The 54630-nt window shown below is 66.8% G+C and carries 56 protein-coding genes and 3 tRNA genes (2 of these 59 cut by a window edge); 33 read left to right on the top strand and 26 right to left on the bottom strand.

Annotated features, from left to right (window positions below; genetic code table 11):
* Together P1K88_RS02350 and P1K88_RS02355 are read right to left on the bottom strand one after the other, a co-directional pair.
* Nucleotides 1-180, bottom strand: partial view of an ATP-dependent DNA helicase gene (locus P1K88_RS02350; RefSeq protein WP_276412240.1) — the start only. Its footprint begins 1998 nt before the window's first position; 180 of the gene's 2178 nt are visible here — the first part of the coding sequence; its start codon is at nt 178-180; the stop codon falls past the left edge of the window.
* A 59-nt stretch (nt 181-239) separates the two neighbouring features.
* On the bottom strand, nt 240-2171 hold the full coding sequence (locus P1K88_RS02355; RefSeq protein ID WP_276412242.1) for an acetate--CoA ligase: 1932 nt from the start codon (nt 2169-2171) through the stop codon (nt 240-242).
* Between the two features lie 95 nt (nt 2172-2266).
* On the opposite strand from P1K88_RS02355, the gene P1K88_RS02360 reads away from it, so the two are divergent.
* On the top strand, nt 2267-3004 hold the full coding sequence (locus tag P1K88_RS02360; RefSeq protein WP_276412244.1) for a hypothetical protein: 738 nt from the start codon (nt 2267-2269) through the stop codon (nt 3002-3004).
* Here P1K88_RS02360 and P1K88_RS02365 read toward each other — a convergent pair.
* The gene (locus tag P1K88_RS02365) at nt 2983-3948 is read right to left on the bottom strand and encodes a cation diffusion facilitator family transporter (RefSeq protein ID WP_276412245.1); all 966 of its coding nucleotides are present in this window, start codon (nt 3946-3948) and stop codon (nt 2983-2985) included. The genes P1K88_RS02360 and P1K88_RS02365 overlap by 22 nt on opposite strands.
* A gap of 66 nt (nt 3949-4014) precedes the next feature.
* Between P1K88_RS02365 and P1K88_RS02370 the strand changes: the two genes are divergently transcribed.
* Nucleotides 4015-4524: a metallophosphoesterase gene (locus P1K88_RS02370; RefSeq protein ID WP_276412247.1), complete on the top strand. Its 510-nt coding sequence runs from the start codon at nt 4015-4017 to the stop codon at nt 4522-4524.
* 10 nt (nt 4525-4534) lie between these two features.
* Here the strand turns inward: P1K88_RS02370 and P1K88_RS02375 are convergent, their stop codons facing one another.
* Nucleotides 4535-5203, bottom strand: coding sequence for an ArsR/SmtB family transcription factor (locus tag P1K88_RS02375; protein WP_276412248.1), 669 nt, complete (start codon nt 5201-5203; stop codon nt 4535-4537).
* Nucleotides 5204-5363: 160 nt separating this feature from the next.
* Here P1K88_RS02375 and P1K88_RS02380 point away from each other — a divergent pair, with 160 nt between their 5' ends.
* The 4 genes from P1K88_RS02380 (at nt 5364) to P1K88_RS02395 (ending at nt 7494) form a co-directional block, all read left to right on the top strand.
* Entirely contained in the window at nt 5364-5486 is a 123-nt protein-coding gene (locus tag P1K88_RS02380; protein WP_276275829.1) for a DUF7859 family protein, read from the top strand.
* 44 nt (nt 5487-5530) lie between these two features.
* On the top strand, nt 5531-6610 hold the full coding sequence (locus P1K88_RS02385; protein WP_276412249.1) for an aminopeptidase: 1080 nt from the start codon (nt 5531-5533) through the stop codon (nt 6608-6610).
* A 128-nt stretch (nt 6611-6738) separates the two neighbouring features.
* Nucleotides 6739-7113, top strand: a complete 375-nt coding sequence (locus P1K88_RS02390; RefSeq protein ID WP_276412251.1) for a YccF domain-containing protein — start codon at nt 6739-6741, stop codon at nt 7111-7113.
* Between the two features lie 60 nt (nt 7114-7173).
* The gene (locus P1K88_RS02395; RefSeq protein WP_276412253.1) at nt 7174-7494 is read left to right on the top strand and encodes a zinc ribbon domain-containing protein; all 321 of its coding nucleotides are present in this window, start codon (nt 7174-7176) and stop codon (nt 7492-7494) included.
* Between the two features lies 1 nt (nt 7495).
* On the opposite strand, the gene P1K88_RS02400 is transcribed toward P1K88_RS02395, so the two are convergent.
* From P1K88_RS02400 to P1K88_RS02410, 3 genes are all read right to left on the bottom strand, one after another.
* Nucleotides 7496-8332, bottom strand: coding sequence for a DUF1109 domain-containing protein (locus P1K88_RS02400; RefSeq protein WP_276412255.1), 837 nt, complete (start codon nt 8330-8332; stop codon nt 7496-7498).
* Nucleotides 8333-8437: 105 nt separating this feature from the next.
* Nucleotides 8438-8731: a DUF7967 family protein gene (locus P1K88_RS02405; RefSeq protein ID WP_276412256.1), complete on the bottom strand. Its 294-nt coding sequence runs from the start codon at nt 8729-8731 to the stop codon at nt 8438-8440.
* A 314-nt stretch (nt 8732-9045) separates the two neighbouring features.
* Nucleotides 9046-10074, bottom strand: coding sequence for a radical SAM protein (locus tag P1K88_RS02410; RefSeq protein WP_276412258.1), 1029 nt, complete (start codon nt 10072-10074; stop codon nt 9046-9048).
* Nucleotides 10075-10192: 118 nt separating this feature from the next.
* Here P1K88_RS02410 and P1K88_RS02415 point away from each other — a divergent pair, with 118 nt between their 5' ends.
* The 5 genes from P1K88_RS02415 (at nt 10193) to P1K88_RS02435 (ending at nt 13649) form a co-directional block, all read left to right on the top strand.
* Nucleotides 10193-11539 carry an MFS transporter gene (locus tag P1K88_RS02415; RefSeq protein ID WP_276412259.1) on the top strand — a complete coding sequence of 449 codons (1347 nt, stop codon included), beginning with the start codon at nt 10193-10195 and terminating at the stop codon, nt 11537-11539.
* A 37-nt stretch (nt 11540-11576) separates the two neighbouring features.
* Nucleotides 11577-12077, top strand: a complete 501-nt coding sequence (locus P1K88_RS02420) for a phosphate-starvation-inducible PsiE family protein (RefSeq protein WP_276412261.1) — start codon at nt 11577-11579, stop codon at nt 12075-12077.
* A 58-nt stretch (nt 12078-12135) separates the two neighbouring features.
* Entirely contained in the window at nt 12136-13236 is a 1101-nt protein-coding gene (locus tag P1K88_RS02425) for a DUF373 family protein (protein ID WP_276412262.1), read from the top strand.
* Nucleotides 13236-13532: a hypothetical protein gene (locus tag P1K88_RS02430; protein WP_276412264.1), complete on the top strand. Its 297-nt coding sequence runs from the start codon at nt 13236-13238 to the stop codon at nt 13530-13532. The genes P1K88_RS02425 and P1K88_RS02430 overlap by 1 nt, the downstream gene beginning before the upstream one ends.
* A 42-nt stretch (nt 13533-13574) precedes the next feature.
* Nucleotides 13575-13649: transfer RNA gene (locus P1K88_RS02435), tRNA-Arg, on the top strand.
* Nucleotides 13650-13717: 68 nt separating this feature from the next.
* Here the strand turns inward: P1K88_RS02435 and P1K88_RS02440 are convergent.
* The gene (locus P1K88_RS02440; protein WP_276412266.1) at nt 13718-15364 is read right to left on the bottom strand and encodes a M61 metallopeptidase family protein; all 1647 of its coding nucleotides are present in this window, start codon (nt 15362-15364) and stop codon (nt 13718-13720) included.
* 136 nt (nt 15365-15500) lie between these two features.
* Here P1K88_RS02440 and P1K88_RS02445 point away from each other — a divergent pair, with 136 nt between their 5' ends.
* Together P1K88_RS02445 and P1K88_RS02450 are read left to right on the top strand one after the other, a co-directional pair.
* The gene (locus P1K88_RS02445; RefSeq protein WP_276412268.1) at nt 15501-15953 is read left to right on the top strand and encodes a TRAM domain-containing protein; all 453 of its coding nucleotides are present in this window, start codon (nt 15501-15503) and stop codon (nt 15951-15953) included.
* A gap of 142 nt (nt 15954-16095) precedes the next feature.
* On the top strand, nt 16096-16878 hold the full coding sequence (locus P1K88_RS02450; protein WP_276412270.1) for an SDR family oxidoreductase: 783 nt from the start codon (nt 16096-16098) through the stop codon (nt 16876-16878).
* Here the strand turns inward: P1K88_RS02450 and P1K88_RS02455 are convergent.
* The 3 genes from P1K88_RS02455 to P1K88_RS02465 are packed head-to-tail and all read right to left on the bottom strand — an operon-like array spanning nt 16875 to nt 18468.
* On the bottom strand, nt 16875-17108 hold the full coding sequence (locus tag P1K88_RS02455; protein WP_276412272.1) for a hypothetical protein: 234 nt from the start codon (nt 17106-17108) through the stop codon (nt 16875-16877). The two genes, P1K88_RS02450 and P1K88_RS02455, sit on opposite strands and share 4 nt — an antisense overlap.
* Before the next feature lie 40 nt (nt 17109-17148).
* Complete coding sequence (locus P1K88_RS02460) at nt 17149-18141, bottom strand: mannose-1-phosphate guanylyltransferase (RefSeq protein ID WP_276412273.1); 993 nt, start codon at nt 18139-18141, stop codon at nt 17149-17151.
* A 42-nt stretch (nt 18142-18183) separates the two neighbouring features.
* A complete protein-coding gene (locus P1K88_RS02465; RefSeq protein ID WP_276412274.1) occupies nt 18184-18468 on the bottom strand; it encodes a DUF7091 family protein in 285 nt (94 codons plus the stop codon).
* Between the two features lie 188 nt (nt 18469-18656).
* Here P1K88_RS02465 and P1K88_RS02470 point away from each other — a divergent pair, with 188 nt between their 5' ends.
* The gene (locus P1K88_RS02470) at nt 18657-19595 is read left to right on the top strand and encodes a replication factor A (RefSeq protein ID WP_276412275.1); all 939 of its coding nucleotides are present in this window, start codon (nt 18657-18659) and stop codon (nt 19593-19595) included.
* Between the two features lies 1 nt (nt 19596).
* On the top strand, nt 19597-20202 hold the full coding sequence (locus P1K88_RS02475; RefSeq protein WP_276412276.1) for an RPA family protein: 606 nt from the start codon (nt 19597-19599) through the stop codon (nt 20200-20202).
* On the opposite strand, the gene P1K88_RS02480 is transcribed toward P1K88_RS02475, so the two are convergent.
* A complete protein-coding gene (locus P1K88_RS02480; RefSeq protein ID WP_276412277.1) occupies nt 20199-20615 on the bottom strand; it encodes a VOC family protein in 417 nt (138 codons plus the stop codon). The genes P1K88_RS02475 and P1K88_RS02480 overlap by 4 nt on opposite strands.
* A 125-nt stretch (nt 20616-20740) precedes the next feature.
* On the opposite strand from P1K88_RS02480, the gene P1K88_RS02485 reads away from it, so the two are divergent.
* Together P1K88_RS02485 and P1K88_RS02490 are read left to right on the top strand one after the other, a co-directional pair.
* On the top strand, nt 20741-21172 hold the full coding sequence (locus tag P1K88_RS02485; RefSeq protein ID WP_276412279.1) for a DUF8146 domain-containing protein: 432 nt from the start codon (nt 20741-20743) through the stop codon (nt 21170-21172).
* A 91-nt stretch (nt 21173-21263) separates the two neighbouring features.
* Nucleotides 21264-21440 (top strand): hypothetical protein, encoded by a 177-nt coding sequence (locus P1K88_RS02490; RefSeq protein WP_276412284.1) that lies wholly within the window; start codon nt 21264-21266, stop codon nt 21438-21440.
* A gap of 42 nt (nt 21441-21482) precedes the next feature.
* Here the strand turns inward: P1K88_RS02490 and P1K88_RS02495 are convergent, their stop codons facing one another.
* Nucleotides 21483-21935: a DUF5814 domain-containing protein gene (locus P1K88_RS02495; protein WP_276412286.1), complete on the bottom strand. Its 453-nt coding sequence runs from the start codon at nt 21933-21935 to the stop codon at nt 21483-21485.
* Between the two features lie 108 nt (nt 21936-22043).
* On the opposite strand from P1K88_RS02495, the gene P1K88_RS02500 reads away from it, so the two are divergent.
* Nucleotides 22044-22114, top strand: a tRNA-His gene (locus P1K88_RS02500).
* A 280-nt stretch (nt 22115-22394) separates the two neighbouring features.
* A complete protein-coding gene (locus P1K88_RS02505; RefSeq protein WP_336407591.1) occupies nt 22395-23063 on the top strand; it encodes an HNH endonuclease in 669 nt (222 codons plus the stop codon).
* A gap of 4 nt (nt 23064-23067) precedes the next feature.
* Here the strand turns inward: P1K88_RS02505 and P1K88_RS02510 are convergent, their stop codons facing one another.
* The 6 genes from P1K88_RS02510 to P1K88_RS02535 all read right to left on the bottom strand — a co-directional run bounded on the left by P1K88_RS02510 (nt 23068) and on the right by P1K88_RS02535 (nt 29221).
* Nucleotides 23068-23316 carry a CBS domain-containing protein gene (locus P1K88_RS02510; protein ID WP_379786656.1) on the bottom strand — a complete coding sequence of 83 codons (249 nt, stop codon included), beginning with the start codon at nt 23314-23316 and terminating at the stop codon, nt 23068-23070.
* A gap of 265 nt (nt 23317-23581) precedes the next feature.
* Nucleotides 23582-24331, bottom strand: a complete 750-nt coding sequence (locus P1K88_RS02515) for a glutamine amidotransferase (RefSeq protein WP_276412290.1) — start codon at nt 24329-24331, stop codon at nt 23582-23584.
* 101 nt (nt 24332-24432) lie between these two features.
* Nucleotides 24433-25698 carry an OFA family MFS transporter gene (locus tag P1K88_RS02520; protein WP_276412292.1) on the bottom strand — a complete coding sequence of 422 codons (1266 nt, stop codon included), beginning with the start codon at nt 25696-25698 and terminating at the stop codon, nt 24433-24435.
* A 256-nt stretch (nt 25699-25954) separates the two neighbouring features.
* Entirely contained in the window at nt 25955-27667 is a 1713-nt protein-coding gene (locus tag P1K88_RS02525; protein ID WP_276412295.1) for an ABC transporter ATP-binding protein, read from the bottom strand.
* A complete protein-coding gene (locus P1K88_RS02530) occupies nt 27658-28506 on the bottom strand; it encodes an energy-coupling factor transporter transmembrane component T family protein (RefSeq protein WP_276412296.1) in 849 nt (282 codons plus the stop codon). Before P1K88_RS02530 ends, P1K88_RS02525 begins: the two co-directional genes overlap by 10 nt.
* 88 nt (nt 28507-28594) lie before the next feature.
* Nucleotides 28595-29221: an ECF transporter S component gene (locus P1K88_RS02535; protein ID WP_276412298.1), complete on the bottom strand. Its 627-nt coding sequence runs from the start codon at nt 29219-29221 to the stop codon at nt 28595-28597.
* 273 nt (nt 29222-29494) lie between these two features.
* On the opposite strand from P1K88_RS02535, the gene P1K88_RS02540 reads away from it, so the two are divergent.
* A complete protein-coding gene (locus P1K88_RS02540) occupies nt 29495-31117 on the top strand; it encodes a gamma-glutamyltransferase family protein (RefSeq protein WP_276412300.1) in 1623 nt (540 codons plus the stop codon).
* Nucleotides 31118-31145: 28 nt separating this feature from the next.
* Here P1K88_RS02540 and P1K88_RS02545 read toward each other — a convergent pair whose 3' ends face one another.
* The 3 genes from P1K88_RS02545 to P1K88_RS02555 all read right to left on the bottom strand — a co-directional run bounded on the left by P1K88_RS02545 (nt 31146) and on the right by P1K88_RS02555 (nt 35382).
* Nucleotides 31146-31907, bottom strand: a complete 762-nt coding sequence (locus P1K88_RS02545; RefSeq protein ID WP_276412301.1) for an IclR family transcriptional regulator — start codon at nt 31905-31907, stop codon at nt 31146-31148.
* A 230-nt stretch (nt 31908-32137) separates the two neighbouring features.
* The gene (locus P1K88_RS02550; protein WP_276412302.1) at nt 32138-33034 is read right to left on the bottom strand and encodes an HpcH/HpaI aldolase/citrate lyase family protein; all 897 of its coding nucleotides are present in this window, start codon (nt 33032-33034) and stop codon (nt 32138-32140) included.
* Nucleotides 33035-34188: 1154 nt separating this feature from the next.
* Nucleotides 34189-35382: a CBS domain-containing protein gene (locus tag P1K88_RS02555; RefSeq protein WP_276412304.1), complete on the bottom strand. Its 1194-nt coding sequence runs from the start codon at nt 35380-35382 to the stop codon at nt 34189-34191.
* A gap of 88 nt (nt 35383-35470) precedes the next feature.
* On the opposite strand from P1K88_RS02555, the gene P1K88_RS02560 reads away from it, so the two are divergent.
* The 11 genes from P1K88_RS02560 (at nt 35471) to P1K88_RS02610 (ending at nt 49209) form a co-directional block, all read left to right on the top strand.
* Nucleotides 35471-37516 (top strand): DEAD/DEAH box helicase, encoded by a 2046-nt coding sequence (locus P1K88_RS02560; protein WP_276412305.1) that lies wholly within the window; start codon nt 35471-35473, stop codon nt 37514-37516.
* Nucleotides 37517-37578: 62 nt separating this feature from the next.
* Complete coding sequence (locus P1K88_RS02565; protein WP_276412307.1) at nt 37579-38928, top strand: hypothetical protein; 1350 nt, start codon at nt 37579-37581, stop codon at nt 38926-38928.
* 82 nt (nt 38929-39010) lie between these two features.
* A complete protein-coding gene (locus P1K88_RS02570; RefSeq protein WP_276414109.1) occupies nt 39011-40870 on the top strand; it encodes an SLC13 family permease in 1860 nt (619 codons plus the stop codon).
* Nucleotides 40871-40926: 56 nt separating this feature from the next.
* Nucleotides 40927-40997: transfer RNA gene (locus P1K88_RS02575), tRNA-Pro, on the top strand.
* Nucleotides 40998-41364: 367 nt separating this feature from the next.
* Nucleotides 41365-42366, top strand: coding sequence for a type IV pilin N-terminal domain-containing protein (locus tag P1K88_RS02580; protein ID WP_276412310.1), 1002 nt, complete (start codon nt 41365-41367; stop codon nt 42364-42366).
* 434 nt (nt 42367-42800) lie between these two features.
* A complete protein-coding gene (locus P1K88_RS02585; protein ID WP_276412312.1) occupies nt 42801-46328 on the top strand; it encodes an LAGLIDADG family homing endonuclease in 3528 nt (1175 codons plus the stop codon).
* Nucleotides 46328-46600 carry a DUF7854 family protein gene (locus P1K88_RS02590; protein ID WP_276412314.1) on the top strand — a complete coding sequence of 91 codons (273 nt, stop codon included), beginning with the start codon at nt 46328-46330 and terminating at the stop codon, nt 46598-46600. Before P1K88_RS02585 ends, P1K88_RS02590 begins: the two co-directional genes overlap by 1 nt.
* An 80-nt stretch (nt 46601-46680) precedes the next feature.
* Nucleotides 46681-47016: a DUF7855 family protein gene (locus P1K88_RS02595; protein ID WP_276412315.1), complete on the top strand. Its 336-nt coding sequence runs from the start codon at nt 46681-46683 to the stop codon at nt 47014-47016.
* Nucleotides 47013-47825, top strand: coding sequence for a DUF7856 family protein (locus P1K88_RS02600; protein WP_276412317.1), 813 nt, complete (start codon nt 47013-47015; stop codon nt 47823-47825). Before P1K88_RS02595 ends, P1K88_RS02600 begins: the two co-directional genes overlap by 4 nt.
* Before the next feature lie 32 nt (nt 47826-47857).
* On the top strand, nt 47858-48547 hold the full coding sequence (locus P1K88_RS02605; RefSeq protein ID WP_276412318.1) for a DUF7857 domain-containing protein: 690 nt from the start codon (nt 47858-47860) through the stop codon (nt 48545-48547).
* Nucleotides 48544-49209: a MinD/ParA family ATP-binding protein gene (locus P1K88_RS02610; protein ID WP_276412319.1), complete on the top strand. Its 666-nt coding sequence runs from the start codon at nt 48544-48546 to the stop codon at nt 49207-49209. The genes P1K88_RS02605 and P1K88_RS02610 overlap by 4 nt, the downstream gene beginning before the upstream one ends.
* Here P1K88_RS02610 and P1K88_RS02615 read toward each other — a convergent pair.
* Complete coding sequence (locus P1K88_RS02615; protein WP_276412320.1) at nt 49188-50048, bottom strand: transcription initiation factor IIB; 861 nt, start codon at nt 50046-50048, stop codon at nt 49188-49190. The genes P1K88_RS02610 and P1K88_RS02615 overlap by 22 nt on opposite strands.
* A gap of 173 nt (nt 50049-50221) precedes the next feature.
* Here P1K88_RS02615 and P1K88_RS02620 point away from each other — a divergent pair, with 173 nt between their 5' ends.
* Entirely contained in the window at nt 50222-50719 is a 498-nt protein-coding gene (locus P1K88_RS02620; protein WP_276412322.1) for a DUF7858 family protein, read from the top strand.
* Nucleotides 50720-50815: 96 nt separating this feature from the next.
* Nucleotides 50816-52336, top strand: a complete 1521-nt coding sequence (locus tag P1K88_RS02625; RefSeq protein ID WP_276412323.1) for a glutamate-cysteine ligase family protein — start codon at nt 50816-50818, stop codon at nt 52334-52336.
* Here P1K88_RS02625 and P1K88_RS02630 read toward each other — a convergent pair whose 3' ends face one another.
* The 3 genes in view from P1K88_RS02630 to P1K88_RS02640 are tightly spaced (at most 43 nt apart) and all read right to left on the bottom strand, a layout consistent with a single transcriptional unit that may run on beyond the window.
* On the bottom strand, nt 52337-52786 hold the full coding sequence (locus P1K88_RS02630; RefSeq protein WP_276412324.1) for a TIGR00725 family protein: 450 nt from the start codon (nt 52784-52786) through the stop codon (nt 52337-52339).
* Nucleotides 52787-52829: 43 nt separating this feature from the next.
* Nucleotides 52830-54230 carry a class III poly(R)-hydroxyalkanoic acid synthase subunit PhaC gene (gene phaC, locus P1K88_RS02635; RefSeq protein WP_276412325.1) on the bottom strand — a complete coding sequence of 467 codons (1401 nt, stop codon included), beginning with the start codon at nt 54228-54230 and terminating at the stop codon, nt 52830-52832.
* A gap of 3 nt (nt 54231-54233) precedes the next feature.
* Nucleotides 54234-54630 carry the 3' portion of a poly(R)-hydroxyalkanoic acid synthase subunit PhaE gene (locus tag P1K88_RS02640; protein ID WP_276412327.1) on the bottom strand. The gene runs 149 nt beyond the window's last position, so 397 of the gene's 546 nt are visible here — the last part of the coding sequence; the start codon falls outside the window, past its right edge; it ends in the stop codon at nt 54234-54236.

The raw sequence follows: 54630 nt of genomic DNA on the forward strand, positions 1-54630 counted from the left end.
GGCGTGTTCCAGCGCTGGAACCAGCGACGCCAGCGTCTTGCCGGTGCCACAGGCTCCCTCGAAGAGGACGTCCCGCCCGTCGCCCAGCGCCTCGTAGATGGTGCCCATCGCCTCGCGCTGGTGGTCGTAGGGCTCCTCGTACGGGAAAAACCGGAGGTAGCCGTCGTCCGTGGTCGCCACTGACTGCTAGTGGCTCCTCTCGAGATAAAAGGGTTCGCCGGGGAACGGAACTGGTCGCCCTACTCGTCGGGTGCCTCCACCTCGATGTCGTCGGTCGCTTCCTCGACGGTGTCGACGGCGTCGGGGTCCTCGATGGTCGAGAGGTCGCCCAGGTCCGCGTCGAGCATGATGTCCCGGATGGTCCGGCGCATGATCTTGCCCGAGCGGGTCTTCGGCAGCTGGTCGACGAACTTCAACTCGCCGACGACGGCGAACGCGCCGACCTGCTCGCGGACGTTCCCGACGAGTTCCTCGCGGAGGTCGTCGTCTGGCGCCACTGTCTCGCGGGTGACGACGAAGGCGGCCGCCACCTCGGTCTTCTCGGGGTCGGGCTTGCCGACGACGGCGGCCTCGACGACGGCGTCGTGGCTCACCAGGGCGTCCTCTAAGTCGGTCGGGCCGACGCGGTGGCCGGCGATGGTGATGACCTCGTCGGCCCGGCCGCTGAACCAGAAGTAGCCGTCCGCGTCCATCGAGACGGCGTCCCCGACCCAGTACTTCCCGTCGATGGCCCGCCAGTACTCCTTGAGGTAGCGGTCGTGCCCTTCCCAGAGCGTCGGCGTGAGCCCGGGGAACGGCTGTTCGACGACCAGCGCCCCCTCGGTACCGGGGTCGACCGGGTCGCCGTCGAAGTCCGTCACCGACACCTGGATGCCGGGGAGCGCGACCCCCGCAGCGCCGGGCCGGATTGGCACGAGGTCGATGCCGTAGGGGTTTCCGATGATCGGGCCCGCGGTCTCGGTCTGCCACATGTGGTCGATGACGGGCACCTCGTCGTCGAGGACCTCCTCCTGGAGCCACTCCCAGGCGGGCGGGTTGAGCGGTTCGCCCGCCGAGAAGACCGCCTCCAGCGAGGCGAGCTCGGCCCGCTCGTGGTACGCGTCGTCGAAGCCGGACAGCGCACGGATGGCGGTCGGCGCGGTGAAGATCTCGGTGACGCCGTGGCGTTCGACGACGTCCCACCAGACGCCGGCGTCGGGGTACGTCGGGACCCCCTCGTAGACGACGGTGGTACAGCCCACGAGCAGCGGCGCGTAGACGATGTAGGAGTGGCCGACGATCCAGCCGATGTCGGAGGTGGCGAACCACGTGTCCGGGGGATCGAGGTCGAACATCCACTGGGACATCGCGTAGACGTGGACCTGGTAGCCGCCGTGCTGGTGGACGGTCCCCTTGGGCTTGCCCGTCGTCCCCGAGGTCGGGAGGATGAAGGCGGGGTCGGTCGCCGCCGTCTCGACGTGGCTCGTGTCCTCGTCCTGTCCGCGCTCGACGGCCTCGCTCCAGGCAGTGTCGCGCTCGTGCAGCGCCGTGTCGTCGCCCCGCTGGAGGACCACCACGTCCTCGATGCGGTCGCCAGCGGCGTCGTACTCGTCGAGCGAGCGGTCGACGATGGCCTTCAGGTCGACCTCGTCGCCGTTCCGGTAGCCGACGTCCGCCGTCAGGAGCAGCGAGGCGTCGGCCAGTTCGATGCGGTCGGCCAGGGCCGCGGCCCCGAACCCGCCGAAGACCACCGAGTGGACGGCTCCGATGCGGGCACAGGCCAGCATGGCGAAGACGGCCTCCGGGCACATCGGCATGTAGACGGTCACGGTGTCGCCGTGCTCGACGCCGAACGAGCGCAACATGCCCGCCGTGCGCTCGACCTCGTGGAGCAGTTCGGTGTAGGTGTAGACCTCGTTGCCCTCGCGCTCGCCGGTCTCGAAGACCAGCGCCGCCCGGTTCCCGTCGCCGTTCTCGACGTGCCGGTCGACGGCGTTGTAACTCACGTTCGTCTTCCCGCCGGTGAACCACTCGAACTCACCGGGGCCGTCGGTCTCGAGGACGCTGTCCCACGGCTCGGACCAGTGGAGGTCCGACGCCACCTCGGCCCACAGGCCCGCCGGATCGTCCCGCCCTCGTCGCTGGAGGGCTCGCAGTTCTGGTGCGCGGATATCGTGGCTCTCCCCTGTCATGCACGGTGGTTCGACGTAATATCATAAATGATTGTGTGGGATACGTGGTACCACACCCCGTCAGGTACTTGCCCGTCCCGACCGTCTCCGGGCCCATGTGGCGGGCTCTCCCGGTCGTCGCGGCGGTGCTCCTCGCCGGCTGTTCCGGACTTGTCGTCGGGAGCGACGCCGCCACCGAGACGGTGACGCCGGCCCCGGCCCCGGGGGCCGACACGGAGGTCCCGGTCCCGGTGCAAAACGGGTCGGTCGACCTCGACCGACTGCTCGCACGGCACGACGCCGCGCTCTCGGAGCGGAGTTACCACCGGAGCGTCGTCCTCCAGGGGCCACAGAACACTCGGGACGTGTGGGTCGACCGAGATGGGGGCGTGATCCGGGTCCGCCAGACGTTCGGGCCGCTGGTCGACGACGCCGTCCTCGTCGGGAACAGGGAGTACACCAACGTCCGAGACGACCCGGAGACGGACTACGTGACCCGGCCCAGCGAGGGAAGTATTCCGTACGTCCGCACCCTCTCGGGCAGCGCCTTCCTCGGCCAGGTGCTGACCGGGGGAGAGTACCGACGCCTCGGCACGGTCCAGCGCGACGGGCGGACGCTCGCTGTCGTCGGGACCAACCGGTCGGCCGACGCGCTGTCGCCCTCGCGGAACGTGGTCCTCTCCTCGCGGATGTACGTCGACCGGGCCGGCGTCGTCCGCTACGTCGACCACCGGGCGCGCCGCCCCGACGGGAGTACTCTCACCGTCGAGATGACGGTCACGACCGGGCTCGACCGGGTCCCGGTCCCGTGGTGGCTCGACGACGCCGACCCCTACACCTCAGGTTCGATGTAGACTGTCCTGACGTCGCCGTTTCGCTCCTTCAACGCGGCTTCGATGGCCGTGATGTGGTCGTCCAGGTCCTCGGTATCGAGGTCCGGGTCGAAGGTGACGTCCGCCGAGACGACGACCCGGTTGGGGCCGAAGTACACCGTCCGGAAGTCGATTATCTCGACGACGCTCCCGTGGTCGAGGACGACCTCACGCAGGCGTCGCTCCTCGTCGGCCGGGAGACTCTCGCCCAGCAGGAGGCGCTTGTTCTCCCATGCCAGCGCGAGCGCAAAGCCCATCAGCAGGATCCCGATGAGCAGGGCCGAGAGGTTGTCGAAGAAGGCCATCCCGGTCTGTTGCTCGAGGAAGAGGCCGACGAGTGCGATGGTGATGCCGGCCAGCGCGACGGTGTCCTCGGTCAGTGCCGTCAGCGTCGTCACGTCGCTGGTCTTGCGGAAGGCCTCGCGGTAGCCGCTCCAGTCGTTGCGCTTCATCTGGCGTTGCATCTCGGCGCGGGCCTTCACCAGGGCGTAGGTCTCGAAGGCGAAGGCGGCGACGAGCACGGAGTAGTTGACCCACAGCGGGTCGAGCCACGCGGGGGGCTGGTAACTGATGAAGAGGAACTCGATGCTCCCGGAGTGACCGCCGCCGTGGCCAGCCGCTGTCAGCTGGGTCCAGCCGTGTTTCAGGCTCTCCCAGCCGGCGATGCCAAAGAGGAACACCGAGACCAGAAAGCTGTAGAAGAACTGTGCCTTCCCGTAGCCGAAGGGGTGTTGCCTGTCGCTCTCCCGGCCGCTGTACCGGATTCCGATGAGGAGGAACACCTGATTGCCGGTGTCGGAGATGCTGTGGTACGTCTCCGAGAGCATGGCGGCGCTCCCGGTCAGCAGGAACCCGGCGAACTTCAGGATCGCGATGGCCCCGTTGGCGAACAGCGCGGCGAGGACGACTGACTTACTGCCTGCCATTATCGTCGAGTCACGAGCAGGCCTGAAAGTGGTTCTGGATTTATATCTCCCGCCCGTAGCAGGGGTGTGCTCACCGTCGTCTCCGACACCCACGGCACCGACAGCCACCGACTCGACGGCCGGACGCTCGCGGCCGTCCGGGCAGCCGACCACGTCGTCCACGCGGGCGATTTCACGACCGAGACGGTCCTCGACGCCGTCGCGGCCGAAGCCGAGTCGCTGACCGCCGTCTACGGGAACAACGATGCGGCCGGGGTCCGCGCCCGCCTCGCCGACGTCGCGACGTTCGCGTGGAGCGACCGCACCGTCGTGGTCGTCCACGGCCACGAACACACCGAGACGGCCCTGGGCCTGCTCGCCCGACAGGAGGACGCCGACGTCGTCGTCGTGGGCCACTCACACCGGCCGACGCTCTCCGACCTGGACGGTCGTCTGCTGGTCAATCCCGGGTCCTACGCCGACCCACGGCGCTATCGCCCGGCCCACGCCGAACTCACCGTCGACGACGGACTACTCCGGGCGAAACTGCGTGGCCCCGACGGGACGACGCACTCGGAGGTCACGCGAACGGAGTGAAAAGCCGGCGTTACCGGACGTACCAGATGGCGACCAGCGCGACGAGGACGAACGCCCCGCCGGCGAAGAAGGCGAGCCCCGGTGAGAGCCCGCCCGCGACCGCCGTACTGCCCTGTGTGGCGGCGTCGACCGCCCCGAGTGCGGTCTCGGTCCCACCGTCGGCGACGGTGCCGTTCTCGAGGTAGAAGCTCGGGTCCCGGCTCGCCGTGTCCGCGCTCCCGCTGCGGACCGTCGGCCCGGCGAAGAGGCCGGCCCCGAACACCTGCTGGACGAGCAGGCTCGCCAGGCCGACGATGGCGAGGCCACCCAGGAAGTTCGCCAGCGCCGCTCGCAACCCGGAGGTCTCTTGCTCGTCGCCGGCACAGATGACCAGGGGCTGGTTCGCCGGGGCGTAGACGTCCATCTCCCTGCCCTTCTCGGAGTAGGCCGTGTCGACGATCTCGACGGCGCCGGCCTTCTTGAGTTTCTTCAGGTGGTACTGGGCGTTCTGCAACGAGGTGTCGACGCGGTCGGCCAGCTCGCCCGGCGGTGAGGGTTCGCGGTTGAGTTCCGACAGCAGCTTCCGCGCAGTCTCTGCCGAGAGGGCCGACAACACGTCGTCAGCGTCTTCGCTGTCGACCCCGATGACCCGGGGTTCGGCGTCCGGTATCGCCGGATCCCGAGAGGGCAGTAACGACATGATTCTTCATATGTTCTATGCCCATATGAGTGTTATCCAAACTACGACGACTCTTACACATATCGCTCAAAGGTCGATTTTACCTTTCGATTCCGGGCGCTTCAGCCCGCCTCTCGGGAACTGCCGAAACCCCTTTGCCCCGCCGTCGGTAATTGGGCGTATGGCCGAACTGATAACCTACGCCATCCTCGCCGCCGTCCTGGGGTTCTTCTTCTTCATGTACCTGATGCTCCGGCGCACGGTCACCGGGTTCAAAGAGGGTCTGGACGGCAGTAGAAAGTAGCCGCGGACGAAAGGTGTTTGGGGCCGTCGGCGGTGTATCTCCGTATGGACCCGCGCATCCGTGAACACGCAGAAGTCGTCGTCGACCATTCGCTGGATCTGAGCGAGGGCGACGACCTGGTCATCGATGCCCACCCCGTCTCGGAGGACCTGGTCGTCGCACTGCACGAGCTCGCCGCCGACCGCGGCGTGAACCCCTTGGTCGTCCAGGATCGCCTTGGCGAACGCTACACTCGCGCGTACCTGCGCAACCGCGACGAGTTCGAGACGCCCGACCACGTGATGGCGCTCTACGAGGAGATGGACGCCTACATCGCCATCCGCGGGAGCGCCAACGTCACCGAGACCAGCGACGTCGACCCCGAGACCAACGCCGCCTACCAGCAGGCCCAGCGCCCCCTGCTGGACGAACGGCTCTCGAAGCCCTGGTGTCTCACCCAGTACCCCGCGGCGGCCAACGCCCAGCTGGCCCAGATGTCCACCGAGGGTTACGAGAACTTCGTCTGGGACGCCGTCAACAAGGACTGGGACGCCGTCAGGGAACACCAGTCCCAGATGGTCGACATCCTCGACCCGGCCGACGAGGTCCACATCGTCTCCGGCGAGACCACCGATATCCGGATGTCCGTCGCCGGCAACCCCACCCTGAACGACTACGGCGAGCGTAACCTCCCCGGCGGCGAGGTCTTTACTGCCCCCGTCACCGAGAGCGTCGAGGGCGAGGTCCTGTTCGACAAGCCGCTGTACCACCAGGGTCGCGAGATAACCGGGGTCTCGCTCCGGTTCGAGAACGGCGAAGTCGTCGCCCACAGCGCCGAGAAGAACGAGGACCTCCTGACAGAGGTGCTGAACACCGACGAGGGCGCCCGTTACCTGGGCGAGCTCGGCATCGGGATGAACCGCAACATCGACCGGTTCACCTACAACATGCTGTTCGACGAGAAGATGGGCGACACCGTCCACATGGCGGTCGGCCGGGCCTACGAAGACACCGTCGGCGAGGAGAACGAACAGAACGAGTCGGCCGTCCACGTCGACATGATCGTCGACATGAGCGAGGATTCCTACATCGAGGTCGACGACGAACGCGTCCAGGAGGACGGGACGTTCGTGTTCGAGGAGTAGCGAGGCTTCTCACTCCGTTCGAAGCCTCGTACGGAGCGGGGAGCGGTAGCGACCCGCGGAGGAGAGCGAAATTCTGACCTCATCCCACGGACAGAAGGCTCATGATGACCGACGGAATAGTCCTCGACATGAGCGATCAACCCTCCCTCCTCGTCCGCGCGGTGTGGTTCGTCTTCGTCGGCTGGTGGGCGACCGGCCTCTGGCTGTCGGTCGCGTGGCTGTTGAACGTCACCATCGTCGGCATCCCGCTCGGTATCAAGATGATAAACCGGGTCCCGTTCGTGTTGACCCTGAAGCGTCGTGACCCGCTCGTCGTCAAGAGCGGCCGCGGAGCACAGCACTCACTCCCGGTCCGTGCGGTGTGGTTCCTGCTGGTTGGCTGGTGGGCCAGCGGCGTCTGGCTGGGCGTCGCGTACGGTCTCTCGCTGACCGTCGTGGGCCTCCCGCTGGCCATCTGGATGTACAACAAGCTGCCGTACATCGTTTCGCTCTACGCGTACTGACCGACAGGTGACGGGTGTACCGAGCGAAGGATACTCACGACTGGACCACCTTGGTACGGTATGGCACTCGGGCAGGTGGAACTGGCACTCCGGGTCGCGGCCGGCGTCTTCGTCATCGTCACGCCGACGTTACTGTTTCTCGGCCTGTGGAACTGGCTCGAGTCGATTCGGGACGACGAACTCATCCAGCGGGCCCACAGACGGACGAAACACAGAGAGCAGACCGAGTCGGGGTCCTGGCGGCTCGACGCCGCGGCGATGACGGCCGCGGCTACGGGCGACCGGATTCCCGACGGGATGACCTCGTGTGCGAGCTGTGGGGCGCACAACCGCACGGACATGACCTACTGTCAGGAGTGTCTGGGCAAGCTCTCGAGGTGAGTCAGTCCCGACCGTCCTCGACCCAGACCAGGAGCGTCGGCGACGTTCGCTCGCTCTCGCAGTCCTCGCCCCGTTCGACCGCGTAGCCCAGCGGCTCGGTCCGGTTGACGTCGACCAGCACGTCCGCCCGGACGTCGAACGTGAGCGTCGTCTGTCCGCGGATAGTGTTGCCCTGTTCGAAGGCGGTCGATTCGTAGCCGACCCAGAGCTCCCGGGTGGGCGGGTCGGGGACCCCGAGGAGACAGCCACGCAGGTCCGGACGGTCGAGGGCTCGCGTGAAGACGAACTCGTTGCTGGCGGTGACCGTCCCGATAGTGACCTCCACCGGCACGTACCCCCGGTCCGGGCTACGCGGCGGCGGGTCGACGGTGACCGACGACTCCGTCTCGAGGTCATAGGTCACCCCGCCGCCGACGGCGTCGACGCCGATCAGGACCGTACTCAGGACCACGAGGGCGGCGACGACGGCGGTTGCAGTCCGGCGCGACACCGTCAGCTCGCGCACCCGGAGGCCGTACCCGAGCCCCAGGAAGACGGCTGCGGAGGCGGCGAGCAGGAGGAAGGTTCCGGTCTCGCCGGGGTCGTACCGGACGACGACGTAGCCGACGAAGACGACGTAGGCGATGCCCGACAGGGCGAACGCGACCACGTCCAGGACGTCGCGCTGGACCGCCACGCCGGTGACGAAGAAGACGACGAACGCGAGCAACAGCAGGGCGGCCTTCACCGTAATCGAGAGACCGAACACCACGTCGCGGACGAAGTACAGCAGCGCCGCGGCCGCAAAGAGCACGCCCAGCGCGTAGAGGAGTTTGCCGCTGTCGATGTCGAAGTTCATGGGGACCAGCTGGACAGACTCCACACTGTACTATCAAATTGTCGACCAAACCGACTGGCTCCGGCTGTGACTGGCCCATCGACGTCCCAGTGCGCGGTCGCTCGATCACACGGCGTCGTCAGGGTCGTGGCGGGTCCGCATCCGCTCGGCCTCCGTCGCGTAGCGCTCCTGGCGGGCGGCCGTCTCGACCGGTCGCAGTTCCTCGGGTGACGCCTCGATCGCGGCGGTGACCTCGGGCGCGTTGCCGCCAAAGCGGTTGAACGCGCGCTCTTTCTGGAGGTAGCGAGTCCCGTCGCGTGTCGCGTACACGATGACGAGGATGTGCGGGGAGTCCGCAGAGAAGGTCCGCTCGACCATCCATACCTGCTCGGTTTCGGCGGTCGTGTCTGCCTGGCGCATACGGACAGCTACGACGACGGCCGCGTTCAACAGCCGTGACTGTTCTCGCCCTGTGAGAACCGTGGCTCGGCCCCCTTTGTCCCCATCAACTCCGTCGTCGCCGGTCGCCGTCCCCTCAGTCGTCGGCCGTCGCGCGCGACCCGGCGCCTGGCCCGGACAGCGGCGTCCGCTCGACGACGGTCCGCATCCCACCTTTTTCTGCCTCGGGTGTGCTCACTCCGTTCGCACACCACTCGTCGAAAAATCTGGACCAAAAAGCCGACCGCTCGTTGCACTCGCGGTCGGTGAAACGGCTCCCTGCGGTCGCCGTACGCTCAGTCGTCCGCCGTCGCTCGCGACCCAGCGCCTGGCCCGGACAGCGGCGTCCGCTCGACGACGGTCCCGTCGTAGGTCGGGTACTGCTCGACGATCTCCCCTTTCGGCACGTCGCCCTCCTCGACCATCTCCTCTAAGAGCCACCAGGCCAGTTCGACGTGGTCGGACTTGACGGCGTAGAACTCCTCGGGGACGCCGAGTTCTTCGAGTCGGGCCTCGCCAATCCAGGCTTTTCCGTAGACGAGCGTGCCGTCCTCGGTCACGTCGTCGAACTCCCGGCGGATGTTGCGGGCCATCCGCTTGAGCCGCGAGCGGTGCTGGGCGGCGTCCTTGAAGACGCTCGTACAGAAGTAGACCTTCTCGTGGTCGCCCATCGTCTCTAAGATGTCGTGGCTCCCCTCGACGGCGCTCATGTGGTCCTCCTTGAGTTCGAAGCCCGCCTCCTGCATCCGGCGGTAGTTCCCGTCGGACATCTCGAACTCGTTGATGTTACAGAAGTCCGCCGCGCCCTCGTCTAGGAACTCCAGGAACTCCGCCTCGGCGCGGATGCCGGGGATCTCGAAGGCCGGGGTCAGGCCCTCCTCGCGAGCGATGTAGAGGATGTCTTCCCACTCGGTGCCGTGGAGGTCGCCCCACAACTCGAGTGGTGGGTGGAAGCGAATCTCGTCGAGGCCCGCCTCCGAGAGGCGGCGCATGTTCTCCCGGCCGCCGGTGATGCCCGTATAGAGGTGCGTGTGGTGGTCCTCGCCGAATTCGTCTTTCAGGAGTTCCAGGTAGCGACAGGTCCGGTCGAGGGCCTCCTGCGGTTCGCCACCCGTGATCGAGGTGCCCAGCGCGCTCATGCGCTTGGCCTCCTCGATGACGTCCGAATCGGCCTCGACGGGCCGCTCGTTGGCGTACACCTGGGTGACGTTCTTGCGGTTCTCCCCGAGGGGACAGTAGAAGCAGTCCCGCTGGTCACAGTAGCCGTAGACGAACAGCACCATCTTGCCGCCCTTGGCGCACTGTTCGCAGCCCTCGGAGATCATCGTGTACACCGTACCAGTTCCCCGAGTGGCAAAAAGCGTGCGCATCACGCTCGGTGTGGTGTGGGTCGACGTGGGTCGGTCCGCGGGCCTTATCCCGCGTCCGGCCGGACCTCGGGTAATGGCCGATGCCGCGAGGACGCTCCCCGACGCCGCCCGCCGTCGTGGCCTCGCTATCGTGCTGGCCGTCGTCTTCCTCGATCTGCTCGGGTTCGGTATCATCATCCCGATCCTTCCCTTCTACACCCGGTCGTTTCCGGGCGGCACCGAGTTCGTCATCGGCCTGCTCGCGGCGTCGTACTCGGCGATGCAGTTCGCGTTCGCTCCCCTGCTGGGCTCGCTCTCCGACCGGGTCGGCCGTCGCCCAATCCTCGTCCTCTCGCTCGTCGGGTCGGTGCTGGCCTGGACCATCTTCGGCCTGGCCGACGCCCTGTGGTTGCTCTTTGCCTCGCGGATGCTCGCCGGCGCGATGGGCGGGAACCTCTCGACGGCCCAGGCGTACGTCGCCGACGTGACGCCGCCCGAACGCCGCGCGGCCGCCTTGGGCTACATCGGCGCGGCCTTCGGCGTGGGCTTCATCTTCGGGCCGGGTATCGGCGCGGTCCTCTCCTTCGACGCCACCGTCGCGACCGTCGACGCGGCGCTCCCCGCCGTCGTCCCCATCACGAAGTTCTCCCTGCCGAGTTTCGCCGCGGCGTTCGCGAGTCTCTGTGGCGTGGTCGTCGCCCTGCTCTTTCTCCCGGAGTCACGGACGCCCGCGGCAGCGGACGACGAGCGGGCCGCCCGGCCCTCGGCCGTCGCGCAACTCCGGGCCGCCGTCGCCGCGCCGGGCCTGCGCGAGTTGCTCGTCGCCTTCTTCCTCGTCTCCTTTGCCTTCTCGGGCGTCCAGGTCATGTTCATCCCCTACGTCGCCGACGTCTACGGCTACACTGCGGCACAGAGTGCCCTCCTGTTGACCTACATCGGTTTGCTTGCGGTCCTCACGCAGGGCATTCTCATCGGCCGACTGACCGCCCGCTACGGTCCGGTCCCCCTCTCGCTGGCCGGCACGGCGATACTGGTCGGCAGCGTCGGCTCCCTCCCGTTCTCGAAGGGGCTCGGGCGCGTCCTCCCGGACCTCACCGGCCTGTTGCCGTTCCTCGGCGCCGACCTGCTCGGCCTGCTGGTGATCCTGACGTTCCTCCCGGTCGGCAACGGCATCCTGTCGGTGACGCTGACGGCGCTGGTCTCCCAGCGCGCCGGCGCGGACGTCCAGGGCAGCGCCTTCGGCATCACGCAGGGTGCCGGCAGCCTCGCGCGGACCGTCGGCCCGCCGGTGATGGGGGGCCTGTACTTCGCCATCGGCTTCTGGTCGCCGTTCGTCGTCGGCAGTCTCCTGTTGCTCCCCGTCGGCGTTCTCGTGCTCCGCATCGGTCGGACGGACGACCCCCCCGACCACCGAGCGGCGGATCCTGGCCACATCAGGTAGGTACTGCCTTGATGTGTGCTGAGAGATACGATACGGTATGGCAGACGACGAGTCGGAACCGGTCGGCGGCTCGATCTCGTCCGGCGAGCGCCTCGACGAACGGATCCTCGCCCGGAGCGAGGACTTCATGCGCTACGTCGAAGTCGTCGCCGCGGTGGTGCTGGTCATCCTCTTTGCGATCGGCGTCTTCGACCTGGGGCTCCAGATCTTCCGGACCGCGCTCGGCGGGAGCATCACCGACCCGCTGGTCGTCGTCGGGTTCATCGACACCGCTCTGCTCCTCTTTATCATCGTCGAGGTGTACCAGACCGTGGTCGCCTACACGCAGGAGAGCCAGACCAGACGCATCGTCCGACTGGTCATCTACACCGGCGTCATCGCCATGGTCCGGAAGGCCATCATCTTCCGGACCGGCGAGTACGCGAACGAAGAAGCCGCCCTGCTCGCGGCCGCGTCGTACACGCTCATCATCATCGGGCTGGCGGCCCTGCTCGTCGTCGAACGCCAGACCCGCGAGACGTCCGGTACGTCGATCTGAGCGCTAGGCGACCCCACCGCCCGAAGACAGTTAAACGCGCGTGGCCTACTCGGCGACAATGCTGCTGGTGCTGTGTGTCGACCTCGACGACGACCTCGGCCGGAAGACCGGCATCGACACGCCGGTCATCGGGCGCGACGCTGTAGAGGACGCCGCCGTCGCCCTCGCCGAGGCCGACCCCGAGGACTCGGACGTCAACGTCCTCTTTGCGGGTATCCACATCTACGACGACGTCGAGGAGGAGGAAGTCGAGGTTGCCGCAGTCACCGGCGTCGACGGGAGCGACGTGGCGGCCAACCGCGCCGTCGGCGAGGAGGTCGATACGGTGCTGGCGTCCCTGGTCACCAGCGAGGACGTCAGGGTGCTGGTCGTCACCGACGGCGCGCAGGACGAATCGGTGGTGCCGGTCATCCGCTCGCGGGTCCCCATCGACGGGGTCCGCCGGGTCGTCGTCCGCCAGGCCCAGAACCTGGAGTCGATGTACTACACCATCAAGCAGGTCCTCGACGACCCGGAGACCCGCGGGACCATCCTGGTGCCGCTGGGCATCCTCCTGCTCATCTACCCGCTGACCATCGCCGTCGAGTCGCTGGGCCTGCCGGGGTCGGCGCTCGGTATCATCTCCGGCCTGCTCGGCCTGTACGTCCTGGCCCGTGGGCTGGGCGCGGAGGAGCTGGTCGACCGGACCGCAGAGCGCATCACCTCCGGGGTCTACGCCGGGCGCATCACCATCATCACCTACGTCGTCGCCGCGGCGCTTTTGATCATCGGCGGGGTCAGCGGCGTCCAGACGCTCGAATCCCAGCCCGAACCCCGATCGGCCGTCGAGGTGGTCGCCGCGCTCGTCTTCGGGTCGATCCAGTGGTTCGCCGCCGCCGGCGTCACCTCCAGCCTGGGCCGGGTCACCGACGAGTACCTCCACGACACGTTCCGGTTCCGGTACCTCAACGCGCCCTTCTACGTGCTCGCCATCGCCGCCGTCCTCCACGGGGTCAGCGGCTTCTTCCTCGGCCTGCAGGACCTCCAGTACCTCGCCGTCGTCCTCACCGGCGGGACGCTGCTGGGCCTGGCGAGCACCCTCGCCTTCGCCGTCGCCGAGACGCGATTCGAGGCGCCCGACCAGCGCAATCAAGGGCCCGGCGGCCACTCCTCGGAGTGATGTACGTCTCCCGCGCCGTCGAGAGCATCCGTGCCGATCCGATTCCGGGCGAGTCCGTCGCGCTGGCGCTGACGACCGCCGACGACGCCGACCCCGAGACCGTCGCCCGGGCAGTCAGGGCCTGTGACGCCACCGTCGACCGCCACCTCCAGTTCGACGACCTGGCGGTGTCGGTCCCCCACGAGCGCGTCGACGACGTCTGTGCCCTCGACGGACTGAGCGCCGTCGAGACGACCGACGCCATCGCCATCACCACCGCCGAGGCCACCGACGAGGACGTCGAGTTCGAGGGCTGATTTCGCACCCCTTTTGTCACAGCCCTCGTTACGAACTGGTGAGGGCACGTAGCTCAGTCCGGATAGAGCGTCGGACTTCTAATCCGACGGTCGTGGGTTCGAATCCCATCGTGCCCGTCTAACTTTCACTTCGTCGGGGTCGCGTCCCTCCGCACCCGTCCGCGGTTCAGTCGCGGAGCGTGCACTCACCGTCCGTCCCGCCGTCGCCACCAAAGCGCGACCGTCAGCGCGACCACGCTCGCGGTCATCCAGAGCACCGCTGGCGGCGCCTGGTCGCCGGGCCGGCCGTCCGCGTCGATGTCTGTCACGGCCACAGGCCTGTTCACGGCGAAGTCACGCGACTGTTCGGTGTCGGCGGCGACCCCGCGTCGAACAGTGTCAGCCTCGTACCGTGCTGGCGTCCGGCGCGGGCCCAACAGGGTCGTACTCGGTTCGCGCGCCTCGGGCCACGGTTCGTCGACCAGCGGGTCGGAGCCGGCCTTCACCTCGACGCCGTCGTCCAGGCCGTCTCCGTCGGAGTCGGCCCGGAACGGGTGACTCCCGTAGCGCCACTCGGCGGCGTTGTCGAGGCCGTCGCGGTCCGGGTCGTTGCGCCCCTCACGGGTGACGGCGTGGGGTTCGTCGGGCACCAGCGGTGCGGGGCCGGTGACGGCCTGGCGGGCGAAGGCGGCCGTCTCTCTGTCGGCGACCGTCGCGACGGCGTCGACGAACGATTCGAGTGTGACCGGGTCCTCCTGGACGGTAAGCAGTGCGAGCACGTCTTCGAACGAGTGCTCCCATCCGGTCCGGCGCTGGATGCGGACGTCGAGGGCGGCGACGACCCGGCCGCCCTTGTGGTACGGGGCGGTCCGTGCGTCCCACGTCTCGGGGCGCGAGAGGTCGGCCCGTTCCGAGCGCTCGGTCGTGATTCGCGTCCGGAACCGGTCGTAGCCGACGTGGCCCTGCCGTAGCGTGATGGTCGCGGCGTAGTAGTCGGCGCTCCCCTCGGCGAGCCAGCGCATCTCCTCGGTCGTCCGGTAGTGCTGGCGGGTGTGGCGGTACTCGTGGACCCAGACGTTCGCCGGGACGCTGACCGGTTCCCGGGCGTTGACGATGGCCGCCGGTTCGCCGTTGGCGGGCGTGTAGCCGCCGGGGCCGAGCCAGTCCGGGGCGGCGACGACGGTCACCACGCCCTGGGTCGGGCCGATGCGGGTCTCGCGCTGTGCACCCGCGATGGACCCGAGGATGGTCGCCGGCGGCGCCCGCAGTTCCGTCGTCTCGGGGACGACGAGCCGTATCGTCCCGTCGGCCGTCTCCCGGGTCACCATCTCGTAGGCGCCGAGGTAGGCGACGGAGGGGCTCCCCACGCCGGGGCCGTCGACGGTCAGGCGCTCGTCCCACTCGGGTTCGCGCTCGCCTCGCCACTGCCAGCGCGCGCTCAGGGTGACCTCCGTTCGACTGACGAGCGTCCACTCCCGCGTGTCGGCCGTCCGCTGTCCGAACGGGGTCGAGAGGCCGACTGGGACCGTATACGAGAGCCTGGGCCGTTCGGCGTCGCCGTCCCACTGCAGGCCCCTGTCCGTTCGCTCGAACCCATCTCGGGATACTTGCGTCGCGTTCGCGGGCGGTCGGACAGAGAGACTGGCGACGGGGTCGGGGACGGTGACGACGGCCGTCACGCGGACGAGGCCAGGCCGCGCGGGCAGACGCTGGATCTCGTAGCGGACGTCGATAGACGGGGCCGACGCGGCCGGTTCCGACGCGACGGTGGCGGCGACGGCCGGACCGGTCGCGCCGCTACAGAGGGTGAGTGCGAGCCCCAGTGCCACGATAGTCGAACGTATCGTCGTCATCACCCGACTCCGGTACGCAGGGGTTGTGGCCCACCCGGCAAAAGCGTTCGTCGGCCCGGCAGTCGTGCGATACTGGCACCGGCCCGGGGCCCGACAGGTCGCAAGCGTTTTGCCGTCCGCCAATCTACGCTGGGCTATGCCCGACTGTCCGCTCGCAGACGAATGCCCCAGCTTCACCGAACGAATCGAGGGGATGGGCTGTACGCACTACGGCGACCGGGGTGGTGCGGAGTGGTGTAACCACTACAGCCAGCCCATCTCGGAACTCAAGAGTCAACCGGTGAAAATCGGCGAGGAGGTCGTCGTGACCGTCGAGGACATCCACGAGAGCGGTGCCGGCGTCGGCCGCACGGACGACGGGTTCATCATCATGGTCGACGGCGTCCTGCCGCCGGCCAAATCGAAGGTGAAGGTGACGAAGGTGCGGTCGAACCACGCGCGAGCGGACGAGATCGAGCGGCTCGAACTCGACGAGGAGGACGTGGACGACGACGACGCCGACCGGACGGCGGCCGACGAGGACGGTGCGGACGGCGAGGACGACGACCGCCGACGGCTCGGCAGCCGGGACAACTTCTGGGGCAGCTAGGCCGGGCAGTGTTTCGCCGAGCGCCGACAGCCTCAAACAGCCAGCCGGGGCTTTCCGGCTCTGGGAAGCAAGCACTGTAACGTAAATACGACCGCTAGACCGGCACCGGAACTTTTTGACCCCGAGTGCCGTGGCGACTGGTATGGACCTCGAACTCGAGGGGAACGTAGCACTGTGTACCGCCGCGACGAGTGGCCTCGGCCTCGCGAGCGCCGAATCCTTCGCCCGCGAGGGCGCACACGTCGCCGTCTGTGGGACCACGCCCGAGCACGTCGAGGCGGCGCGCGAGCGACTCGCGGAGACGGGCACCGGCGACGTCCTGGCCGTCGAGGCCGACATCACCGACCGCGACGAAGTCGAGGCGTTCGTCGAGGAGACCGTCGAGACGCTGGGCGGTCTCGACCACGTCGTCACGAGCGCCGGGGGCCCCGGCCCCGGCCCCTTCCTCGAGACGACAGAACGCGAGTGGTACACGGCCTTCGACCTGCTGGTGATGAGCGTCGTCTGGACCACCCGCTTTGCCTACCCGTACCTCCGGGACTCCGAGGCGGGGACCGTCGTCAACATCACCTCCCGGTCGGTCGCGGAGGTCATCGACGACCTGGTCCTCTCGAACGCGGTGCGTCGGGCGGTCATCGGCCTGATGAAGACCCAGTCCCGCGAGTGGGGGCCGGCGGTCCGTGTCAACGCCGTCCTCCCGGGGTCTCACGAGACGCCACGCATCGAGGAACTCGTCGAGGCGGCCGTCGAGCGCGGCGAGTACGACTCCTACGAGGCGGGCATCGCCGCGTGGTCCGACGCACCGCTGGGGCGGGTCGGCCAGCCCGAAGAACTCGGCGACGTCGTCGCCTTCCTCTCGTCGGCCCGCGCGTCCTACGTCACCGGTACCGCCCTCCCCGTCGACGGCGGCTCGATGCGAAGCTAACGGCCCGGGCGGTCCAGCGACTGGCCGGCGTTCCCGCTGGAGGTCGCCAGTTGCCAGACGAGTACCCCGAGCGAGACCAGCGCGACAGCCGCCGTCGCGACGTAGGCCTCGCTCTCGACCGGGAACAGCTGGTCCGGAAAGAGGGCCGCGACCACGAGCAGTCCGCCTGCGGAGAACCCGACGAGCAGCGGGACGACGGTCAGCCAGAACCGGCGAGCAGCCCCTTCCATACCCGTGCCACTCGCTCTGGCCTACTGTGTGTTTCGCTAGCTAGAACTTTCCACTCGCTCGCAGCTCGGCGACGACTTCGCGGACGCGCTGGGCCTGGGCCTTCGGGACGACGAGCGTCCGGTCGTCGAACGACGCCACGACGAGGTCCGAGACGCCGACGACGCTCACGTGGCCGTCCGAGGCCAGCACGTTCCCCTCGCTGTCGATGCTCACGTGGTCGCCGAGGACGGCGTTCCCGTCCACGTCGTCGAGGACGCGCTCCAGCGCGTCCCACGACCCCAGGTCGTCCCACTCGACGTCGGCGGGGACGATGTAGACGTTCTCGGCCCGTTCGAGGACGGCGTAGTCGACGCTGACCGGGTCGGCCGCGTCGAACGCGTCGGCGGGACGCGCCTCGAAGCGCTCGACCAGTGGCTCGAGGGGGGTCCCCTCGGTGGCCGAGAGGAAGGCCGTCGGCGTCCACGCGAACATCCCGGCGTTCCAGTAGAAGCCCGCATCGACATACTCGGCCGCCGTCTCGCGGTCGGGTTTCTCGTGGAACGCGTCGACGTGCTGGTAGCCGTCTGCGGCCCGCCCGGGCTTGATGTAGCCGTAGCCGGTCGCCGGTCTGTCCGGTTCGATGCCGAGTGTCACGAGCCCCCCCGTTTCCAGTGCAACGCCGGTTGCCCGCCGGGCGATGGTCTCGAAGTCGCCCTCGATTCGGTGGTCGCTGGGCAAGACGAGCAACACGCACTCGCCGAGCTGTTCGCGGATCGTGTGTGCGGCGTAGGCCAGCGCCGGGCCGGTGTCTTTCGGTTCGGGTTCGGTCAGCACCGCAGCGCCGGGGGCGCGGTCGCGCACGCCGTCGACGTAGTCCTCGCGGGTGAGCACGTACGTCTCGTCGGCGAACCCGGCACGGTCGACCGTCTCGGCCAGCAGCGACCGCTCGCGGCCGAACGACTGGAACTGCTTGGGGCGGTCCGACCGGCTCGCGGGGTAGAGTCGCGTCCCCGTGCCGCCGGCCAGAATCAGCGCGACGAGTGGGCTGTCCATGGCCACCTCTTGCCCGCCGGACGGTTCAAAGGTATGGGTCGGTCAGAAGGTCTCGACACTGCCGGCCCGGATGTCCTCCAGGCAGCCCTGACAGTCGGGGTGGTCGGCGTCATAACAGACCGGGCGCAGCTGCTCGTCGAGCGCCGCGGCGCGCCGTTCGGCGTAGCGCCGGCAGACGATGCGCGCTCGCCCCTCGTCGTCGGAGGGCAACCCCGCCAGTGCCGCCCGCTTGCCGTTGCTGTAGGCGCGTTTGGCGTCGGAGAGCTGCCGGCCGGCGGACCGGAGCCCGTCCCGGATGAACCGCCCGAGCCGGTCGTCGTCGCCCATGCCACGACGTAGCGGGCGACGGCAAATCAATCTTCTCGCGCGGCTGGGTCGCCATGGGGCCCGAATCCTCACGGCAGTCCGCGGTCCGGGTACTTCACTTTCGCCGTGCTAAACGAGCGTTTATGGGGGAAGCCGACCAACGGGCTAGTGTCTCCCGACGAAAACCAAGGTGGAGACAGTGAACGCCAATGACAGAGTCAGATTTACGTACCAACGCAGTAGAGATACACGAGCAGTTTTCCGACCAGCTGGACATCGAGGTGGAGGACGTCGTTTCGCGCCTCGAGACGCTGGTCGACGACTACCAGGTCCCGCTGACTGAGGCCCGCCGGAGCGTCGTCAACACGTACTTAGACGAGGCCGGCATGGACCGCGAGCAGCTGGGCGGTGGCGGCGGCAACGACCAGGTCACGGTTTCGGACGTCGACGCCCCCGAGGAGTGGGTCGACATGCGCGTCACTGTCGTCGAGCTGTGGGAACCGCGCGCCGACGCCGTCGCCCAGGTCGGCCTGCTCGGCGACGAGACGGGCACCATCAAGTTCACCAAGTGGTCCAAATCCGACCTCCCGGAACTCGAGGAGGGCACGTCCTACGCCCTGCGCAACGTCGTCACCGACGAGTACCAGGGCCAGTTCTCGGTGAAGCTCAACCGGACGACGGTCATCGAGGAGCTCGACGAGGAGATCGAGGTCGGCGACGACAGCGTCGAGGTCGAGGGCGCGCTGGTGGACATCCAGTCGGGTTCGGGCCTCATCAAGCGCTGTCCCGAGGACGACTGTACGCGCGTCCTCCAGAACGGGCGCTGTAGCGAACACGGTGAGGTCGAAGGCGAGTTCGACCTCCGCATCAAGGGCGTCTTGGACGACGGCGAGGAGGTCACCGAGGTCATCTTCGACGAGGACGCCACGATGGAGCTCACCGGCATCACCCTCGCGGAGGCAAAGGAGATGGCGATGGACGCGCTCGACACCACCGTCGTCGCCGACGAGATGCGCGAGAAGATTCTGGGGCGCTACTACAGGGTTACCGGCCCCACCTTCCGCCGCTACGTGCTGGCGGACGAACAGGAGCGGCTGACCGGGCCAGTGGACGCCGAGCGAGCGCTCATCGAAGCGAGGTCGATCTAAGATGTCGAGTACCCCCACCCGCGAAGTCGCCCGCCGCGTCTTCGCACGCGAGTTCAACGACGCGAGTTACACGTTCAAGGAATCCGAGGACGACCGGGCGCCAGTGTACGTCCTGCTCCCGACCGGGCAGCGGGCCAACCGCGTGTTCGTCGTCGGCACGCTCACCGAGACCGAGGACGTCGGCGAGGACAGCGAGTACTGGCAGGGCCGCGTGGTCGACCCCAACGGCGACACGTTCTTCATGTACGCCGGGCAGTACCAGCCAGACGCCGCGTCGATGCTGCGGGACCTCGAACCGCCCGCGTACGTCGCGGTCGTCGGAAAACCCCGGACCTACGAGACCGACGAGGGCGAGGTGAACGTCTCCATCCGGCCCGAGTCCATCTCGCAGGTCGACGAGGCGACCCGCGACCGCTGGGTCGTCGAGACGGCCGAACGGACCCTCGAGCGCGTCCAGCGGTTCACCGAGGCCGACGAGACCACGGCCGACGAGTACGTCTCGATGGCCAGAGAGCAGTACGGCGACGACGTCGATGCGTACCGGCGCGCCGCGATCGGCGCCTTAGAGAGCCTGCAGGACGAGCAGGCCGAGGCCAGCGCGGACTAGGTCTCGAGGAGTTCGACGAGGTTCCCCTCGGGGTCGCGGACGAACACGATCGTCGTCCCGCTCTCGGTGGTCTGGGGCTCGCTGACCGTCTCGACGTCGTCGGGGAGTGCCTCGAAGACGGCGTCGAGGTCATCGACCGACAGCCCCGGGTGCGTCGCCCCGGGCCGGTTGAGTTCGGGCCGCTCGTGGGCGTCGCCCTCGGGTTCGTACTCGACGAGTTCGAGTCGCGCACCGCCGGCGTCGAGATGCGCGAAGTCGGCGCTCGCGCCGTCGATACCCACGCCGGTGGCGAAGGCCTCGCCGCCGACGGTAAAGCGCGTCAGTACCTCGAGGCCCAGCACGTCGCGGTAGAACTCGACGGCGCGGTCGAGGTCCGAGACGGTCAGGCCGAAGTGGTGTGCGGTCGCGTCCATACCCGGTCGACGGGCCCCGCCGGGTTAAACGACTTCGCTCCCGTCTGGTTTCTTTCACCGCCGCGATGTACGTGTCATCGTCTGACAAACGATTAAATACGAAGAGCGACGAATGGGAGCTATCCATGGGCAACAAAAACAAGACGATCTCCTTTCGCGTCAGCGAGGACAAGTTCGAGACGCTCCGCGAGATCGCCGAGGAGCGCGACATCTCGCTGTCGGCGGTGTTTCGCGACTACGTCGACACGCTCGTGGCCCACGACGGCCAGGTGAAAGTCGCCCCGGAACACGAACTCGAGGACGCCGCTCAGGAGTCCGGCACGGAGAGCTTCCCGCCGAAAGTCGAGGTCCCGAAGAGCTTCATCCGGGAACACGAGCGCCTCGAACTCGAGGCCGAACACCTCCGGGAACAGCTCGAAGAGCACAAGCGCTACGTGACGAAACTCCGCCAGCAGCTCGACGAGATGGACCAGGACGAGGTCATCCACCTCGAGGACCTAGACGAGAGCGAGGAGGAGGACGCCTCCTACCGCATCGGCAGTTTCGACGACCTCTGAGCACGCTCGCACTGCTCCGGGACCGCTCACGCCCGGTTCTCTCTCCCGTCGGCTCGAAGGCTTATCCCGCTCCGTGAAGTAGTCTCTGGCCATGAGTCTGTTCAACCGGCTCGGCAAGAAGGTCGAGGAGTTCAAACAGGAGGCCGAGTCCGCCTCGCGTGAGGAAGCGACACACCGGTGTCCGGCCTGTGAGTCGCGCTTCTACACCGCCCACGACGAGTGTCCCGAGTGTGGCCACGAGACCGTCGAGCGACTCGACGAGGAGTGAGTCGATTCGGGCCGCTCGACGCGACGGTGGCTGTCGCCCCCGTCACACCAGCCGGTTTCGCCGTTCCTGGACGGTCTCTGCGACCTCGTGGCGCCCGTCGACGTCCGCCAGCGTCTCGATCGCCTCGAGCGTCCGGACCGAGTCGTCCAGGAAAGAGAGGACGTCGCCCGGATACGCGTACACCATGTAGTCGTCGCTCATCACGTCGACGATGGCGTCCGGCCCCAGTCCCTGCTCGCGCAGCTCCAGCAGGTAGGTGACGAACTTCCGCTCGGGACAGCCACAGTGGGGACTGGCCGCACAGTCACAGTCTAAGAAGTCCTCGGCGAAGTCCAGCACCCGCTCGCGGGAGGCTTCGTCGAGCTTCGCCAGACCCTCGCCCTGGAAGAGGACGTCCAGCGTCGCCCCCTTGAACGCTCCCTTCGGGAAGTTCGTCTCCAGCTGCGAGCGGAGCTGCTGGTGGTTCTTGACGTATATCTTGTCCGTGATGGCCACGCGTGACAGGTCGTAGTCCCCGACCGTGTAAAAGCGTCTCGAAGCCACCCCGGAGTCGTAACGTATTTCTGTGGCAGCGAGGTATCTAAGACTGCCTCAGCAGGCGTGTCCGGGTTGGGGTAGTGGTATCCTTCAGCCTTGTGGTGGCTGAGACGTGGGTTCAATTCCCGCACCCGGACTATATAAATTTTCTAACAATTCTTGGCCCGCTTCAGGCTTCGATTTCAGTTCCACTTTCACTCCGGATGGAACGGATTTAATTTCCTCCTGGAATGATTTGATTGTATGTCGGACCACGAATGTCCGACCTGCGGGGCAACGTTCGATTCCCGGCGAGGGCTCGGAGTCCACCACAGCAAAGCGCACGGCGAGCGCCTTCCGAACCGAACGTGCGACGAATGTGGTACGGCCTTCTATTGTGAGTATTCAAAGCGCTACTGTTCGGATGACTGCCGTGAGGTGGGCGTCTCTCAGACTGGTTCGGACAACCCGAACTTCCGTGGCGGAAAGCAAGAGACCGACTGCGACATCTGTGGCGCGTCGTTCGACTACTACCCCTCGGAGAAGGAGGGACTGTACTGTCCGGAGTGCGTCGAGACCGCGGCATGGCGTGACCAACCCGAACAGTCGGGGTCGGACCATCACTCGTGGCAGGGCGGCACGCTGACACTCTCGTGTGATGTCTGTGACGCTCGAGTCGAGCGATATCCGAGTCAGGTGACGGGCGAAGTCACCCTCTGTAGCCGCGAGTGCCACGCCGAGTGGCTCTCGGACGCGTTCACGGGCGACGGCCATCCCAACTGGCGCGGCGGGGACGTCGGCGACTACGGGCCGGGTTGGCGCGAGGTCAGAGCGCGTGCGCTCGAACGGGACGACCACGCGTGTGTCCTCTGTGGGGCCGACGCCGACGACCTGGGCCGGAACCCCGACGTCCACCACGTCGTCCCCGTCAGACTCTTCGCCGAACTGCCGGTCCTTATGGTCCGGGACGCACACGCGCTCGAGAACGTCGTCACGCTGTGTCCGGGCTGTCACCGCCGGGCGGAGTTCGGCCACGTCTCGCGGGCCGAGCTGTGCTGGCGGGCTGGCATCGACGGCGGTCCGGCCGCCCGGGCCCGTGTTGGCTAGACGGTCAGGGTTCGGGGCGCATCGTCTGTGACTCGGACCCGCTCAGCGCGCCGTACTCGTTGCTGGATTTGATGATCGAGAGCGCGGTCATGATGTCCGAGCGGGTCAGCAGGCCCAGGAACTCGCCGTCCTCGTCGGTGACCAGCAGGCGGCCAACAGTGAGGATCTCGGTGGTCATGACGTCGCTGACGGTGTGAACGTCCCGCTCGACCCTCCGGACGGCGCGGACGTCCTGGAGCGCGACCTGGGCCACGATGTCGATGCCTCGTTCGACGGGATGGTCGGTGTTACACTCTTGTCGCTTCTATAGTGCTATTCGATAGTGTATAACGAATATACGACGTTCAAAATCTAAAAACAATTCTATATATCCGAAAAGTTTGCCTACATCTTATTATATGAGTGTGAAAACGAACTATTGCCCTCCTTTTCGAATATTTCGGACCCGTATCTGCTATCTTGACACTCGATACTGCCGGTTTATCGACTTTCAGCGGAGGGCGTCTGGACCAGCCGGGTTACGCGCCACCGACCCACTCGACCAGTCTCGTCCAGAACGGTTGGTAGTGGTCCCACTCGAGGAACGCGGGCGACCCCCAGTGGGGCGCGCAGTCGGTGGTGAACGCCGCAGAGCGCCCGTCGCCGTGCTCGCCGACGACCAGCAGCGGGTCGTCCTCGAAGGAGACGATCTCCGTCGCGTCGTCGTCTGCCGTGACCCGGTTGTACCCGAGCATAGCCGGCCACTCCTCGGGCGTTCCATCGACAATGGGGTGGTCCTCGGTGCGAGTCGGCACGGCCCCGTCCGACCGCTCGACGCGGTCGTCGCACGGTTCCAGCGACACCGGGAGCGCCCGTTCGACCGGTGAACCGCGGTATCCGGCCTTGCCGTTGAACCCCTGAAACGAGAGGTACCCCCCGATCATCAGGAGGCCACCGCCGGCCGTCACGTAGTCGTCTAACAGCTGCAGACGGTTCGGTTGCTGTTCGTACTCCGTGAAAGTCGACGGCGGTATCGCGAGCGTGTTGTAGCCGATGTCGCTCAGCACGACGACGTCGTACTCGGTCATCTCCGCGGCGGTGGACGGGAACTCCGTCGCCGCGACGTGACATGGCTGATAGGTCGTGTCGACGCCGCCGTCTTCGAGTGCCTCCTCCAGTGGGTCGACGGCCTCGTGATACGACGACCGGGAGTAGAAATCGAACCCTTTCATATCGAAGCTAATCGACTGCCAGGACTCTCCGACCAGTAGTGCGCTAGTCTGACTCACGGTACTACCTCCATCACGTACCAGTATTATACTTTCGGCGGTTCAGCGACGTCCGCGTGGCCCGGTTCGCGTCGCCCCGAGGGCGACCGGGGGTCGGCGAACTAGTTCGTCTCGGCTTCGTCGGCCAGTGACGGAGGACGGAGCACCAGTGACCCCAGCCCGCCACCGATGGCGAGGAGGCCGCCGACGGCGAACGCGAACTGCCAGCCCGTCACGGAGACGAGCCAGCCGACGGCCGCACCGCCGAACAGTCCGCCCCACACCTTCCCCGAGTAGACGAGCGCGTAGTTGCCCGACGAGTGGACCTCGCCGTAGTAATCGCCCACCAGACTCGGAAAAAGCGTGTACTGCGGGCTCCAGAAGAACGTTGCTACCACGACGGCCGCGACGAACCCGACACCGTTGCCGGTCCGGGCGAACCAGACGACGGCGAGCAGTCCGAGTCCACAGCACAGGAACGAGGCAAACATCGCACGCTCGCGATGCACCCGATCGGAGAGGTCGCCGAGCGTGAGCCGTCCAACGCCGCCGGCGAGGGGCAGCAGTGTCGCCGACAGCGTCGCCGTCGTCGCTGGCAGGTCGAGCGACTCGGCGAAGGCGATGACCTGTGCCGTCAACATCAGCCCCGCGCCGCTGACTGCCACGAAGATGACGTACATGAGCCAGAACTGCCAGGTCCTGACCATCGCGCGCCAGTCGACTCCACCGCTCACGCTCCGGGACGTCCCGCCGTCCGTCTGCATCCCGTCGCCGGAGTCTGACGCGGACATCGACGGATCCCGCAGGACGAACGCGGCGACGAGGATGACGACGCCGATGAGAACGCCCATGTTCCGGAGTGTCGATGGAACCGCCGTCAGGGACGCGTTCGCTCTGACGTACGGGACGAACATGACGCTCCCGCCGGCGAAGGCCATCGTGCCTGCGCCGGTCGTCAGTCCCCGCCTGTCCGGGAACCACTTGACTGCGGTGTTGACCGCGACCGTGTAGACGATACCGACGCCGATCGCGCCGGTGAAGTAGAGGACGTAGACGTGCCACGCGGCGCTGGCATACGAGAGACCGACGTACGACCCGCCGGCCAGGACCGCCGCTATCGCTGTCAGTCCACGGGGCCCGTGTCTGTCGCGCCACAGGCCCACCGGGAACTGGGTCCCCGCCTGCCCGAGCACGAACAGGGAGAAGGCGAGCCCCAGCGCCTGCTCCCGGACGCCGATATGTGCAGCGAGTGGGCCCTGTAGCGACGACCAGACGTACTGGTACGGACTGACGACGGCCATCGTGAGGACGGCGGCGACGAGGAGCCACCAGCGGGAGAAGGTCAGCTGCTCCCTCAGTTGCTGGACGCTCTCGCGTTGCTCTCCCATGGTCAGTCGTCGCCCCTCTCGTGAACGCTGCCGGTCCCTGCGGCACCGGGAGGCCGCCGGTGGGGCCTCGGTCCCAGGCGATGCCGTCTCACCCTCCCACCACGACGGGGACAGCGGGGCGACGTGTCGAATGGCGCGGGCCGCTTCCGGTTCGTCGTCTGTCGCGTCCCGTCGGTTCGAGGGCGGTCGCCTGTCGGGGCCAGCGGGCTGTCAGTCTGTCCGGTCGGTTCCTGTGAGGCGTTGGCAGTGTCGTTCATCACTTGACGTACTCGAACAGTTCGTCCACGGTGAGCACTGTCTCGGAGAGGCCGAGCTCCGACGCCAGGCGCGTGACGAAGGGTACTTTCACGTCTGTCCGTGCGAGCTGTTCCTCCTGACCGAAGACCGTTCGGACCGGCCCATCGAGCAGCAGGTCTCCCTGATTCAGGGCGAGAATCCGGTCGCCGTGGTCCCGGGCGAACTCGACGTCGTGGGTGATGACGACGACGAGCTTCCCCTCGTCGACCAGCATCTCGACCACGTCTCCGAGGAGGTCGATGCCGAGCACGTCCTGACTCCCGGTCGGTTCGTCGAGGGCGACGATTGGCGTGTCCATCGCGAGGACGGACGCGACGGCGATGTGCTTGCGCCGTGCGAGCCCGACGTCGTAGGGGTTCTTCTTCCGGATGTCGGTCAGGTCCATCTTCTGGATCGCGTCGTCGACCAGTTCGTCGATCCGGTCGCTGTCGTAGCCGAGGTTCTTCGGCCCGTATCTGACCTCCGCCTCGATGGAGTTGTGAAACAGCTGGTTGTTCGGGTTCTGGAAGGCGAGGGCCACCTCGCCGGCGAGTTCAGAGATGTTGTGGTCGGCAGTGTCCAACCCGTTGACCGTCGTCTTCCCCTCGCTCGGTTCGAGGAGCCCGTTGAGATGCTTCAGGAACGTCGACTTCCCGGCGCCGTTCTGCCCGATGACGCAGACACACCCCGCGTCGAGGTCCAGGTCTATGCCACGAAGCGCGTGCACCTCCTCGTCGTAGTAGAAGTGCACGTCGTCGAACTGGATTCCTGCAGACCCCATATCGACGCTCGTCCCGGCGCCATCGGATTGCAGGTCGGGCGCCAGAGGCGGCTGTCCGTCGTCGATGTGGGGCGACAGCTCGGCGACGACTTCTTCGAGCGTCAGGGGCAGCGGCTCGTCGTTCGGAACCTTCCCGAGTTCCCGGAGTCGTTCCCCGATAACCGCGGTCGCCGGCACCTCGAATCCCCACTCGCTCTCGGCGTTCCGGAACACGGTGCGTGGCTCGTCGTTCTCGGCGATCTGTCCCTCCTCGACCACGAGGAGGCGGTCGAGGTGGGGCGCGAGGTGTGCCAGGTCGTGGCTGATCGTGACGACTGTGTACCCCTCTGCAGCGAGGTCCGCGATCACCTGCATCACCTCTTCGGTCCCGTGGGGGTCGAGCTGGGATGTCGGTTCGTCAAGCACCAGCACGTCCGGTTCCATGGCGAGCATCGACGCGAGCGCGAGGCGCTGTGACTGCCCTCCGGACAGCTGCTGGGGGTTCCGGTCGTAGAGATGGGAGATTCCAGTGAGCTCGAGTTTCTCCTTCGAGATTTCGATGAGCTCCTCCCGGGGAACGCCCATGTTCTCCAGTCCGAACGCGACCTCTTCGAAGACGGTCGTGCTCGCACCGGTAAGCTGGTCGAACGGGTTCTCGAACAGGAGCCCGACGGTGTCGGACATGTCCGCGATACTGGTCTCGGTCACGTCCTGGTCACCGACGACGGCGCTCCCCTCCAGCGTCCCCTCGAAGTAGTTCGGGATGTAGCTGGCCAACAGGCGACCCAGTGTCGACTTGCCGGCGTCACTCGGCCCGGTGACGCCGACGAACGCTCCTTCCTCGATGGACAGCGAGACGCCGTCCAGCGCGAACTCGTCGTCCGGCTGCACACGGTAGTTGAACCGGACGTCGGAGAGTTCGATCAGAGCCATTGGACCACCCACCAGCCGACGGCAGCGACGACGGCGCCGCCACCGAGCCACCGGAGTACTCTGTCGACGGGCCTGTCGGGCACCTCGAAGAGATACGTTCGCGCGTTCGTCCGGGTGAACCCGCGTGAGTCGAGCGCGAGCGAACGCGTCTCGGTCGTTATCAGCATCCCGATGAGCAGCGGCGTCAGCAGATCGACGAACGCCCGGATACGTCGTCTGAAGCTGCCTTTCACGTTCAGTCCCCGCGCTTGCTGGGCGTCGATGATGTCGTACGCCTGCTCTCGCATGTCCGGGATGAACTGCAGGGCGGCCATGAACACGTAGGCGAGCTTGGGCGACAGTCCCTTCTGGATCATCGCAATCGCGAGTTTCTTCGGGTGGGTCGTCATCACGGTGGCCAGCACACAGACCATCAGTACCAACAGGGGCGTAAGGATGGTGAGCGCGAACCTGATCCCCTCTTCCCAGACGATTATGGTCTCGACGACGGGGAGGTTCTCGAACACCCACAACCGGGTCTCGTTGGCCGGATTGAACAGTCCGTGGAAGAACAGCAGCGAGAACGCGAGCGGTAGCGCGAGTCCACCGAGGATGCGCGCGACTCGACCGAAGATTCCGGCGAGGACCGTCGCCACGATGGCGCCGACGAAGAATATCGACGGCACTCTGAACGAGGGCGCGAGCAGGGCGACCGTCACCATGCTGGCCGTTACTACTAGTTTCGTCACCGGATTCATACGGTGCAGGAAGCTGTTTCCCGGCTGGAAGTCGAAGAGCCCGCTGGTTCCAGGGGTCGCGTCCGCGAGGGCGTCGATGTCCATTTCAACGTCTGAAGTCATTCTCTCTTGTTCTCAATAAGCGCCGATGGGACGGCAGATAATGATTGTTGGGGGAAGTGACAGCCGGTTGTCTAACCCGACTTCGTGACTACTCGTTCAGCACTTGTTGCCCGAAAGACGGGAGGTAGCGTTCGGGGATCTGCCGCGCGACCCCGTACGCCACGCCCAGACTGATCAACTTGTCCGTGATGTCGATGGTGAACTGGGTTGCGAACACCGCTTCGACGATGCTCGACCCGGTGGCCATCAGCGCCCCGACGGCGGCGTCTTGCCCGGCACCACTGAACCCACCGAGGACGATGACCTGGATCGGCGTCGCGGTCAGCGTGGACACGATAGCGAGGATCACGCCCGCCAGGAACAGGCGCGCGTAGTCTCTCGTGTCAGAGACGTCCATGAACCAGCCACTCGTCGCCATCCATCCAGCGACCAGTGCGATTGCTATCTGGACGACCGCGAAGAACGCCGTGCTCGGCGACGTCGTGACACCCAGTATGAGGTTCGTCGAAGCGCCGGCGACGACCGCCACCCACGGCCCGGCGATGATCGCCAGGAGGATCGTCCCGATGACGTCGAGGAACAGCGGGAGACGCAGTACGCGGGTGAACGTCCCACCGATGACGTTGAGCCCGATCGCGACCGGAATCAGCACGAACGCCCGGGTCGAGAAGTCGAGCGCGACGCCGCGCCAGAACGAGACACCGGTCTCTGCCATTATTCGTCTCCTCCTGTTCGGACTGAACTGTTCGCCTGCTGCTCTCTTTGTGCTAGACTGTCGTGTGTCATCTTACCACAAACGTGGCCACAGAGACAACTATATTAAATCTGTCGGAAGAATACTCATTTAACCATCATTTCTCCCGGTGAATTATACCCTTCTTGTCGTGAGTCCCCGGGGAATCAGTCGACGTCTTCCGGAGTGTTCGACGGTAGCCCCGTCGTCCGGTGCCGATAGACTAAAGACGGTGCTGTGAGACGTCCACGACGAATGACTGGGACAGGAGATATCGACATCTACGGCTCGCGCCGCTCGACGGTGTACGCACGCGAGGGAGTCGTCGCGACGAGCCAACCGCTCGCTGCGGAGGCGGGCGTGCAGGCACTCCGCGACGGGGGCAACGCCTTCGACGCCGCCGTCACCACCGCGGCGGTGTTGAACGTCGTCGAACCCTTCAGCACGGGCATCGGCGGTGATGTGTTCGCGCTCTACCGGACCGCCGACGACGAGGTCGGGGCGCTCCGGGCCATCGGCGGGGGTCCAACAGACGCCTCCCTCGACGCGCTCCGCGAGGCCGTCGAGGCCGACGACACGGAAGGTACACCGGAACTACCGGAGCGCGGACCCCTCACTGTCACGCCGCCGGGCGCGGCGCGTGGCTGGGAGCGGACTGTCGAAGACCTGGGGGTGCGGAGTTTCGCAACCGCGCTCGAACCAGCCATCCGATACGCCCGAGAGGGGTTCCCAGTCACGGAGGTCATCGCGAACCAGTGGGCCGACTGGAGTGATGCGCTCCGGAACGACCACGCGACGGAGACGTTCCTGCCGGGCGGCGAGGCCCCCGACCCCGGCGATGTGGTCCGGTTCCCGGCACTGGCCGACACGTTCGAACAGGTCGTGGACGGCGGTGCAGACGCCCTCTACGAGGGCCCCATCGGCGAGCGAATCGTCGAGACAGTCCGCTCCCGCGGCGGGTTCCTCTCGACCGACGACCTCGCGGCCGTCGAGGCCGAGTACGTCGACCCAGTTTCGACGACGTACGGGGACGCCGAGGTATACGAGCTTCCGGCACCGAACCAGGGCCCAATCGCTCTGGAGGCGCTGAACGTCGCGAACGAGGTCGATGCGGGGTCCTTCCCGGACGGGTCCGTCGAGGGCACGCACCGCTACGTCGAGGCGTTCAAGCGCGCGTTCCACGACGGCCATCAGTACGTCACGGACCCGCGTTACGAGTCGCTCCCACCGCTGACCCAGAGAGAGTGGGCGGCCGAACGCGCCGCGACTATCACGGACGTGGCGTCGGACGACGTGTCCCCGCGAGTGCCCGGTAACGACCGCGCCGAGGACGCCGACACGGTCTTGCTCACCGTCGCCGACGACGAGGGCAACGTCGTCTCGTTCATCAACTCTATCTTCACCGCCTTCGGCAGCGGCCTCGCCGCGGCGGGGACGGGCGTCGTCCTGCAGAGCAGGGGGGCGTCGTTCTCTCTCGACCCGGACCATCCCAACCAGTTCGAACCGGGGAAACTGCCGTTCCACACGCTCGTCCCGGCCGTGGCAAAGTTCGGCCCCGACGACTGGGCCGCCTTCGGTGTCATGGGTGGTTACATGCAGCCACAGGGCCATCTGCAGGTGCTCGCAGCGCTCCTCGACCACGACGCGTCGTTACAGGATGCGCTCGACCGCCCGCGGTGGCGGTATCGGTCTGACGGCCGCCTCGCTGTCGAGGCCCGCCTCGACGACCGCCTGACGACCAAACTCGCTCGCCGGGGCCACGAACTCGCTGTCGAACCGCCGGACGAGTTCGGCGGCGGCCAGATCGTTCGCAATCACAACGGCGTGCTCTCCGGCGCGACGGACCCCCGGAAAGACGGTACCGTCGCCGGATTCTGACCGGGACGACGGCCAGTCGACTCCTGTGTCAGCCGACCCACGTGTGCTTCTCTGTCGTGAACGACCGCTCCCCGGTCCACCCGGAGTCGAACCGGCTCTCGATCCGATTGCGGAGTGACACCACTCCCTCCGCGACCCGCTGTTTCCGTTCTGCTTCCCGGTCGTCCGGGAGCAACACGCCGACGCTCCCGTAACACACGCCGTCCTCGGTGACGATCGGGACGGCCACACTCTCGGTGAGGTTCTCTCCAGCGAGCGGTCCGACGGTGTACCCGTCTGCGTCGAGATCCGTCTTGATCTGGTCGACGTCGTACGTGCTCGGTTCACCGTCCTCGTCTCGCTCCGCGCCATCTACGGCGTGAATTACGAGACCGACGAGCGAATCGTAGAACGGGAGGCTACTCCCTACCTCCACCGCAACCTGTTCCGGAACGCGATGGGCCTCTACGATCGTACAGCTTCTGTTCGCCTGCTCGAAGAGTGCGATGCCGACGTCCAGATGTCCCGCGAACTCTCTGCAGACCTCGGTTGCATACCGGTAGAGCGGCGAGTTCGAACGCGCCTCGAACCCGACGTCCAACAGTTTCGGGCTGAGCTGGTATCGACCGTCGATCTTTCGGACGTATCCCTCCTCTCGGAGGGTACTCAGATGGTTGTGGACGATGCCTTTGCTCATCTCCAGTTCGGACGCGAGTTCGGAAACCCCGGCCTGTCCCACGCCGCTCAGGTGTTCTACTAACGCAAACGTTCGGGCGCTCGTTTCCACCCGGCGATTCGCTTCGTAGTCCATACCGCCACATCACTATCCGCAGGTATAAATACTGGCCGTCGACTCGACCGAAAGCGTTCTACAGAATAGAACTTCGACCCGTGTCCGAACTCACAGCGACCGAGTCACTCGGATTTTGGCGATTTTTTATTATTGTTGATGATTGAAAAAACTGGAACTCTCTACGCAAGGTGTGTGAAGTTGTGACAAGGGCCGGACGTTTGCAAGAATAGAACGACGACCGTCCTCCCTCAGATGAGGCCGGCTTCCTCGGATTTCGCGAGAATCTGTTTAGCGATGTGGTACATCTCGCGGTCGATGACGTTCCCGTCGATCGCAGCGAGCGTGTTCGACCCCGTCTGTTCGTATTCCCGGACGATTCGCTGTGCGCGCCGGGCCTTCTCGACGTCCGGCGTGAACACGTCGTTTGCCGTCTCGACCTGTTCGGGATTGATGACGACTTTGCCGTCGTACCCGAGCGCGCACTCGAACTGACACGTCTGAGAGAACTCCTCTGTGCTGTCCGGGTCCGTGTACGGCCCACCGATGGCAATCAGTCCCGCACTCGCGGCGGCGTGTGAAATCTTCGACAGCGGGTAGTGCCAATAGTGGCCCGGATAGTTCTTCGATCCGTGTGTCGCGCCGATCGAAGCCGAGTAGTCCGCCGGGCCGAATACGAGTGCAGTGAGACGGTCGCTCGCGTGGGCGATGTCCGTCACGGCGTTCATCCCGTCTGCCGTCTCGATCTGTGCGTTGAGCCCTATCGACCCGATGTCGAGACCCGCCTTGGTCTCGACGCTCGTCAGGAGCGTCTCGACCGTCTGCACGTCGGCGACGGTTCGGACTTTCGGAACGACGAGCGTGTCGATTTTCTCCCCGACGGCGGTCACGACGTCGATGACGTCGTCGTACCACCACCGTGTGTCTGTCCCGTTGATTCTGTAACTGAGGACCAGGTCCTCCCAGTCCCGTTCTTGAACGGTCTTGATGAGTTCCCCACGGGCCGGTTCTTTCTCTCCGGGGGCGAGCGAATCTTCGAGATCGAGCACGATCTCGTCGGTATCGCTGCTCATCGCCTCGACGACGAGCTGTCGTTCGTTCCCGGGAATCCCCAGCTGTGAACGGCGCAGCGTCGTGTTAGTTAACATAGTCCAACAACACCTGCGGGTCGTATAAATATGGCGGCAAACGCCTCCGACCGGGGAACGTCTCGATGGGTAGACAGGTTCCGGCAGGCACGCGACTGTTCGAACGCGGCTGACCCGACGAGTCGCCCCGTAGACCGCCGTGTTTCACCATCCCTGGACGCGAGGAATAGACCATCCCGCGACGGACGACTCGCCGGCCGCGTGGATCCTCGTACCGACGGACGGCCGACGCTGTCCCAGCAGGACCGGCGGACTGGTACAGGGAGCGCCCCGGTGTAACGAATGTACGCACGTTATGGGATGGTTCTGATACCGGGAGCGGCATCTCCGGTACACTGCCGTGAGTCTCGCTGTCGTGTTCTCTGCGTCGTGTGGAGCGACACCGGTCTTGGGCCGCTCAGATTCCATCGGTGATATTCCTCATCCGACAGACAATTCGATAGGAGCTATCTGCGAGTTAATCCACCGGATGGATACCGAAAATCGAATTCTGATTTTCAATATCTTCAAAAAGGCTCGAAATTCTCCTCTCTCATCTATAAAAATCATGGATTAACTATACCTTGCAATATTTAGATTTCGAAACAGACTTACCATATCTGTATGGGTGAAATACCTTCGAATATGGTGGCGAACACCACACGCTTCCCCGACCGCCGGTCGATCCTCACTGCCGACCCGACCTCTCGTCTCCCACTCTGAGGGGGGCCGTGTCTGCTTCGAACGACGTACCAGCCCGGTTTTCCCGCCCTTCCGGGTCCCCAGTTTGGCGGCCGGTTCGGTCCGGTGTTTCGACGAGCGCGGTGTCGTCCGCGCTACCCGCCTGGACCACGGCGACGACCATCCTGTCCGTGGTCCGGGCTTCCAACCCGACGGCCGTGTCAGTCGCGCATCCTGGCTTGACGACGTCGGCGACCTCGTCGAGTCTGTCGTCGACCCCGAGCGAGACCGCGCACGTCGAACACTCCGGGTCGTCGAAGTGCCAGTCGGTTATCGTACCACTGTGTGGTTCGCCGTCACGGTAGTGTCCGCTGATGGGTCACGGTAGTGTCCGCCGATGGAGGAGACCCACGCACATGCTCGCGCGGAACGACAGAAAATGTGCCGCGACGTATCGAGGCGACGGTACTTGCAGGAGCCATTCCTCTGCAGGTTTAGGGCTCGGGGCGCATCGTCTGTGACTCGGACCCGCCCAGCGCGCCGTACTCGTTGCTGGATTTGATGATCGAGAGCGCGGTCATGATGTCCGAGCGGGTCAGCAGACCCAGGAACTCGCCGTCCTCGTCGGTGACCAGCAGGCGGCCGACGGAGTTCGACTGGAGTTCGGTCAGCGCGTCCATCACGGGGAGGTCGGGCGCGACGGTGAGTATCTCGGTGGTCATCACGTCGCCGACGGTGTAGGCGTCCCGTTCGACCTCGCGGACGGCGCGGGCGTCTTCAAGCGCGACCAGTCCGACGACCTCGCCGTTTTTCTCGACGGGGTAGCCGGTGTGGCGCTCCTCGAACATCGTCCGGATGAGCTCGTGGATGGACATCCCGGGACTGACCGAGGTGACGTGGTCGGCGGGAGTCATCACGTCCTGGACGGTGACCCCCTCGAAGGCCGCGCGCATCGAGGTCTGTCGGGCCTCGCCGGCCGCCCCGATGTAGATGAAAAAGGCCAGGCCGGCCAGGAAGATGTTCCCGGCGACGAACAGGCCAAAGAGGCCCAGGAAGATGGCGAAGATCTTCCCGACTTCGGCGGCGATCTTCGTCGCCTGGGCGTAGGGGCGCCGACGGGCCAGCAGGGCCCGGAGGACGCGCCCGCCGTCCATCGGGAAGCCCGGGAGCATGTTGAACGCGGCCAGCGCGACGTTCATCAGCGCGAGGTACGCGAGGACGAAGCGCAACGCCTCGAGGACGACCGACTGGGTCCCGGGGATGACGACGAACGCCACGTACGACAGGGCCCCCAGCACGACGCTGACGATGGGCCCCGCGATGGCGATGGCCAGCTCCTGTTTCCAGTCCTCGGGCATCTCGGTGAGCTGGGCGATGCCGCCAAAGAGCCAGAGCGTGATGGAGTCGATCGGGTAGCCGAATCGAATCGCGACCAGCGAGTGGCCCAGCTCGTGGAGGACGACGCCGGCGAACAGGCCGACGGCGGCGGTGATGCCGAGCACCCACACGAGGTTACCACTCGCCAGCATCGCCGGGTCGAGCCCGGCCGCGAGCATCTCGTTCAGGAACCCGGTCGTCTGCTCGACTTGCGTCCCGATGATCCAGGCGAACAGGGGCAACACCAGCAGGAAGGTGAGGTCGAGCTGGATGGGTATCCCGAACGCGCTCCCGATGCGGAACCGGCGCATACCGGATGTTGTCGGCCAGGCGACTTAAACGCGCTGTGGCTGTGGCGTGTCGAGTGACTGAAGTAGGTCGCCGGTCCTACCTTGGGGCGTGTCCCAGCAGGCTGCACAGGTCGATACCCTCTTTCTCCACGAGCGCGGCGAGGAGTTCCGGGTCGTCGGCCAGCGCGACGGGGAGCGACTGTTCCACGGGGTCTTAGAGCTCAAAGAGACCGGTGCAGGCCCCCGTCCGCGCCGGCTCCGCATCAGGGACGGTGCGGGCGAGGACCTCCGGTCGCCGGACCAGTTCGTCGACATCGCGCGCCGTGCAGCCCGCATCCGCATCTCCGAACAGACCTCCCGGCGGGCGCGAGAGCGCGCCCGGGAGATGCTCGACGCCTACCAGCTCGACGCGAAGGTGGTCCGGACCTGCCGGTTCTGTGCCGACGCCGGCCGGTACGCCCCGATAACGAGCGAGACGGCCATCACGGCCGACGACGAGACCATCTGTCCCGACTGCGCGAAGGAGGAACTCGACCGGGAACTGGCGTTCAACGGCGCGATAACCAGCGACGCCAGGGACCGGCTCGAGGACCTCCTGCTGGAGGTCCAGGACCTGGAGCGAATCACGAACCTGCTCTCGGGCGACCTGGACCCGGACCTGACGAAGTTCGACGAGATATCGGCGACGGTCGACGACGTCGACCTCGTGCCGACCGACTCGCTCTCCTTGCATCCCGGCATCCAGCAGCATCTGGAGTCGCGCTTCGACACGCTGTTGCCGGTCCAGAGCCTCGCGGTCGAACACGGCGCGACCGACGGCGAGGACCAGCTCATCGTCTCGGCGACGGCGACGGGCAAGACGCTCGTCGGCGAGATGGCCGGCCTCGACCGCGTGCTCAACAACAAGGGCAAGATGCTGTTTCTCGTCCCCCTCGTCGCGCTGGCCAACCAGAAGTACGAGTCCTTTCGCGACCGCTACGGCGACATGGTCGACGTCTCCCTGCGCGTGGGCGCCAGTCGCATCTCCGACGAGGGTGGCCGCTTCGACCCGGAGGCGGACGTCATCGTCGGCACCTACGAGGGCATCGACCACGCGCTCCGGACCGGAAAGGACCTCGGCACCGTCGGCACCGTCGTCATCGACGAGGTCCACACGCTCGGCGAGGACGAGCGCGGTCACCGCCTCGATGGCCTCATCTCCCGGCTGAAACACTACTGCGAGACCGGCGGCGCTCCGGCCAGCGACGACACGCAGTGGATCTACCTCTCGGCGACGGTCGGCAACCCCGGCCAGCTCGCCCGGAAACTGCGTGCGAACCTCGTGGAGTTCGAGGAACGACCCATCCCCATCGAGCGCCACGTCACGTTCGCGGACGGGCGTGAGAAGATAGATACCGAGAACAAGCTCGTCAAGCGGGCCTTCGACACGAAATCGAGCAAGGGGTACCGCGGCCAGACCATCATCTTCACGAACTCCCGGCGGCGCTGTCACCAGATCTCCCGGAAACTGGAGTACAGCTCGGCACCGTACCACGCCGGCCTCGACAACCGCAAGCGCCAGCAGGTCGAGCGCCGGTTCGCCGATCAGGACATCGCTGCGGTGGTGACGACGGCCGCACTGGCCGCCGGGGTCGACTTTCCGGCCTCGCAGGTCGTCTTCGACTCGCTGGCGATGGGTATCGAGTGGCTCACCGTCCAGGAGTTCGAGCAGATGCTCGGCCGCGCCGGCCGCCCGGACTACCACGACAAGGGAACCGTCTACCTGCTGGTCGAACCCGACTGTTCGTACCACAACAGCATGGAGATGACCGAGGACGAGGTGGCGTTCAAGCTCCTGAAAGGCGAGATGGAGCCGGTGGTCACCCGCTACGACGAGAGCGCGGCCGTCGAGGAGACGCTGGCGAACGTCACCGTCGCCGGCAATCGGGCGAAGGCGCTCAACGACCGGATGGTCGGCGAGGTGCCGACGAAACACGCACTGGGCAAGCTACTGGAGTACGAGTTCATCGACGGCCTCGAACCGACGCCGCTGGGCCGCGCAGTCACCCGCCACTTCCTCGCGCCCGACGAGGCGTTCCAGCTGCTCGATGGCATCCGCAAGGGGCTGGACCCCTACGACATCGTCGCCGGGATGGAGCTGCGCGACGAGCACTGAACCTGCCGCCGGGCTGACGGGACGGCCGTACCTTCTTGTAGGGCCGTCTCCTTCCGGGTTCCATGGGGCTGTTCGACAGTATCAGGAACGCCGTCGGCGGGTCGGCCGACGACGACGGCGACGACGCGTCGTCGCTGCTAGACAGCACCACGCTCGACCCGACGGACTTCCGCACGCGGGCCGAGTCGGTCGCCGAGGCCGACGGTCTCGACTTCTCGCGTGGATCGCTCGCCCACCTCGAGACTCACGTGGCGTCGCTGTCCGACCCCGAGACGGCCGACGACGTGGCTGCTGCGACGACGTACGCGGATCCGGCCCTCCGGTACGGGAGCTACTTCGGCGAGGTGCTCGTTCGCGCGTACGACGGCGCCTGGACGCGCGACGAGGGCTGGGGGGTCACCGTCGCCGGCCCCGACGACGAGGTGACCGTCGCCGTCTTCGACGTCGCCGCCCGCTCGCTCGACGGTGACCCGGTGTTCGCGGCCATCGTCGAGCGTCTCGAGGCGGAGCTCGCGCTGGGGGCCGACGCGAACGCAGACGGCCCGTCCACGGCACCCGAACCCGAGGCGAGTGCCGACGAGGGGGCGAGCGATCCGGCGGCTGTCCCGGAAGCGGACACCGAGGACGCCGCGGCCGCTGGTGACGACGCGTCCTCGGGACACCCCTCCGGGGAACCGGAACCCGACACGGGGACCGACGTTTCGGACCCGGAGGACGGTCCTCCGGGCGAGGCTGACACACAAGCGAATGCCGCCGACCCGGAACCGGACCGGGACGCCGACGAATCGGCTGCCGCCTTCATCGCCGAGGCCGAGTCCGACGCCGCCGAGGCAGGCGACGACGAGGCCGTCGAGACGGCCGGCGCTTCGGCCCCCTCCGCCTCCGAGGGGGCTTCGGGTGGCGGCATCGACCTCGGGAACGACGCCCCGGCCGCGGAGCCGTCAGGGCCCGCGGACGCACCGGACGCCGAGGACCCTGACCCGGCCGCGGGCGACGGCCTGCGGGCCGAGTACGCCGAGACGGCCCAGGAGTTCGCCGCGTTCTGGAGCGAACGCGACCTGGACTTCGAGCCCGACTCGCTGTCCCGACTCGACACGCTCGTCGACGGCGAGTGGGACGCCGGGCGGTTCCGGGACGCCACGTTCGGCGCCGACGACGACTTCGACGACCGGGCCTTCACGAGTCTCGTCACCGAGCTCGGGAGTTACTTCGGCGAGGTGCTGGTGCGCACGGTCGACGGCGAGTGGACCGAGGCGACCGACCACAGGGCGGCCGTCGTCGTCGCCACCGACACCGGGGCGCTCGCGGTCCCCGTGTTCCAGGTCGCCGAGAACTCGCTCCGACAGACCGCTGTCTTCGAGCGGAGCTACGAGGCGCTGCTCGAGGACATCGGCCGGGACGACGTCGCGTAGGCCGCCGCCACCCCGTACCCGTATCCTTTTGCTACTGGCATCGCTCGTACCCGACGTGGTACTTGGACCCGTCACACCGGGCATGGCGTTCGTGTTCGTCGTCATTCTGGCCGCGCTGGTGCTGTTCGCGACGGAGGCGCTGCCGGTCGACGTGACCGCTATCGCCGTCATGGTCACGCTGATGCTGGTCGAACCGGTGACCGCGGTCGCCGCCGACGCCGGCCTGCTGGCCGGTCCGATATACGTCCTTCACCAGCCCGGTGACGGCGTCTCGCCGCTCGCACGCGGCCTCTCCGGGTTCGCGTCGACGGCCACGATAACCGTCCTCGCGATGTTCATCCTCTCTGACGGCGTCCAGCGGACCGGCATCGTCCAGATGCTCGGGCACCGCCTGGCGACCCTGACCGGCGAGGACGAGTCCCGGCAGCTGGGCGCGACCGTCGGCCTCGTCGCGCCCATCTCCGGGTTCATCAACAACACCGCGGCCGTCGCCATCCTGCTGCCGATGGTGACCGACATCGCCCACAGCGGCAAGGTGTCGCCGTCGAAACTGCTCCTCCCGCTCTCGTATGCCTCGATGTTCGGCGGCATGTTGACCCTCATCGGGACCTCGACGAACATCCTCGCCTCCCAGATCTCGGCGGAGCTGCTCGATCACCCCTTCGGGATGTTCGAGTTCACGCAGCTGGGCGCCGTCGTCACCGTCGTCGGCGTCGTCTACCTGCTGACCGTCGGGCGCTACCTGGTGCCCGGCCGAATCGACGTCAAGGACAACCTCACCGCCGAGTTCGAGATGGGCGAGTACCTCACCGAGGTGGTCGTCCGCGAGGACTCCCCGCTCGTCGGCGAGACGGTCCAGGAGGCGCTGGCCGAGACGGAGTTCGACGTCGACGTCGTCCAGCTGGTCCGTGGCGGGCGGACGTTCCTCGAACCGCTCGGCCCCAAGGGAATCCAGGCCGGCGACGTCTTCGCGGTCCGGACCGACCGGGACACCCTGGTCGAACTGCTCGACGCCGAGGGGCTGGACCTCATCCCCGAGGTGCAGGTCGACGACGAGGAATTAGAGAGCGCGAGCGAGCGCCAGAACCTCGTCGAGGTGGTCGTCGCACCCGGGTCCTCGCTCATCGGGCAGACGCTCGCCACGTCGAACTTCCGCCAGCGCTACGACGCGACGGTGCTGGCTCTGCGCCACGGCGAGGAACTGTACCGCCGCCGGATGGACCGGGTCCGCCTGCGCATCGGCGACACGCTGCTTGTCCAGGCGACCCCCGAGAGCATCGACCGCCTCAACGTCAACCGCGACTTCATCGTCGCCCAGGAGGTCGAACGCCCCGACTTCCGGCGCGAGAAGATCCCCGTCGCCGTCGGCATCGTCGCCGCCGTCGTCGCCGTCGCCGCGCTCACGCCGATCCACATCGTCGTCGCCGCGCTCGCTGGCGCCGTGGCGATGGTCGTCACGCGCTGTCTCGAACCCCAGGAACTGTACGACGCCGTCCAGTGGGACGTCATCTTCCTGCTCGCGGGCGTCATCCCGCTTGGCGTCGCTCTCCAGGAGACCGGCGGGGCGGACCTGCTCGCGGACCTCTTTGTCCTCGCGGCCCCCGGCCTCCCGGCCATCGTGGCGCTCGGCCTGATGTACGTCGTCACCGCGCTGCTGACGAACGTCATCTCGAACAACGCTTCCGTCGTGTTGATGATCCCCGTCGCCGTCGAGGCCGCCCAGCAACTCGGCGCCAACCCCTTCGCGTTCGTCCTCGCCGTGACCTTCGCCGCCTCGACGGCGTTCATGACCCCCGTGGGCTACCAGACGAACCTGCTGGTCTACGGGCCCGGCGGCTACCGCTTCACCGACTACCTGCGGGTCGGTGCCCCCCTCCAGGCTATCTTCGCCGTCGTCACGACGCTCGGTATCGCCTTCTTCTGGGGCCTCGCTCCCGCGTGACACAGGCGGCCCGGCAACGAAACCCTTTACTCCGTGACCGCGGGATACTCAGACGCGGGACCGTGGGTTAGTGGTATACTCCGGGCCTTGGGTGCCCGTGACCCCGGTTCGAATCCGGGCGGTCCCACTCCACCTTTTTCTGCGTCGGGTTCGCGCTTCGCGCGAACCACTCCTTGAAAAATCTGGACCAAAAAGGCGGAATCGTCGCAAAGCGGCGATTCCGTGAAACCGCTCGCTTCGCTCGCGGTACAGCTTCTCGGTTGGGTGTCGGTCAGAAGCGTCTGTCATATCTATGGGCCGAATCTCTAGGCTACCACACGGCAATTCCACTGTGGCTGTCCTCACTTCCGGAATTGATCAGTACAGACGGTATGCTACTGAGTTGAAACAAGCGCCCACGTGTTGAACTGAACCTCCCATCTGAGCGCTCCATCCCACCCCACGTAACGCTGATTATCATCGACAGATTGAATAGGAAATAAAATAGTTCTGCTGTGTACGTGACGGTGGATAATATACTGGGGGCCGACGATGCCGTCTCGTCGGTTATCTCTGTCGTCCTCATGGTGGGTATCGTGGTGATACTGGGGGCCGTCGTCTCGGTGTTCGCGCTGGGGATCGGAGAGAGCGTCGATAGCACCGCTCCAAGTGCGTCCTTCGAGTTCAAGATCCTGGACAACGGTGACATGCAGGTCACCCACGCGAGCGGTGACACGCTCGACGGGGGCCAGTTGCGGTTCGCGGGTGCCGCACTCGAAAAAACCTCGTTCGGTGGCATCAGCGAGTGGAGTGGGAAGGTTAAAGCGGGTGACTCGGCGACGGTCAACGTCAAAGCCGAAGAGACGCTGAGACTCATCTGGCGGTCGTCAGCAGGCGACGAGACCGCCACGGTTGCGGAGTACGAGGTTCCGGACGACGCAGGTCCCTCCGGGGCAGTCAGTATCGGCACCGTACAGTCCGTCACCGACGAGGTTTCTGTGTCGGTCGGCACACTGAGTAGAATAAGTGGAAACGCAAACCTCGTGGTCGAAACAGCCGGTGGCGCTAAGACATCACAATCGGTCAGTTCGGGGGCAACGCCGACCGTGTCGCTCTCGGTTGACGAGACTGAAACCGTGACGGCGACGCTGTACGAGAGTGGTGAGACCGGCGAGATTGCATCTGCTTCGGACTCGCCGACAAAACAGGCGTCAATTGGCAGTGTTGACGCAACGGGTGCCGCCGCTAGTAACGGTGACGTTGCTGTTAACAACATACAGTTCAACGGGGTGCAAAATGACAAAGTCTACGTCGTCATTGACGATGACCCGACGCAAGGAAACGGTGACGGTGACGCGCAACCAGTAGAATTTTGGGTTTCGACTTACGGTGGTTCTGTGACGAAGTCCGTTCAGGATTACTTCATCGCTGATGGTGAGACAATCACGGTGACGGTGTACGAAACCGATAGCAAATCGACCAAACTGAAAACCGCCACGGCAACGGCGACGGACTAACTGAGGGAGAGTCTCGTAGTCGTTCATAGACGCGCTCTTGGGAGTATCGAACATCTTAAACGGTCGGACGGCTTGTTCGTTCCGACTGGCTAGGATGAATCTTGATCAATTTTTGTGACTGTGTAACAGCATCTTGAAGCCCAGTCTCGTTATGTGACTTGAGTCTTGAGACCCAGGGCTAGGATTCGTTCAGCTTGCCGATAAACTGACCAATTAATTTGGTTCAGACTATCTGCAACCGATTCCCTACGTGGCGTGTCTATGCCAGCACCTCTTTACTTGGATTGAACGACTGAACACTGCTACGAGCGACCCCACCCCATCGTTTCACGGCCGAACCGTTCGCAGTCCCCGACTTCGACTGGAGCGAAATCCACTTTCGCCCCGGCTTGCGAACCTTCTTAGGTCATCGGGCACAACCACTGTCCACTCAGATGGCGACCGCCGAGAACACCGAGCTCATCGACCGCTTCGAGGAGTTCTACCGCGACTACTACCGCAACGAGATCGGTGAGCTCGCACAGAAGTACCCCAACGACCAGAAGTCACTCTACATCGACTGGCAGGACCTCTACCGGTTCGACCCGGACCTGGCCGACGACTACCGCACCAAACCCCAGCAGCTCCAGGAGTACGCCGAGGAGGCGCTGCGCCTGTACGACCTCCCGGTCGACGTCTCGCTCGGACAGGCCCACGTCCGCGTCCGCAACCTCCCCGAGTCCGAGGACATCCGCGAGATCCGCCACCAGCACCACGGCAACCTCATCAGCGTCCAGGGCATCGTCCGCAAGGCGACCGACGTGCGGCCGAAGGTGCTCACCGCCGCCTTCGAGTGCCAGCGCTGTGGCACCCTCACCCGCATCCCCCAGGCCGCCGGCGACTTCCAGGAACCCCACGAGTGCCAGGGCTGTGAGCGCCAGGGCCCCTTCAGACTCAACACCGACCAGTCGGAGTTCATCGACGCCCAGAAGATCCGCGTCCAGGAGTCCCCCGAGGGCTTGCGTGGCGGCGAGACCCCCCAGGCCATCGACGTCAACATCGAGGACGACATCACCGGCAACGTGACCGCCGGCGACCACGTCCGCGTGACCGGCGTCCTCAAGTTAGACCAGCAGGGCAACGACCGCGAGAAGTCCCCGATGTTCGACATCTACATGGAGGGCGTCAGCGTCGAGATCGAGGACGAGCAGTTCGAGGAGATGGAGATCACCGAGGAGGACAAGAAGGAGATCGTCGAGCTCTCGAACGAACCCGACCTCTACGAGAAGATGGTCGGGGCCATCGCGCCCTCGATCTACGGCTACGAGAAAGAGAAGCTCGCGATGATGATCCAGCTGTTCTCGGGGGTCACCAAGAGCCTCCCCGACGGGTCGCGCATTCGTGGCGACCTGCACATGCTGCTTATCGGTGATCCGGGTACAGGGAAGTGCGTCAACGGCGATACTCGCGTCACGCTGGCCGACGGACGTCGGGTGCCGATTCGAGACCTCGTCGAATCAAACCTACAGGACCCGAAACCGGTCGACGACGGCGTGTGGGACGACGTCGACTTCGAGGTCCCCTCGCTGCAGCCCGACGGAACTATCGCGAGCCAGCGGGCGACGAAAGTCTGGAAACGCGAAGCGCCGGAGTACCTGTATCGGATCCGGACCGCGACGGGGCGCGAAATCGAGGTAACGCCGTCTCATCCGCTGTTCGTCCGGTCGGACGCTTCTTTCGAGGCGAGGACGGCAGAGGACCTCACGGAGGGTACCTTCGTTGCAGTCCCACGCAATGTCCCGACCGACGGCACTGACCAACTGTCCGTCGAGCACCGGACGTCGAAGTCTCACAACCGAATCGACCTTGACGTACCGGATACGTGGACGCCCGGACTCGCACGTCTCGTCGGGTACATCGTCGCCGAGGGCTACGTCGAACAGCGCGCCGACAACACTGGCTTCGTTTCGATCACCAACAACGACCGCGAGGTCATCGACGACGCGACCGCCATTCTGGAGACGCTGAATCTCAACGTTACCGAGCGACACCCACACGAAGGTAAGGACGCGACCGAACTGATGTGTTCGGCCGGCGAGCTGGTGAGTTTCCTCGCGTCGCTGGACGAGTCACTCCTGTCGCCGTCGACCGACCGCCGTGTCCCACCGGCGGTGATGGGGACGAGCGACCGGATTACGGCAGCGTTCCTGCAAGCCTACATCGAGGGTGAGGGACACGTGTCTGGGTCCCAGCGGGAGATTACGGTCGCGTCGACGAGCGAGGAACTCCTCGAAGACGCCCGCTCGATGCTCCTGTCGCTGGGCATCGGCTCGCAGTTACAATCTCGCGCCAACGGGAGCTATCGCCTGCGAATCTCTGGGGAGTCCTTCGCCCGATATGTCGAGCGTATCGGATTCATCACGGAGCGCAAGGCAGATGTGGCCGGGAAGTTCGACCATACGTCGGGCAACACGAATCTCGACGTCGTCCCGAACGTCGGTCCGGGACTGCGACGTATCCGCGAAACCCTGGGGCTCCCGCAGGCAGAGTGTGGGCTTCCACGCTCCACGTACCAGCATTACGAGCGCAGTCGTCGAAACCCCGGGCGTGAGAGCCTTCAGTCCGTCGTCGAGGCGTTCGAAGGACGACTGAACGCGCTCGAATCGACAGGTGTCGACGACGACGGCGCGATTGCAGACGGTGGTAGTCTCGATGCAGTCCGACAGGACGTCAGTGCGCTTCGTTCGCTCGTTGAGGGCGACGTCGCCTGGGACCGGATAGTGTCGATCGAGGCATTTGAACCCGACGAGGAGTGGGTCTACGACCTCGAGGTCGAGGGAACGCACAGCTATCTCTCGAACGGCGTCGTGTCCCACAACTCGCAAATGCTGTCGTACATCCGACAGATAGCCCCACGCTCCGTCTACACTTCTGGGAAAGGGTCCAGCTCGGCCGGCCTCACGGCGGCCGCTGTTCGCGACGACTTCGGCGACGGCCAGCAGTGGACCCTCGAAGCGGGGGCGCTCGTGCTGGCCGACCAGGGCATCGCCGCTGTCGACGAACTGGATAAGATGAGCCCGGAAGATCGTTCGGCGATGCACCAGGCGCTCGAACAGCAGGAGATCAGCATCTCGAAGGCGGGTATCAACGCCACGCTCAAGAGCCGGTGCTCGCTGCTGGGCGCGGCCAACCCCAAGTACGGTCGGTTCGACCAGTACGAACCCATCGGCGAGCAGATCGACCTCGAACCCGCGCTCATCTCCCGGTTCGACCTCATCTTCACGGTCACCGACCAGCCCGACGAGGAGGCCGACCGGAACCTCGCGTCCCACATCATCCAGACGAACTACGCGGGCGAACTCCACACCCACCGGACCGAGAACGCCACCTCGAACTTCACCGAGGAGGAGGTCGAGACGGTCACCGAGGAGGTCGCGCCGACGATAGAGCCGGATCTCCTTCGCAAGTACATCGCCTACGCGAAGCGCAACTGCTTCCCGACGATGACCGAGGAGGCAAAGGAGCGCATCGAGGACTTCTACGTCGACCTCCGCCTGAAAGGGCAAGACGAAGACGCGCCCGTCCCGGTGACCGCGAGGAAGCTCGAGGCGCTGGTCAGGTTGGCCGAGGCCTCGGCCCGGATTCGACTCTCCGACACCGTCGAGGAAGACGACGCCGAGCGGGCGGTCGACATCGCGCTGTACTGCATGAAACAGATCGGCATCGACCCCGAGACCGGCGAGTTCGACGCCGACGTCGTCGAGACGGGCACCTCCAAGACCCAGCGCGACCGCATCCAGAACCTCAAGGGCATCATCGCCGACATCGAAGACGAGTACGACGAGGGCGCGCCCATCGACATCGTCGTCGAGCGCGCCGAGGAGGTCGGCATCGAGGAATCGAAGGCCGAACACGAGATCGAGAAGCTCAAGCAGAAAGGCGAGGTCTACGAGCCTCGGACCGACCACCTCCGGACGACATAATGGACCGCATCTCCGCCCTGCGGAACGTCGAGGAGGCGCTCGCGACCTTCGAGGACGGCGAGTGCTCGCTGTCCGACCTCGAACGCGACGTCCGGGGCATCCTCCGCACCTACGCCACCGACTTCGAGGGCGACCTCGGGGCCTACCGGGCGTCCGGCACCGGCGCGGCCGACGGGCTGGTCGTCATGGCGCCCTCCGAATCGGCCGCCCGCGAGCGGGTCCGGGCCCTCGTCGACGACCCCGGGGAGTTCTCGGTCAGCCAGGTCCGGTGAGCCGCCGGGCGGGCACTCACCCGATATTATTCGGAGGAAGATAGCATAATTTTAGTTCTAGCAATGGCTGCAACCGACCGATGCTGCTGGTCGTCACGTACTCGCGGGCCGCCCGCCGGGACCTGCGAAACGTCTGTCGGCGACACGAATCGTGTGTGGCCCAGCAACTCGGGCGGGCGGCGCTGTTCGAGGGGACCGAGTTCGGTGCGTTCCAGGCGCTGCGCCTCCGGGAGAAACACGATCTGGCGGTCAGGGTCGAGCGGCTCGAGCCGTTCGGGCCCGAGGACGTCCCGGCGCATGTGGCCGAGGCCGCACGCGCGTACGAGCAGCGCACGGAACCGGCGACGCCGTACGAGCGGTTCGCGGCCGGGCGTGACCTGCCCGCGCCGGCGTCGATGCGGGAGGAACCGCTGTGAGGCTCCGGGTCGACGGGGCCTGTTACGAGGGCTGTGTCGTCGACCTCCGGGCGAGTGACGTCGAGGGCGCCGCCGTCGCGCGTGCGGTGCGCGGGGAGGCCCTGACGCCGTCGGTTTCCCCGACCGCTACGGCGGCAGTCTATCGCTACGCGGGCCACGTCCGGCCGGGGATGGGCCTGCGGACCAGGACGGCACTGGCGGCGGCGGCCCGGTCCCGCGGCGTGACGGCGCCCCAGGACGACGCGATTGCAGACCTGCGGGCACGGCTCGCCGACCTCGACGCCGACCGACCCGACCTCCCGGCCTGCACCGACCCGGTCCCCGAGGGGGCCCTCAGGGAGCTCGAGGAGGCCGTCGCGACACACCGAGGACGCATCCGGGCCCACGAGCGACTCCCTGGAGGGGACGCAAGCGAGCCACGCGAGGACCTCCGGGCGGCCGCGCGGCGCCTCTCCGAACGCGAGACCGAACGGACCGCTGCCCGGCAGGCCCGCGAGCGACGGCGCGATGCTGCCCGCGGGTACCGCCAGCAGCTGGAGCGGCGCCGGCGCCTGGCAGACGAGCTGGCGAACCGCCAGCGCGAGGCCCGTGCGCACCTGGTAGAGTCACTCGAGGGCAGGTTTCGCGCGTCGCTCGCGACACTCCCCGGCCCCACCCCCGAGGACCCCTTCGACGCCCCGCCGGTCGACGCGGCGCTCGCGGTACTTCGGGTCGCCCGGACCGAGGCACCGGTCGTCCTCGAGGTCGACCGGTTCGCCACTCCGGTGGCCGCCGCGCGGCAGCTCTCGGCGCCCGTGATCCGGTGCTGAGGTTTAAATCCGAACGGGCGACCACCCGGCGTATGGTCACGTTCGCAAGCGAGTGTACGACTCGGGAGGGCGTCACGCTGGTCACCGCGGCGCTGACGGATGTCGCTGTCCCGACCAGGGTCACCCTCGCGAACCGACTGGACGGGCCGGTCTGGCCGCCACGTCGGGAGGGTCTCCCGGCGTGTGGCTGGACCGACACCGGGTTCGAGGCCGTCGTCGGCCCGGGCCGGCACGCCTTCGGCTACGCGTCGCCAGCGCCCCCGGCGGACCCGGCGGTCGAGCTGGTCGAAGCCAGACCAGCGCCCGACGCCGAACCGACCCGTGACGTGGCACAGACGCCCGAGGCTGTCTGCCGGGACCTCGGCGACCCGTCGCCGCCCGCCGACGCGCTCCCGGCCGTGGCTCTCGCCGGCGACGAGACGAGTCGCGAGGCCGCGGACGCCGGCGATGCGGCCCACGATCTCCCGGCCCCTGTCGCCGGATTCTTCGAGGCGGCCGAACGGCGGGTCCACAGCGCCGAGGCGCTGGCGGAGGCCGAGACGCTTGCGGCGGCGACCGACGCCGTCCGCGACGCGGGCGGGCTGGACGACGTGTACCGCCTCGACGACCGCCAAGGAGTGGACGTCCGGACGCTCCGGGCTATCGCCCGGCGCGCCGAGGCCCTCGCAGAGCGACGGGCGGCGGCGACGGTCCCGACCGACTCCCTCGAAGGGCTCGCATGATTCTGACCGTTACCGGCGGCAAGGGCGGGGTCGGGAAGTCGACGGTCGCCTACAACCTCGCGGCGACACTCGACGGTGTCGTCGTCGACGGCGACCTCGCGATGGCCGACCTCCCGGCCGGTCGCGGTCCGAACCTCCACGACGTGCTCGCCGGCCGGGCGGCGCCGCTCGAGGCCGTCTCGGAAACGGGCCCGGTCGCGGTGGTCCCGTGTGGCCGGTCCCTCGCCGGGGCGCGGGCGGCCGACGTGACTGCACTCGGCGACGTGCTGGCGACCCTCGAGCGGACGGCTCGCTGGGTCGTCGTCGACTCGCCGGCCGGCCTGCAGGCCGACGTCGGCGTCCCGCTCTCGGTCGCCGACGCCGCAGTCCTCGTGACGGCGCCGGACGCCGCGGCGCTGGCAGACGCCCTGCGTGTCCGCGCACTCGCCCGCGAGCTCGACACCGGGCTCTGCCGGGTGGTGCTCAACCGCGCCGGCCCGGACCCGAACACGACGGCCGTTGCCGACCGCTTTGGCGCACCCGTCGTCACCGTGCCCGAGAGCGACGCTGTCGAAAGCGCCCAGCGGGCCGGCCAGCCGGTCTGTCACACGGCGCCCGATTCCTCAGCGGCCGACGGCTTCCGGGCGCTGGCGGCCGCCGTTCAGTCCTGCAGGTCGGTGTAGGTCCCCCGCAGGGTCACCGGCGTCACGTCGGCCACGTCGGCCGCCTCGGCCTGGGTCAGATCGACGTCGCGCTCGCCGGCCGCAGTGTAGAGACACGCCGCCGCCACCCCGGCGGGGTTCCGTCCGCCGACGAGCCCGCGGTCGCGCGCCTCGTCGACCAGTTCCTCCGCCCGTTTTCTGACCGTCGTGGGTAATTCGAGTTCGGTCGCGAACCGCGGGACGTACTCGCGGGGGTCTATCGGCCCCGTCGGGAGACCCAGCTCCCGGTTGAGCGCGTCGTAGGCCGCCCGGAGTTCCGCATCGTCCGCGCGGGCGACCGCACAGAGCTCCTCGACGGTCCGTGCGAGGCCTTCGGTCCGGCAGGTGGCGTAGACGGCGGCTGCAGCGAACCCCTCGAGGGAGCGCCCTCGCAGCAGGTCTGCCTCCTGGGCCGACTCGAAGAGGACGCAGGCCCGGTCCCGAACGGCGTCCGAGAGGTCGAGCGACCCGACGATACGCCGTATCTCGGTGAAGGCGTACACCTGGTTGCGCTCGCGCTTGGATCGGACCTGTGCGCGATTGTGCTCGCGGCGGAGTCGCGCCAGCTGCCGGCGCTTGCGGCCCTTGACCCTGGTCGATCGGCCGATCTCGGTCGAGAGCCCCCGGTCGTGGCGCGACCGGGTCAGGGGCGCCCCCGTCCGGGCCCGTTCGGTGTCGTCGTCTTCGAATGACCGCCACTCCGGCCCGCGGTCGATGGGATCCTCGCCGACGACGAGGCCACACTCGGCACAGACCGCCTCGTGACCGTCCTGCTCGACTGCACACTCACACTCCGGGCAACGTCGCGTCGTTGCGCTCATCGTATCTCGACCTACGGCCGGAGGAGTGGTTAAAAACCCGATGGAGATCCGGGTCTCGGGCCGGATTCGGCCGATACTACCGACCGGTTACCGGTCGGTTCCTGGCCGGGCCAGCGCCGTCGGCCGCGCTCGCAGCACCACGCTTAAATTCCAGGCGTGGCGAGGTGAGTACAATGGGGCTTGCCGACATCGCAGCGGGGCTCGAGGTGACCGAGTCACAGCGCGAGACCGGCGTCGCCGCCGTCGACGAGACGGACGCGTCGCTCGCCGGCCGACTCGACCCGGTGGCCGACAGTCTGCCGTGTTCGCCGGCCGCAGCAGCCACCGTCGTCGAGGCCTACGCCGCCGGCAAGAGCGTCGGGGAGAGCGGCCACGCAGCCGGCGTCCCACCAGTCACCGCCGCGAAGACGCTCCACCTGCTCGGCGAACAGGTCACGCCGCTGGGCCCGCGCGGGCGCGATATCGTGGCCGACTGGCTGGTCGGCGACCTCTCCCGGAGCGAGGCCCTGACGCTCTCGGGGGCGACCGACGCGGAGTTCTCGCTTGCGGTCTACGTCCAGACCCACGACCCGCTGCCCGAGGCCCGCGACGCCGTCGAGGGGGCGCTGGCGACGGCCCGCGACCGGGACCCGCTCGCGGACACGATGAGCGACGTCGGCGAGTTGCTGTGAGCGGTCCCGCGCAGGACGGCAGCGGGCCGGCGCGGCGGTCAGAGGGCCTGTCACCGCTGGACCACGTTTAAATCCCCTGCCCGCAAACCGACGGCTATGTCGGCCTCGGAACTGGCGGCGGACGTCGCGAAAGCGCTGGACGTGAGCAGGGACGAGTTCCGCGACCGGGCCCGGGCGGAAGCCGAGGACCTCGTGTCCGAGGTCCGGTCGGGCACCTTCGACAACTCGGAGGCCATCGTGGGACTCGAACTCGAGCTGTACGCCGTCGACGACCAGACCAACGCGCTGCGGCGGGTCCCCCGCCAGCTGCTGGAGCTCATCGGCTTCGAGAAGGAACTGGGCTTGCACAACGCCGAGATGCAGACCAGTCCCCAACCGCTGAACTCCCACGGGCTGGTCGCCCAGGAGAACGAGCTGAAGGCGTCGCTGAAACCGGCCCAACGCCGCCTCCAGCGCGACGGCATCCGGATGGTCGCCGACGGACTGTGGACGGTCCCGCCCCAGGGCGAGACGGCGCGGGACTACCTCTGTGACTGCGTCGAGAAGGACGGCGTCTGCATCGGGACGAACATGTCCGACTCCGTGCGCTACCACACGATGGCCAACGCGGGCTACCCGTCGGCGTTCGAACTCGAGGCACCCCACGTCTCCCTGGAGGCCGAGACGGTGATGCCCGAGTCGCTCATCACCTCCATGCAGCCCCACTACCAGATTCCCCACGCGCCGGACCTCCCGGAGTATTTCAGTTACGCCCTCCGGGTGGCCGCGCCGCTGCTGGCGATGGCGGTCAACGCCCCCTTCTTCCCGCCGGATCTCTACGACGACGCGCCCGACGCCGACATCGTCGCCGACGCGTACATGGAACACCGCATCGGCGTCTTCGAGTCGGTGTTGAACCCCCGGTCGGACGCGCCCGCACAGCCCAAGGTCTGTTTCCCGCCGGACTTCGAGACGGTCGAGGACGCTATCGCCGACATCGTCGAGGACGACACCATCGTCCCCCGGGCGCTGCAGGCCGGCACCCGCTTCGACGACGACTTCGTCCACTTCCGGCACAAGCACGGCTCGTACTGGCGGTGGGTCCGGCCCGTCTTCGAGGGGGCGACCCGGTCGGCCGCCAACGCCCGCATCGAGTTCCGCCCGCTGCCGGCCCAGCCGACCGTCGACGACGCCGTCGGCTGTATGGCCGTCTTCGCCGGCCTGATGGAGAGTCTCCCCCGGCTGGAACACCCCATCCAGTCCCTGGACTGGGAGACGGCGAAGGAGAACTTCTACGCGGCCGCCCGCGACGGCCTGCGGGCCGACATGGAGTGGATCACCGCCGACGGCGCGACGACGACTGCCACCGACGAGCTGTACGGCGAACTCTTCGCCCACGCCCGCGACGGCCTCGAACAGCGCGGCCTCTCGACGGAGGAGGCCCACGGCTACATCGCGCCGCTGCGCGAGCGAGTCGACAGGCGGCTCACGCCCGCCCGCTGGAAACACGACTTCGTGCGCCGCCAGGTCGAGGAGAACGTGCCGCTGGCGGAGGCCATCTGGGGGATGCAGGCGGCCTACATCAGCCGCCAGCGCGAGACGCTGCTCGAGGGCAGTTTCGTCGACTGGTTCGAGTAGTCAGGCGACCGACTCGACGTAGTCGACGGCCGCTTCGGGCGTCTCGACGTGTTCGATGCCGGTCAGACCCTCGACGTGGTGGGTGCCGAGGCCGGCGACCGGGCGGCCGTAGTCCAGGGCGTGACCCAGTTCCGAGAGCGTGCCGCTCTTGCCGTCGACGGCGATGACGGCGTCGCCGTTCAACACCACGAGGACGTTCCGGGCGTTGCCCATCCCCGTGGCGACGCTGGTCTCGACGAACTCGTTTGCCCCGTGGCGGTCGTCGCCGGGGAGGATGCCGATGGTGTGGCCGCCGGCCTCGCTGGCACCGTCACAGACGGCCTCCATGACGCCCGAGAGGCCGCCACAGACCACCTCGTGGCCGCGCTCGCCGAGGAGCGTGCCGACCCGGCGTGCCTGCTGGTACTGTGCCGCGGTGACGACGGACCCGCCGATGACAGAGACGCGCATGGGCGGTCTTCGACGGGGAGCGAGAAAAGAATGGAGGCCGCGATCAGACCTGCTCGAGCCACTCCTCGGCCCGTGCGGGCGAGGCGTTCGTGATCTCGCCCAGCGCGGCGGCGTCGTGCTCGGCGAGGTCCGCGACGGTCTCGATGCCGGCGTCGCGGAGCCGGTCGGCGTAGGTCGGGCCGATGCCGTCGATGGTCTGGACGTCCCGGACCGACGGGTCGGTGTCCGCGTCGTCGCTCTCGTCGTCCGCGACGTCGTCCGCGACCTCTTCGACGGCTTCCGCGGCCGCCTCGCTCGGGGATTCGACTTCGATGTCGACCCCGTCGCCGTCGTTGCGGTCCTTGTACCACTGGGCGACCTCCGGCCAGAGGTCGGCGTGGGTCGAGGAGGACACCGACAGCCCGATGTGGCCCGTCGAGAACTCGATGGTGGTCGTGTCCTCGCTCGGGATGGCGTCGGTGAAGGGCTTCGAGGACTCCGGCGGGATGAGGTGGTCGTACTCGCCCATCAGCTGGAGGACGGGCATCGTGAGGTTCTCCAGGTCGACGTGCTTGCCGTCCAGTTCCAGCTCGTTCTTGTAGAGCTTGTTGTCCTGGTAGATGTCCTCCAGGAACTGGACGTAGGTGTCGCCGGCGACGTCGATGCCGTCGCCGAGCCACTTCTCCATCCGGCCGAAGTTCTCGACGAAGTCCTCGTTCTCCAGGTTCTCGGCCAGGCGGATGTACTTCGAGACGTAGTTGTCGACGGGGTCCATCAGCGCGAAGCCGATGTCGAGCATCTCCGCCGGGACGTTGCCGAAGGTGTCGGTGACGTCGCTCGGGGAGTAGTACTCCTCGGAGCCCCACTCCTCCAGGACGCCGCCGGTCTGGTCGAAACAGAGGCCGGCGGCCATCAGGCCCAGCGCGTTGACCTTCTCGGCGTGGAGCGCAGTGTACATCACCGACATGGTGCCGCCCATGCAGTAGCCAAGGATGTTGATGGCGTCCTGGCCCGAGCGCTCGCGGACCTCGTCGACGCAGTTGTCCATGTAGCGGTTGACGTAGTCGTCCAGCGTCAGGTGCTGGTCGAGCCGGGAGGGCTCGTTCCAGTCGATGAGGTAGACGTCGTGGCCCGCCTCGAGCAGGCGCCGCACCACCGACCGTTCCTCCTGTAAGTCGAGGATGTACGGTCGGTTGATGAGCGCGTAGACGATGAGGATGGGCACGTCCTGTTTGTCTTCCTCGGCGACGTCGATGCCGGCGGCCTCGGCGTCGTAGTGGAGGAGTTCGAGCTTGTTCTCCTCGTAGACGACGTCGCTCGGCGTCTGGCCGACCTCGACGGACTCCATCAGCTCGAGGCGCTCGTCGGCGACCTCGCTGGTCTCGACGGCCTCGCGCATCGCGTCCAGGGACTTGGACTGCCAGTCCAGCGCGGCCGCGAACGGGTTGGATGGGTCACTCGACATGGTCTAGTCCTCGAGGTGCTCGAGGATGCGGTCGAGCTTCTGTTCGACGGCGTGTTGGCGCCGTTCCAGCTCGACGAGGCGCTCGGCAACCTCGTCGACGTCGTCGCGGGTCGGGAAGCCAAGCTGGGCGATGGTGTCCTGGCTCATCTCGTCGGCCTGCTGTTGCATCTCCATCATGGACTCGACCAGCTGGCCGTTGGCCGCGGCGAACGCGGACGTGCTCATCACGTGCTTGAACGCCTCGTTGGCCGACTGGAGCCAGATGTCCCGGAACTCCGCGGGGTCGACGTCCTGGCCCTGGGCCGCGTCGGCCGAGCGCTCGACCATCCGGTCGGCGGCGTCGAGCCACTCCTCGTAGGCCCGGTTGTAGCCCTGCAGCCCCTCGCTCAGCTCGTCCTGC

Source organism: Haloarcula halobia (assembly GCF_029338255.1).
Taxonomy (GTDB): domain Archaea; phylum Halobacteriota; class Halobacteria; order Halobacteriales; family Haloarculaceae; genus Haloarcula; species Haloarcula halobia.

Bases quoted from the DNA above. Each gene is read 5' to 3' on its own strand.
- P1K88_RS02395 (WP_276412253.1), top strand. From the start codon at position 7,174: ATGGCACTCGGGCAGGTGGAACTGGCACTCCGGGTCGCGGCCGGCGTC.
- phaC (WP_276412325.1), bottom strand. From the start codon at position 54,230: ATGTCGAGTGACCCATCCAACCCGTTCGCGGCCGCGCTGGACTGGCAG.
- P1K88_RS02555 (WP_276412304.1), bottom strand. From the start codon at position 35,382: ATGCGCCGGTTCCGCATCGGGAGCGCGTTCGGGATACCCATCCAGCTC.
- P1K88_RS02620 (WP_276412322.1), top strand. From the start codon at position 50,222: ATGGGGCTTGCCGACATCGCAGCGGGGCTCGAGGTGACCGAGTCACAG.
- P1K88_RS02610 (WP_276412319.1), top strand. From the start codon at position 48,544: ATGATTCTGACCGTTACCGGCGGCAAGGGCGGGGTCGGGAAGTCGACG.
- P1K88_RS02355 (WP_276412242.1), bottom strand. From the start codon at position 2,171: ATGACAGGGGAGAGCCACGATATCCGCGCACCAGAACTGCGAGCCCTC.
- P1K88_RS02550 (WP_276412302.1), bottom strand. From the start codon at position 33,034: ATGTTAACTAACACGACGCTGCGCCGTTCACAGCTGGGGATTCCCGGG.
- P1K88_RS02455 (WP_276412272.1), bottom strand. From the start codon at position 17,108: ATGGAAGGGGCTGCTCGCCGGTTCTGGCTGACCGTCGTCCCGCTGCTC.
- P1K88_RS02585 (WP_276412312.1), top strand. From the start codon at position 42,801: ATGGCGACCGCCGAGAACACCGAGCTCATCGACCGCTTCGAGGAGTTC.
- P1K88_RS02460 (WP_276412273.1), bottom strand. From the start codon at position 18,141: ATGGACAGCCCACTCGTCGCGCTGATTCTGGCCGGCGGCACGGGGACG.
- P1K88_RS02365 (WP_276412245.1), bottom strand. From the start codon at position 3,948: ATGGCAGGCAGTAAGTCAGTCGTCCTCGCCGCGCTGTTCGCCAACGGG.
- P1K88_RS02470 (WP_276412275.1), top strand. From the start codon at position 18,657: ATGACAGAGTCAGATTTACGTACCAACGCAGTAGAGATACACGAGCAG.
- P1K88_RS02615 (WP_276412320.1), bottom strand. From the start codon at position 50,048: ATGAGCGCAACGACGCGACGTTGCCCGGAGTGTGAGTGTGCAGTCGAG.
- P1K88_RS02390 (WP_276412251.1), top strand. From the start codon at position 6,739: ATGAGCGATCAACCCTCCCTCCTCGTCCGCGCGGTGTGGTTCGTCTTC.
- P1K88_RS02570 (WP_276414109.1), top strand. From the start codon at position 39,011: ATGGCGTTCGTGTTCGTCGTCATTCTGGCCGCGCTGGTGCTGTTCGCG.
- P1K88_RS02475 (WP_276412276.1), top strand. From the start codon at position 19,597: ATGTCGAGTACCCCCACCCGCGAAGTCGCCCGCCGCGTCTTCGCACGC.
- P1K88_RS02540 (WP_276412300.1), top strand. From the start codon at position 29,495: ATGACTGGGACAGGAGATATCGACATCTACGGCTCGCGCCGCTCGACG.
- P1K88_RS02485 (WP_276412279.1), top strand. From the start codon at position 20,741: ATGGGCAACAAAAACAAGACGATCTCCTTTCGCGTCAGCGAGGACAAG.
- P1K88_RS02625 (WP_276412323.1), top strand. From the start codon at position 50,816: ATGTCGGCCTCGGAACTGGCGGCGGACGTCGCGAAAGCGCTGGACGTG.
- P1K88_RS02400 (WP_276412255.1), bottom strand. From the start codon at position 8,332: ATGAACTTCGACATCGACAGCGGCAAACTCCTCTACGCGCTGGGCGTG.
- P1K88_RS02440 (WP_276412266.1), bottom strand. From the start codon at position 15,364: ATGACGACGATACGTTCGACTATCGTGGCACTGGGGCTCGCACTCACC.
- P1K88_RS02425 (WP_276412262.1), top strand. From the start codon at position 12,136: ATGCTGCTGGTGCTGTGTGTCGACCTCGACGACGACCTCGGCCGGAAG.
- P1K88_RS02530 (WP_276412296.1), bottom strand. From the start codon at position 28,506: ATGACTTCAGACGTTGAAATGGACATCGACGCCCTCGCGGACGCGACC.
- P1K88_RS02405 (WP_276412256.1), bottom strand. From the start codon at position 8,731: ATGCGCCAGGCAGACACGACCGCCGAAACCGAGCAGGTATGGATGGTC.
- P1K88_RS02545 (WP_276412301.1), bottom strand. From the start codon at position 31,907: ATGGACTACGAAGCGAATCGCCGGGTGGAAACGAGCGCCCGAACGTTT.
- P1K88_RS02465 (WP_276412274.1), bottom strand. From the start codon at position 18,468: ATGGGCGACGACGACCGGCTCGGGCGGTTCATCCGGGACGGGCTCCGG.
- P1K88_RS02520 (WP_276412292.1), bottom strand. From the start codon at position 25,698: ATGGGAGAGCAACGCGAGAGCGTCCAGCAACTGAGGGAGCAGCTGACC.
- P1K88_RS02385 (WP_276412249.1), top strand. From the start codon at position 5,531: ATGGACCCGCGCATCCGTGAACACGCAGAAGTCGTCGTCGACCATTCG.
- P1K88_RS02430 (WP_276412264.1), top strand. From the start codon at position 13,236: ATGTACGTCTCCCGCGCCGTCGAGAGCATCCGTGCCGATCCGATTCCG.
- P1K88_RS02480 (WP_276412277.1), bottom strand. From the start codon at position 20,615: ATGGACGCGACCGCACACCACTTCGGCCTGACCGTCTCGGACCTCGAC.
- P1K88_RS02420 (WP_276412261.1), top strand. From the start codon at position 11,577: ATGGCAGACGACGAGTCGGAACCGGTCGGCGGCTCGATCTCGTCCGGC.
- P1K88_RS02595 (WP_276412315.1), top strand. From the start codon at position 46,681: ATGCTGCTGGTCGTCACGTACTCGCGGGCCGCCCGCCGGGACCTGCGA.
- P1K88_RS02445 (WP_276412268.1), top strand. From the start codon at position 15,501: ATGCCCGACTGTCCGCTCGCAGACGAATGCCCCAGCTTCACCGAACGA.
- P1K88_RS02605 (WP_276412318.1), top strand. From the start codon at position 47,858: ATGGTCACGTTCGCAAGCGAGTGTACGACTCGGGAGGGCGTCACGCTG.
- P1K88_RS02565 (WP_276412307.1), top strand. From the start codon at position 37,579: ATGGGGCTGTTCGACAGTATCAGGAACGCCGTCGGCGGGTCGGCCGAC.
- P1K88_RS02415 (WP_276412259.1), top strand. From the start codon at position 10,193: ATGGCCGATGCCGCGAGGACGCTCCCCGACGCCGCCCGCCGTCGTGGC.
- P1K88_RS02410 (WP_276412258.1), bottom strand. From the start codon at position 10,074: ATGATCTCCGAGGGCTGCGAACAGTGCGCCAAGGGCGGCAAGATGGTG.
- P1K88_RS02590 (WP_276412314.1), top strand. From the start codon at position 46,328: ATGGACCGCATCTCCGCCCTGCGGAACGTCGAGGAGGCGCTCGCGACC.
- P1K88_RS02450 (WP_276412270.1), top strand. From the start codon at position 16,096: ATGGACCTCGAACTCGAGGGGAACGTAGCACTGTGTACCGCCGCGACG.
- P1K88_RS02380 (WP_276275829.1), top strand. From the start codon at position 5,364: ATGGCCGAACTGATAACCTACGCCATCCTCGCCGCCGTCCTGGGGTTC.
- P1K88_RS02490 (WP_276412284.1), top strand. From the start codon at position 21,264: ATGAGTCTGTTCAACCGGCTCGGCAAGAAGGTCGAGGAGTTCAAACAG.
- P1K88_RS02375 (WP_276412248.1), bottom strand. From the start codon at position 5,203: ATGTCGTTACTGCCCTCTCGGGATCCGGCGATACCGGACGCCGAACCC.
- P1K88_RS02360 (WP_276412244.1), top strand. From the start codon at position 2,267: ATGTGGCGGGCTCTCCCGGTCGTCGCGGCGGTGCTCCTCGCCGGCTGT.
- P1K88_RS02535 (WP_276412298.1), bottom strand. From the start codon at position 29,221: ATGGCAGAGACCGGTGTCTCGTTCTGGCGCGGCGTCGCGCTCGACTTC.
- P1K88_RS02525 (WP_276412295.1), bottom strand. From the start codon at position 27,667: ATGGCTCTGATCGAACTCTCCGACGTCCGGTTCAACTACCGTGTGCAG.
- P1K88_RS02630 (WP_276412324.1), bottom strand. From the start codon at position 52,786: ATGCGCGTCTCTGTCATCGGCGGGTCCGTCGTCACCGCGGCACAGTAC.